The following is a 57,671-nucleotide window of genomic DNA, read 5'->3' on the forward strand; positions in this document are numbered from 1 at the left end:
CCTTTATTCAATTACACAACACCTTTTGCAAACTATTTTTAAACTTATTTTTTAATACCCTGATAACAAAGCTTTTCTATTTTAAACCTTTTTTTTAGTTTGTAGGAATTTGGAAGAATAAAAAAGTAACTATAGTACAAATTCCTCGACAAGCTCAGGACAACAATACGAAATTTACAACTATACACACACTATACAATAGCACAAATTGCTCTTTAAAACAACTCCCTTAGCCCTGATAGTAGCGGTATCCTCCTGCAAAAGCGACAGCGAACACAAGAGATATAGCGGATAGCAGATCCCGATAGCTATCGGGATGCTTCTAATAAAAAAATCATTTTTATTTTAAAACATATACTATAATATATATTGTATGTATTTTTCTAATACTATATATTTGCACTCTCAAATAAAACAATAATAATGATTAAGATTACTTTGCCCGACGGGTCAGTTAGAGAGTTCGCTACCGGCGTTACTCCAATGGATGTTGCTAAAAGCATTAGCGAAGGATTCGCACGAAATGTCATTTCGGCTTCTTTCAATGGTACAACAGTGGAAACAGTGACTCCCTTGACCACGGACGGCAGTCTTACATTATATACATGGAATGATCTGGAAGGAAAAAAAGCTTTCTGGCACTCCACTTCGCACGTAATGGCGCAAGTATTAGAAGAAATGTATCCAGGCATCAAATTAACTTTAGGACCCGCAATCGCTAATGGGTTTTATTACGATGTAGATTTTGAAGACCAAAAAATCACTGAGGCTGATTTCAAAAAAATCGAAGACAGAGTTCTTGAAATCTCAAGAGGTAAACACGAATTCAAATTACGACCTGTTTCAAAAGCAGAAGCATTAGAAATCTACAAAGACAACGTATACAAAACCGAATTGATTTCCAATCTTGAAGATGGAACAATTACTTTTTGCGACCATGATACTTTTACTGATTTATGCCGAGGAGGACACATTCCAAACACAGGACTTATCAAGGCCATGAAAGTAATGAGTGTTGCAGGTGCTTACTGGCGTGGTGATGAAAAAAACAAACAGTTAACTCGTGTTTACGGAACTTCATTCCCTAAACAAAAAGACCTTACTGAATATTTAGCTTTATTAGAGGAAGCAAAACGTCGCGATCACAGAAAATTAGGCAAAGAACTAGAATTATTTGCTTTCTCTCAAAAAGTTGGTCAAGGCTTACCATTATGGTTACCAAAAGGAGCCGCTTTGAGAGACCGATTAGAACAATTCTTAAAAAGAGCACAAAAAAAAGCCGGTTACGAGCAAGTTGTTACTCCTCATATTGGACAAAAAGAACTTTATGTTACTTCCGGACACTATGCCAAATATGGAGCAGACAGCTTTCAACCTATTAACACACCTGCAGAAGGCGAAGAGTTTTTATTAAAACCAATGAACTGCCCTCACCACTGCGAAATCTACAACACCAGACCTTGGTCTTACAAAGACTTACCAAAAAGATATGCTGAATTTGGCACCGTTTATAGATACGAACAATCAGGTGAATTACACGGATTAACACGTGTACGTGGATTTACTCAGGATGACGCTCATATTTTCTGTACTCCGGAACAATTAGACGAAGAATTCAAAAAAGTTATCGACCTTGTATTATATGTATTCGGCTCTTTAGGTTTTGAAAATTTTACTGCTCAAATTTCATTAAGAGACAAAGATAACAGAGACAAATACATTGGTACTGATGAAAATTGGGAAAAAGCCGAAAATGCAATCATTAATGCTGCCCGTGACAAAGGACTAAACACTGTTGTTGAATATGGCGAAGCTGCTTTTTACGGACCAAAATTAGATTTCATGGTAAAAGACGCCCTTGGAAGACAATGGCAACTTGGGACTATTCAGGTAGATTACAACTTACCAGAGCGTTTTGATTTGACCTACAAAGGATCCGACAATGAATTACACCGTCCAGTGATGATTCACAGAGCACCATTTGGCTCTATGGAGCGTTTCATCGCAATTTTATTAGAACACACAGCAGGAAATTTCCCTCTTTGGCTAATGCCGGAACAGGCTATAATATTGTCTTTGAGCGAGAAATATGAAAATTATGCCAAAAAAGTTTTAGAATTGCTAGAAAATCACGAAATTCGCGGGCTAATTGATAACCGAAACGAAACAATTGGAAAGAAAATCAGGGATGCAGAGATTCAAAAAATCCCATTTATGCTGATTGTAGGAGAAGAAGAAGAGAAAAACGGAACCATCTCCATTCGTCGTCACGGTCAGGAAGGAAAAGGAAATAGTACCGTTACAATTGAAGAATTTGCAGCAATTGTAAAAGAAGAAATAGAGAAGACATTAAAAGTATTTACAGTTTAACTTAAATTTTAAAGCCATAGCAATAAGAAGCAACAGAGGTTTTCAACCTCGCGTAGAAAAAAAGGATGCCCACAGAATCAATAATAATATTCGTGGTTTACAAGAAGTACGACTCGTAGGAGAAAACGTAGAAATTGGGATTTATAAAATTTCAGATGCTTTGCGTAAAGCTGATGAGTTGGAATTGGATTTGGTGGAGATTTCCCCTAATGCCGAACCACCTGTTTGTAAGATTATGGACTACAAAAAATTCCTTTATGAGCAGAAAAAACGTGAAAAGGAATTGAAGGCCAAATCAGCTCAAATTGTAGTTAAGGAAATCCGTTTTGGTCCTCAGACAGATGAGCACGATTACGAATTTAAAAGAAAAAACGCTGAAAAATTCTTAAAAGAGGGTTCTAAATTAAAAGCATTTGTATTCTTCAAAGGGCGTTCAATTATTTATAAAGACCAAGGGCAAATCTTATTGTTAAGACTGGCTCAGGATTTAGAAGAGTTTGGTAAAGTTGAAGCAATGCCTGTTCTTGAAGGAAAGCGAATGATTATGTTCATTGCGCCTAAGAAAAAGAAATAATATCAGTCTGCAGAAAGCAGATTGAAGAAAATACAATGAGATTGCTTCGCGCAGCTCGCAAAGACAAGTAAGTAAGAATAAATTAAAAAACTAGGAAAAAATGCCTAAAATGAAAACCAAATCTAGCGCCAAGAAACGTTTTAAAGTTACTGGTTCTGGAAAAATTAAAAGAAAGCATGCTTTTAAAAGTCACATCTTGACTAAAAAATCTAAGAAACGTAAATTAGCTTTGACTCACTCAACGCTAGTTCACGAATCAGATATGAACAGCATCAAAAAACAATTAAGAATTATCTAATCGACAATTGTCAATTAAAATTCTTTAGGTTAAAACAATTTAATAACCTTGGAGTATGGCCAATAAGTACCCTTGATTAAATTCGGGTCGCCTGCTACAAAAATAAAAGTAAAAATTATGCCAAGATCGGTAAATTCAGTTGCTAAAAGAGCAAGAAGAAAAAAAATAATGAAACAAGCCAAAGGTTTCTTTGGTCGTCGTAAAAACGTTTGGACAGTTGCTAAAAACGCGGTAGAAAAAGCAATGCTTTATGCTTACCGTGACAGAAAGCAAAACAAAAGAAACTTCCGTTCATTATGGATCCAACGTATTAACGCAGGAGCCAGATTGGAAGGAATGTCTTATTCTCAATTCATGGGTAAAGTAAAAGCTAACGGAATCGAATTGAACAGAAAAGTTCTTGCTGATTTAGCTATGAACCACCCGGAAGCTTTCAAAGCTGTACTTAATAAAGTAAAATAAACGTTTTATCAACTCAATTTAGGATTACTTACTTATCATAAAAAACCCAGTCAAATGACTGGGTTTTTGTTTTCTAAAATTTAATATATAGAAATTAGATTATTACATTTGTATTAAACCAACAATCAAATGTATTCAGTATTTTTAGAACATATCCAAAAATTCATCTCATTAGAAACTTTTGAAATTGACATTTTAGAATCTAGTTTAGCTATTTCGAAAATAAACAAGAAAGAACATGTTTTACAAGAGAGCCAGGTTTGTAATACAATGTATTTTATAATCAAAGGATGCTTTAGGCAATACATAATTAACAATAAGGGAATAGAGCAGACACTCCAATTTGGAGTAGAGAGTTGGTGGATTACCGATTATTTAAGTTTTCACAATCACACACCCTCACATTTTTATATTCAGGCAGTAGAAAACTCTGAAATCATAGCAATTAAAAAAAACGTACTTGAATCATTATTAATTCAGATCCCTAAATTAGAGCGCTATCTTCGAATTGTATCTCAAAAAACATTTGGAGCTGCTCAAATGCGTATCAAATTTTTATTTACAATGTCAGCAGAAGAGAGATATCAGCATTTTAGTAATCTTAATCCAGAATTTGTTCAGCGGGTTCCTCAATATATGCTTGCCTCTTATTTAGATTTTTCAGCAGAATTTATGAGTAAAATACGAGCCGGAAAAGCGTAAATGCATTTCTTGAAGCAGTTCAAGTTTTTTAAAGTATACATGAATAACCTTTGTAATGAACTTTTAAAACATATAAAAATGAATTCAAGAATAGTTATTCCGCAAGTTGCTCCAGAAGCCTACCAAGCCTTAATGAATCTAGAAAAATACATTTCTACAACCTCATTAACTTCAACTCACAAAGAATTAATTAAAATTCGTGCTTCACAAATAAATGGATGTGCTTTTTGCATCAATATGCATACAGCTGATGCAAGAAAATTAGGCGAAACAGAACAGCGTATTTACCTTACCAGTGCATGGCGAGAAGCTGATGTTTTTACAGAAGAAGAAAAAGCAATTTTAGCTTTAACAGAACAAGTGACATTAATCAGTAATCATGTTTCTGATGAAGTTTATCATAATGCTGCCCGTCTTTTTGGCGAAAAATATCTGGCCGAAATCATTCTTACCATCATTACGATAAACTCATGGAACAGATTCGCAATCACAACTGGATTAAGAGCGTCCTAACCCAACTAGTGCATTAAAAAGAGCCTTTTTTACACATTAGCAAAAAAGGCCTTTTTTATATTTTATGTACACCTCACAGAATAATTATGTTTTTAATTTTTTCTTTCTAGCTGCAGGAAACAAAACATTATTTAAAATCAACCTGTAACCCGGAGAATTTGGATGTAAATCTAACATTGTAGGCGCATCCCCCACTTTGTGCTGATAATCTTCCGGATCATGACCGCCATAAAAACTAAACATTCCTTTTCCTTTTTGGCCGTGAAGATACCGAACTTCGCCATTCAACTCACAACTTCCTAAAATCAACATATTCGATTTTACTAATTTAGAATCAAATGCGGTAGTTTGCCCCATAAATCCCTTTATCAATTGCGTATGATTTTGACAAAGCATACTGGGAATTGGATCCCATTTTGCCGAAAATTCCATTAAAGTAAAATAATCTTTTTCCATAGGAACCGTTCTTTTTTCAGTCATATCAATATCTGAAAACTCATAACGTTCCGGTCGGCGTTCCAGAATAAAATCTTTAAAAGCAAAAGAATTTGAGTAATTCAATTTCGATTGATAATTAGCTTCACTCGGGTCGCCATCAAACATAGATTCACAAATATCAACCCCTTCAGCCGAAAGAGCAATATCAAAACTATCTGTAGCCGAACACATGGCAAACATAAAACCGCCTCCTATTACAAAATCTCTGATTTTTTTAGCTACAGCTGTTTTTTCCTGAGATACTTTTGAAAAACCTAATTGATACGCTAAATTTTCAGCTTCTTTTTTTTGTTCAATATACCAGGGCGCATTGCGATAAGAGCCATAAAACTTCCCATATTGTCCGGTAAAATCCTCGTGATGCAAGTGCAACCAATCGTATAAAACCAATTGGTCACTTAAAACTTCGGTATCATAAATAGGTGTAAAAGGAATTTCTGCATAAGTTAAAACCAAAGTAACCGCATCATCCCAGGGTTGTTTGCCTTTTGGTGTATAAACTGCTATTTTAGGAGCTTTCTCTAAAACTACATTTTCCATATTTTGCGAAGGGCTGGCAATTTCGTTCAAAATTGCCTGTTCATCAGCATCAGAAAGAATTTCAAAACTTACACCTCTGATTTGACATTCTTTACGAATTTCATTTGCATCAGGTAATAAAAAAGAACCTCCGCGATAATTTAGCAACCAACTCGCTTTGTATTTTTTATCCAGACACCAATAGGTAATTCCGTAAGCTTTCAGATGATTTTGCTGCGAAGTTTCATCCATTGGCAACAAAATAAAAGAAGCCTTAGCGGTGAAGGAATATAAAATAAAAATAAAAAGCGCTATATTTCTAAAAACCATTAGGAAAGTTTTATTTCAAATATAGCACTTTTTACCTTAAAAGGGCATATCATCGTCATCATCATCATTCAAATTGCTTCCGAAAGCTTCATGAGGCGATGGCAAATTTTTAGTAATAAACGAATTATCATCCTGATTCATCGATGACGGTAAGTCATCATCATAGCCTCCACTGTAATCATCCAAATTATCAAATTTTCCTAAATGTCCTAAGAATTTCAAACGCACATTTTCAATTCCCCCGTTACGGTGTTTGGCAATCATAATCTCAGCCTGACCGGCTGTTGGAGCTGCTTCATCATCATCCCATTCGTCAATTTTATAATATTCCGGACGGTATAAAAACGATACAATATCGGCATCCTGCTCAATCGCTCCCGATTCACGAAGGTCGGAAAGCAACGGACGCTTACTGGATCCACGGGTTTCCACCGCACGCGAAAGCTGAGAAAGAGCAATAACAGGTACGTTCAACTCTTTGGCCAATGCTTTTAGGTTTCGGGAAATTGTCGAAATCTCCTGCTCACGGTTTCCTCCTCCTTTAGTATTTCCACCGGCAGTCATCAACTGTAAGTAGTCAATAATAATAATTTTAATTCCGTGTTGGGAAGCCAAACGTCTGGCTTTGGCACGTAAATCAAAAATAGAAAGTGAAGGTGTATCATCAATAAACAAAGGCGCTTTTTCTAAGTCCTTTACTTTTGTACTCAACATCGTCCACTCATGCGGTTCTAATTTTCCGGTACGTAATTTTTCAGAAGACAAACCTGTTTCTGAGGAAATCAAACGGGTAATAAGCTGAACGGATGCCATCTCCAGCGAAAATATAGCTACTCCGTGTCCGTAATCAATCGCCATGTTTCGGGCCATCGACAATACGAAGGCTGTTTTTCCCATCGCAGGACGTGCTGCGATAATAATCAAGTCACTCGGCTGCCAACCGGATGTTAGTTTATCCAAATTAGTAAACCCGGTTTCAACTCCACTCAAACCTTCTTTTTTACTAATTTCTTCAATTTTCTTTTTGGCTTGTAATACTAAACTTTGTGCGGTTTCCGAGCTTCGTTTAATATTTCCCTGAGTTACTTCATAAAGTTTGGATTCGGCTTTATCTAACAAATCAAAAACATCGGTAGTTTCATCATAGGAATCTTCGATAATTTCATTGGAAATCCGAATCAAACTACGCTGAATAAATTTCTGAAGAATAATTCTGGAGTGAAACTCGATATGCGCCGAAGAGGAAATTTTTTGCGTAAGCTGAATTAAATAAAAATCACCTCCGGCTAAATCTAATTTTCCGTTTTTCTTTAACTGTGCAGAAACCGTAAGCAAATCGATGGGTTGCGTTTCGGTAAACAATTGCACAATGGCTTCAAAAATATGTCGGTGGGCTTCTTTATAAAAGGCATCTGGTTGCAAAATATCAATTACATCATCTACCCCTTTTTTATCAATCATCATCGCACCCAGCACAGCTTCCTCTAAATCAACAGCTTGAGGAGGCAACTTCCCTTTTTCCAGGTTTATTATTGTAGCTTTATCAACCTTTACCGGCTTTACATTCTTGAAATTTTCCATAGCACGAAAGTAGCATAAATTTTAAAAAAAACACAGTTTAGTTATTACAACAATATGTTTATAACTAACTCCAATTTGTTTATAACCTCCAAAAAAAAATCCGAAACGGTAAGGTTTCGGATTCTATATTCGTAAAAGGGTTTATTATTCTTTAAACTCACCCATTTTAGTGTACTTATCCATTCGCTGTGCAATTAAGTCAGCTGTTGATAATTTTTTCAACTCCTCATATCCTTTCAAAATGTATTTTTCAACGGTTTTAAAAGTAGTTTCTCTGTCATAATGAGCTCCTCCCAGAGGTTCCGGAATTACATCATCCACCAATTGCTGTTTTTTCATATCGGCAGAAGTCAATTTTAAGGCTTCAGCAGCTTTCTCTTTGTATTCCCAGCTTTTCCATAAGATAGAAGAACAAGATTCCGGAGAAATAACCGAATACCAGGTGTTTTCTAACATATAAACACGGTCTCCAACACCAATTCCTAAAGCTCCTCCTGAAGCTCCTTCTCCAACAATAATGGTAATTACAGGAACTTTAAGCAAAACCATCTCGTAAATATTTCTGGCAATCGCTTCTCCTTGTCCGCGTTCCTCAGCTTCTAAACCTGGATAAGCTCCCGGAGTATCCACTAAAGTAACAATTGGAATCCCAAACTTTTCAGCCATTTTCATCAATCGTAAGGCTTTACGATATCCTTCAGGATTAGCCATCCCGAAATTTCTATATTGACGTGTTTTAGTATTGTATCCTTTTTGTTGACCAATAATCATAAAAGACTGACCTCCAATTTTCCCTAAACCACCTACCATGGCTTTGTCGTCTTTAAATCCTCTGTCTCCGTGAAGTTCTAAAAAAGTATCTCCGCAAAGTCCTCTAATATGATCTAAAGTATAAGGACGGTTTGGATGTCTTGATAGTTGTACACGTTGCCAAGCCGTAAGATTTCCATATATCTTCTTTTTGGTCTCAATCAATTTATCATTAATTTGATTGCATGTATTGGTAACATCAACCTCTGATTCCTGTCCAATAACCTGACATTTTTCTAATTGCTCTTCAAGTTCTTTTATTGGAAGCTCAAAATCTAAATATTCCATAGGATTTGTGCGTTATTATTTTATTTGGAAGTGCAAATATAAAATATTAAATCATTTACACCCGTTAATTTTTTTATTTTAGTCTATCCCGACAAAGATACAACCAATTATACTATTCTTAGACAAACTTCTGCTAAAACCTCATCTTACTGAAAATCAAAACGTAAAATATAATTATTTTACTTCTTATTTTTCATTCTGTATTTTCGTTCCTTGTACAAATAAGAAGCTGTGGTAACATGAGCCAAAGCATCTTTCGCCATTTTTTTATTCAATTTTGTTGGTATTAAAACCGTATCGTTTTTCATTTCAAACTCCAAAAGTTCTTTATTCGGTTGTAAAACGACTACCTTGTTTTCAATTCTAAATGCATCATTATCATGAAACTGCATGATAGCTCTTCCGGGAACATTTGAAGCAAGATGCATTAAATTTATTCCCGGCATTGGATCACTGATATCCATACTTATAAAATTCAATACCGTTGGAGCAATATCAATCTGACTGCATAATTTCTCGTACTGACTGCTTAATTTCTCGTATTTTTTTTACCTTTAGGAATATTCGGATCAATCAACAAAGCCCGAATATGAAACTTGTTTATCGGTACTAAGTTTTACCGTAAGTTCTGGTACAATGATCGGCAATAACCAGGAAAATGGTATTTTTAAAATAGGTTTCTTTTTTAGCCAATTTAAAAAACTTCCCGATTGAAAAATCGGCATATTTCATAGCATTATGTACGGTATTTTTCTTTTTATCATACAACTGAATTCTTCCGTCGGGAAATTCAAAAGGCTCATGATTAGATGTTGAAAACATCAGAGAGAAGAAAGATTTATTCCCCATGGATTTAAAATATTTATTGGCTTTTACAACTAAATCTTCTTCAGAATATCCCCAGTTTTCTTTAAATGCTGCTTTAGATTTATCATAATCTTTTTCGTCAATGATTTTACTAAAACCGTTTCCGTTAAAAAAAGCAGCCATATTATCAAAATTAGCCATTCCGTCATAAATAAAACTTGTTTGATAACCTTTCTCCCTAAGATTTTCAGCAAGCGTATAAAATCCTGTTTGCGAATTACTCAATTTTACCACACTCTCCGAAGGCGAAGGAAGAAACCCCGTCACCACGGCTTCTATACCTCTTACACTACGCGTTCCGGTACAATATAAATTAGTAAACAACAAACCTTCTTTAGAAAGTTTATCCAATTCAGGAGTCAAAGGTAATCCTCCTAAGCAACCAACATACTCAGCACCTAAACTTTCCTGTAAAAAAACCACAATATTATAAGGTTTTTCAAGAACAGTATCCGCTTTTTGCAAATGCATCAATGGTAAATTAGCATCCGTAAAATTTGATTCGGGAACATTCATGTATTTTTTAACCCGCCTGATTGCTTCTTCAGCATCCATTTTACCATACATTTTTGCTGCATTTCCTTCGTTTTTAAGTGAATACAATGCAAAACCTACGGTATATAAAGAATTCACTCCTAAAGTATTTGTCAATTGATTGGTTGAAAAAATAGCATTACTGGCATTTATTAGGTCTTTTAGAGACCAAGCTTGATCTTGCCCCAAAAACAACAGAAAAACCACCAGAGGAAACAAAAACAACTTGGTACGATAAGCCATATTTTTTGGGTAAAACCAGGAAGCAGCATTTTTAATTACAAAATAAAGCGCCAACCCTAAAACCAAAAACGAAACCACCATAGAAGTCATATAACTTTTAATCAAAGTCCCCACAACTTCTTTAGGATAAATTAAATAATCAATAAACAATTTATTGGGACGTGTATCATATTCATTGATAAAATCATAGCTGGCTAATTCCATGAAAAACAACAAAAAGAAAATAAAGTAAACGCTGAAAAGTTTCTTTATTTTTTGCAAATAATTATCCGGCAAAACCGACAATAATAATGTTGGCAAAAATGAAATATAACCCAGCAAATGATATCCATTCAAACCTATTGGAAACAACATCCAATAATCCGGTGTTTGCATTACACGTTCTTTAAATACTAAAAAAGAGCCAAACGACTAAGCGTTGTAATCAGTAAACCAATAAAAAAGAAATTCAGTACTGGTTTGAAAAAATTAATATTCTTTATTTTATTTACTTAATTATAAAAAAATCACTATAATTATTTTTTTAAAAAACTCTTAACTGCTGTTTTTTGTTTTCAACTTCAGCTTGCGTTTGTGCTTTAAAATTCCGTTTAAAATCACCACTAAAAGAATAATCAGAGCACCCGCATAAAAAGAACCACTCATTTTTTCCTTATCGCCAATAATAAAATAAGCCAAAAGAATTCCGTAAACCGGCTCTAAATTGGTTGTCAGCATAACCGTATAAGGACTCAATTGTTTCATCACTTTTACCGAAGCCGTAAAAGCATAAGCCGTACAAACCGAGGACAAAACCAACAGCAACAACCAATCATTAGCTGAAACACTGAAAAAATCCAGACTAAATTTATTTTGACCAATAAAATAAATCGTTATAAAAAGAAAACCTGCTACAAATTCATAAAAAGTAATCACTGCCGAATCATGTTTTTGAATCAATTTACCATTAAACAAAGTAAACAAAACCCCGAGAATAATGGCAACCAAAGCAAAGAGCATTCCTTTAAAATAACCGGCCTCAACCTGCATAATTACAGATAAAGCCGCTATAATAACCAACCCAAAAAACACTTCATACCAAAGGACTTTTCGTCCATAAAACAAAGGCTCTAACAGGGATGCTAAAAAAGCACCTAAAGAAAACACAGATAAAGTTATCGACACATTAGAAATATGAATGGCATGAAAGAAAAAAATCCAATGCAGTGCTATGAGCAGCCCTACAAAAGTCAACTGAAGTAAAGCGGTAAATGGAATTTGGAAAGACTTTCTTGAAAAGAAAATATAAACCGCTAAAAACAAAGAAGCCATCAGCATTCGATACCAAACAATCACGTCGGCAGCAATAGTAATTAAAGCGCCAAGTATGGCTGTAAACCCCCAAATAAAAACAATCAGATGGAGATTGAAATAACTTTTAAGTCTAACGTTTGGCATTGCGCAACAAATAAACAGCCAGAATTCCAAAAACAAAATTAGAAAACCAAACTGCTACAAGAGGTGAAAAAGTCGATTTTTCGGCTAATACGCCAAATATCTTATCAAAAAACACAAATCCAAAAGCTACGGCAATCCCGATGGTTAAATTCATTCCCATCCCTCCTCTTCGCTTCATCGAAGAAACCGCCACAGCAATAATGGTCAAAATGAAGGCCGAAACCGGAATACTGAATTTTTTATAGAAAACCACTAAATAAACGTTGATATTAGACGAACCACGTTTCCTTTCCTTATCAATAAAATCAATTAGTTTATCCAGTCGCAGCGTCTCCGCGATGTAAACTACCGGAGTTAAATCTTCGAGTTCAAATTTAAATTTCACATTTTTTTCAGGCAAAACTTCTATCTTATCGCCCAGTTTACCTACAGTTCGCTTAGTATAGTCATACAAGGTATAAGTACTGTCTTTTTCGTTGTATTTAATTCGGCTGGCGGTAATTTTGGAAACCATTTTTTCTTTTTCAAATTTTTCCAAAGCAAAATTAAACGCCATTTTCGACGTTGGATTAAAATTACTTACATACAGAAATTCCTTGTCATTCAACTGCCTGTACACATCGGTATTATCGCCCCGCATTCGTTCTTTTCCGTCTCTACGCAAATAAGTATAACGGAAATTATTAAAGCCCTCACTCGAAACCGGAACCACATAAAATCCCATCAACAATACAAAAATCGAAATAATGGTTGCCCCGATAAAATAAGGTCTTAAAAAACGGCTAAAGGAAATTCCCGAACTCAATATGGCAATGATTTCGGTATTATTAGCCAATTTTGAAGTAAACCAAATAATCGATAAAAAGAGAAATATCGGAAATAAGGCATTGGCAAAATAAATTGTAAAATGATAATAATAGATAACAATAGCCAGAAAAGGAACTTTATTCTCAATCATAAAATTGATTTTCTCCGAAACATCAATAATAATCCCAATTGGAATAAACATTAACAACATGGCCGCAAAAGTGGCCAAATATCTTTTCAGAATGTACTTATCTAGTATTGTTAACATAATAGCATTAATTGATTTTTTGTTTAATCGTTTAACCGAATAAACGATTAAACAAATCAACATATTTTAAAGTCTTTGACTCATGTTTTTCACCATCATTTCTTTCCAAACTCTGAAATCACCGGCTAAGATATGCTTTCTGGCTTCGCGAACCAACCACATATAAAACCCTAAATTATGAATCGTAGCGATTTGTTTCCCTAAATACTCATTGGCAGCAAAAAGATGACGCAAATAAGCTTTTGAATATTCGGTATCCACAAAGGTGATTCCCATTTCATCAATTGGCGAAAAATCGGCTTCCCATTTTTTATTTTTAATATTGATAGTACCATTAGCTGTAAACAACATCCCGTTTCGGGCATTTCGAGTAGGCATCACACAGTCAAACATATCAATTCCCAGAGCGATATTTTCCAAAATATTAATTGGCGTTCCCACCCCCATCAAATAACGAGGTTTGTCCTCCGGCAAAATTTCAGTCACCACCTCAGTCATCGCATACATTTCTTCGGCTGGTTCCCCTACTGAAAGTCCGCCAATAGCATTTCCTGCCTGACCGGAATTCGCAATATATTCCGCCGACTGACGTCGCAAATCTTTATAAGTACTCCCCTGAACAATTGGAAAAAAGGCCTGATCATAACCATATTTTACCGGAATTTTATCCAAATGATTGATACAACGATTCAACCAACGGTGCGTCATGTGCATCGAACGTTTGGCATAATGATAATCACATGGATAAGGTGTACATTCATCAAAAGCCATGATAATATCAGCTCCAATAGTACGCTGAATTTCCATTACATTCTCCGGAGTAAAAGTATGATAAGAACCGTCAATATGCGATTTAAACTTTACTCCTTCTTCCTTAATTTTTCGGCTATTGGAAAGCGAATACACCTGATAACCTCCAGAATCTGTCAAAATATTACGATCCCAATTCATGAATTTATGCAATCCTCCCGCCTGCTCTAAAATTTCAGTCTGCGGACGCAAATACAAATGATAAGTATTTCCAAGAATAATATCCGGATTAATATCGTCTTTCAATTCTCTTTGGTGCACTCCTTTTACAGAAGCTACCGTACCTACCGGCATAAAAATAGGCGTTTCAATCACACCGTGATCAGTGGTAATGCTTCCCGCTCTGGCTTTAGAAAGTGGGTCTTTTTGTAATAAATCAAACTTCATACTGGTTTCTCTACCGATTGTTTTTCCGACTATTCGGGAGCGCAAAGATAGTTTAATTTAGAAAAAAGCTACATCTTTTTAACAGCAAACTAACGCTTTAAAAAACATTGTTTTTCACCATTAAGAAATTAAGAATCATTAAGTATAAATTTTCTTAACTCCTTAATGGTAAAATTGAAGATTTATAGTGGTATTAATATTTGTAACTTTGTATTATCAATAATTACAAATACAATGAAAATCAACATTCAAGATACTTTCAACAAAGAATTACCCGCCGACCCAATTACCGAAAACTACGTCAGACAGGTCGAAAACGCTTGTTTTTCATTTGTAACACCTGTAAAAACGGCCAATCCTGAAATACTTCACGTTTCTCCGGAAATGCTCGAAAACTTAGGATTATCACTAGAAGATGCTCAATCCGAAGAATTCAAAAATATTTTCACCGGAAACGAAGTTTTACCAAACACCCAGCCCTATGCCATGTGCTACGGCGGACATCAGTTTGGAAACTGGGCAGGACAACTAGGCGATGGCCGTGCAGTCAATTTAACTGAAATCGTTCACAATAATCAACGTTGGGCTATCCAACTCAAAGGCGCTGGAAAAACACCATATTCCAGAACTGCCGACGGATTGGCAGTTTTGCGCTCTTCCATCCGCGAATATTTATGCAGCGAAGCCATGTTTTATTTAGGTGTTCCTACCACAAGAGCATTGTCTTTAGCTTTGTCAGGAGACGAAGTTTTAAGAGATATGCTCTACAACGGCCATCCGGCTTATGAAAAAGGAGCTATTGTAAGTCGTATTGCACCTAGTTTTTTACGTTTTGGAAACTACCAAATCTTAGCTGCACGTAAAGATGTGCAAACTCTAAAAACACTCACTGATTATACCATCAAACATTTTTACCCGGAATTAGGCGAGCCTTCTAAAGAGAGCTATCTGCAATTTTTCAGAAAAGTCGCCGAAAACAGTCTGAAAATGATTATTCATTGGCAACGGATTGGTTTTGTACACGGCGTAATGAATACTGATAACATGTCCATTTTGGGACTCACCATCGATTACGGTCCTTATGGCTGGCTCGAAGGTTACGACTACGGTTGGACACCTAACACCACCGACTCCCAACACAAGCGTTATCGTTACGGCAACCAACCCAACATTGTCCTTTGGAATTTGTACCAATTGGCAAATGCTTTATTTCTTTTAATCAACGAAGCTGAAGGTTTGGAAAAAATCCTGGCTGATTTTGGTACCAATTTCGAAATCCAATATTTAAACATGATGCGTTCTAAAATTGGACTTTTCACCCAAAATGAGAACGACCAAAAACTCATTCAGGAATTAGAAAACAATTTACATTTAACCGAAACCGACATGACCATTTTCTACAGAAATCTAAGTCAGTTTCAAAAAGAAAAACCGGAAGAAGGATTAAAAATCATTACTGTTGCTTTCTACAATTCCATTGAAGAATTTCCAAAAATCAGCGAAGCCTGGAACAATTGGTTCAACCAATACAGCCTGCGCCTGCAATTAGAAACAATAACTAATACTGAACGTGCCGAAAAAATGAACAGCGTCAATCCAAAATATGTATTACGGAATTACATGGCACAATTAGCCATCGATGCTGCCGACAAAGGCAATTACAGCCTGATTGACGAACTTTTCAATCTATTGAAAAATCCGTATTCTGAACAGGAAAATATGACGAAATGGTTTGCCAAACGTCCGGAATGGGCCAGAAACAAAGTAGGTTGTTCGATGTTGTCTTGTAGTTCTTAATTTTTACAATCATTTTCAATACAAAAAACTCACTCTAAATAAATCATGAAACATACCTTATTAATAGTTCCCGGTTTAGGCGATTCCGCAACCGGACATTGGCAGGACAATTGGTTACAGCATTTTCCAAACACAAAAAAAGTAGTTCAGGATAATTGGAATCAACCGCAATTACAGGATTGGTTAAAAAATCTGGATGCAACTATAAATTCTATTGAAACGCCTGTTGTTATTGTAGCACATAGTTTGGCTGTTTCGTTAGTAACACATTGGTCACAACAAAACAATACAAGTAAGATAGCAGGAGCTTTACTCGTAGCTCCCGCCGATGTAGAATCAGCTGAACATACTCCGGAGGAAATCTGGAACTTTGCTCCTATTCCTTTAAATAAACTAAATTATCCTTCTATCGTAATTAGCAGTTCTAACGACCCTTATATTTCGGTTGAAAGAGCGGAATTTTTAGCCAATCAATGGCAAAGTCATTTTTATAATGTAGATCCAAAAGGACATTTGAATTTTGAATCTCAACTGGGACTTTGGGAAGAAGGCCAGCAAATTCTGGAATCTTTATTGCAATCCATTACAAAATAAGACAACATTAAAAAAACCTCCTAATTTTTTTACACTACCTGCATTGCTTTAGTAAGTAATTTCATTATGTTTGTATAACTAACAAAAGTTATACATTATGGAACTACTGGAAAATTTGCCTGTATTACTCAAAACCTTTTGGTACATTGCTATTCCTACAACATTAATTTTTGCCATCCAGGCAGTAATGACCTTTTCAGGTGTTGATTCCTCAGACGGTCTTCAAGCCGATTTTGATGGTGACCTTAATGGTAGCGACTCTACTTTTCAACTGTTTTCCCTTCGAAATCTCATCAACTTTTTATTAGGTTTCAGTTGGACCGGAATTTCACTCTACAACAGCATCGAAAATACAAACCTTTTAATAGCTCTTGCAGTAATAATAGGTTGTCTGTTTGTCTTTGTTTTCTTCCTTATTATTAAACAAGTGCAAAAACTGGAAGAAGACAATTCCTTTAAACTCGAAAAAACCCTTCACCAATCAGCAGAGGTATATTTAACTATTCCGGAAAACAAATCCGGAAAAGGGAAAATTATGATCTCTATCAATGGTGCTTTTCACGAATTGGATGCCATGACGGAACATGTCGAAAAAATTGCTTCCGGAAGTACCGTAAAAGTAGTAAAAATTGAAAACAACAATATTATTATCGTTCAACCTATTTAAATCCAATCCATGACACCAGTTTTAATTATTGCGGTTGCCGCAGTTGTCTTTTTTGTAACTATTTCAGCCTTAATTTCCCGTTACAAAAGATGTCCTTCGGACAAAATATTAGTAATTTATGGAAAAACCGGAGGTACTTCGGCCAAATGTGTGCACGGCGGAGGTGCTTTTATTTGGCCTGTTATCCAAGATTATGCTTTTTTAGATTTAAAACCACTTTCTATTGAAGCAAATTTAACTAATGCTCTGAGCCGACAAAACATTCGTGTGGATGTTCCTTGTCGTTTTACGATTGCTATTTCTACGGAAGCTGACAGCATGAATACAGCTGCAGAAAGACTATTAGGATTGACTTCGGAGCAAATTCAGGAATTAGCCAAAGATATTTTATTTGGGCAATTGCGTTTGGTAATTGCTACGATGACCATTGAAGAAATTAACTCCGACAGAGATAAATTTTTGGACAATATTTCTAAAAATGTGGATAGCGAATTGCGTAAAATTGGTTTGAAATTAATCAACGTAAACGTTACCGATATCAAAGACGAGTCCGGTTATATCGAAGCTTTAGGAAAAGAAGCTGCTGCCAAAGCCATCAACGAAGCGAAAATTTCGGTTGCCGAGCAGGAAAAAATCGGGGAAACCGGAAAAGCCTTAGCCGACAGAGAAAAAGACACTCAAATTGCCGAAACACATAGAGATCGTGATGTAAAAATTGCTATTACACAAAAAGACCGTGAAATTAGTATTGCCGCTGCCTCAAAGGATGAAGCCATTGGTAAAGCCGAAGCCGAAAGAGACACCCGAGTAAAAACTTCTGAAGCCAATGCTATTGCGATAAAAGGAGAAAATGAGGCTAAAATTGCCATTGCTAATTCGGAAGCTTTGCGTAGAGAAAAAGAAGCTGAATCTTTACGCGTTGCCATTGCAGCTGAAAAAGTACAACAGGCAAAAGCCTTGGAAGAATCGTATATCGCAGAGCAAAAAGCAGAAACAGCCCGATCTGAAAGAGAGCGTTCTACCCAAATTGCTAACGTAGTGGTTCCTGCCGAAATTGCTAAACAACGTGCCATTATCGAAGCTCAGGCTGAAGCAGAAAGAATCAGAGAAAGTGCCAAAGGAGAAGCTGATGCGATTTATGCTAAAATGGAAGCCGAAGCGAAAGGTCTTTATGAAATCCTTACCAAACAAGCTGAAGGTTACAAACAAGTGGTGGAAGCTGCCGGTGGCGACCCAGGACAGGCATTCCAATTATTGTTAATTGAAAAATTACCTGAATTGGTTAAAACGCAGGTAGAAGCCGTGAAAAACATCAAGATTGACAAAATCACCGTTTGGGATTCCGGCAATAATGAAAACGGAAATGGCTCTACTGCTAATTTTGTTTCCGGAATGATGAAAACCGTTCCACCTTTGAACGATTTATTCAACATGGCAGGATTAAATTTACCTAGCTATTTGAAAGGAGAAAATCAAACTGAAACTGAGATTATCAACCCTGATAAAGAAGAACCTAAGAATTAATTTTCACCAAAAAACTTTAAAGCCTTGCAGTGAGCAAGGCTTTTTTATTTAATTTTTTGTTGTGTAACTAAAGTTACTATCCGACTTGTTTTCTTAAAGTAGTTTTACATCAACAAAATACAAAAACAATGGATTTACAAAAAACAATACAGGCAAACGAAGGAACTATAATCGATGTTCGTTCCTACGGTGAATTTATGAGCGGTCATGTTGCAGGTTCGGTAAACATTACCTTAAATCAAATTCCGGAAAGAATTGAAGAAATCAAACAACTCCAAAACACCTTTAATTCTTTGCTGTGCTTCCGGCAACCGAAGCAGTCAGGCGCAACATTTTCTATCGCAACTCGGAATCAAATGCTATAACGGCGGTTCCTGGCTAGACGTTAATTATTATCAATCCAAACAAGAATAACATGATCAATTTATTAAAAAAAATATTTGGCAGCAGCCCTAAAACCGATTTTGCAAGCTTAGTAAAAGAAGGAGCCCTAATTTTAGATGTGCGAACTCGGGCTGAATTCAAACAAGGTCACATTAAAGGCGCGATAAACCTGCCGTTGAATGAACTAGAAAATCATATTTCGAAATTAAAAAAAGACCAAACCATTATAACCTGTTGTGCTTCGGGAATGAGAAGCACTTCGGCTGCCCGAATTTTAAAATCTCATCATTTCACCCGAATACATAATGGCGGCGGATGGAACAGTTTAACCAATAAAATAGCCTAAAAACAACCAAAATAACATACTTATGGAAGCAACTTACCATGTAAATTTAAACTGGACATCTGAAAGACAAGGAATTCTTTCTTCACCTGAACTGAATCAAAATATAGAAGTAGTCACACCTCCTCCTTTTCCACACGGAACAGAAGGTATTTGGTCGCCGGAACATTTATTAACCGCTGCTGTGGTGAGTTGTTTTATGACTACTTTTTTAGCCATAGCCGAAAATTCGAAATTAGAGTTTCAAAATTTCAAATGCGATTCCAAAGGAAAAATGGAACAAATTGATGGAAAATTTCTAATGACTGAAATAATTTTGGAACCAACTTTAGAAATTAATTCTGAAAACGATTTAGCTAAAGCGCAAAAAGTATTAGCAAAATCAGAAGCTGCCTGCTTGATTTCAAATTCGATCAAATCAAAGGTCGCAATGAATTCGAGAGTAATTATTTCGGAAATTGTTTCTTAAACAAAAGAAACAAACATCAATATCTAAAACCTCAAAAAAAAGTCCTATTTCGGACTTTTTTTATGCCCTTATTTATTTAATCCTAAACAATTCTTAAAATCCCTTGTCTTACGGAAAAATAAAATTTACATTTGCAGCAGTTTAACTATTACACTAAAAATGAAACCTAACACTCAACAATTAAACGATTTAATTATCCAAGTAAGAAGAGATATCCTTCGAATGGTTCACGCTGTTAATTCAGGTCACCCAGGAGGTTCTCTAGGTTGTACCGAATTTTTGGTAGCCTTATATCAAAACATTATGGACCGCAAAGAAGGCTGGGACATGGACGGAATCGGAGAAGATTTATTCTTCTTGTCAAACGGACATATTTCACCGGTTTTTTACAGTGTTCTTGCACGTAGCGGTTATTTCCCTGTATCTGAATTAGGAACTTTCCGTTTGTTAAATTCAAGATTACAAGGACACCCAACTACTCATGACCATTTACCTGGTGTACGTATTGCTTCGGGATCTTTAGGTCAGGGATTATCAGTAGCTCTTGGAGCTGCTCAGGCAAAAAAATTAAACAACGACAAACATATCGTTTATACACTTCACGGTGACGGAGAGTTGCAGGAAGGTCAAAACTGGGAAGCAATTATGTATGCTTCGGCTAAAGGTGTTGACAACATCATTGCAACTGTGGATCTTAACGGAAAACAAATTGACGGAACTACTGACGAAGTTTTATGCATGGGAAGTCTTCGTGCTAAATTTGAAGCTTTTGACTGGGAAGTGATTGAAATCACTAATGGAAACGACGTAGAAGCTATTATTGGAGGAATGGCCGAAGCGAAAGCCAGAACAGGAAAAGGAAAACCTGTTTGCGTATTACTACATACCGAAATGGGTAATGGTGTAGATTATATGATGCACAGTCATGCTTGGCACGGTAAAGCACCAAATGACGAGCAATTGGCAAACGCTTTAGGACAAAACTATAATACTGGAGGCAATTCAGATTATTAAGAATTAAAATTGCAGATTAACGGTTTCTAATTTAGAATCCACTAATCTTTCAATTTTTTTTAATCTTTCAATTTAAAAAAATAATGAAAAAATATACAAATACAGGAAGCAAAGATACCCGTTCAGGTTTTGGAGTGGGAATGGCTGAATTAGGTCAAAAAAATGAAAATGTAGTAGCACTTTGTGCGGATTTAATTGGTTCGTTAAAATTTGACGAATTCAAAAAAAATCACCCGGAGCGTTTTTTCCAAATCGGAATTGCTGAAGCAAACATGATTGGAATTGCTGCAGGTTTAACTATTGGTGGAAAAATTCCTTTCACAGGAACTTTCGCTAACTTCTCTACAGGAAGGGTTTACGATCAAATTCGTCAATCAGTAGCTTACTCTGAAAAAAATGTAAAAATCTGTGCTTCTCACGCTGGTTTAACTCTTGGAGAAGACGGTGCTACTCACCAAATCTTAGAAGATATCGGTTTGATGAAAATGTTACCTGGAATGACTGTTATCAACACTTGTGACCACAACCAAACTAAAGCGGCTACTATTGCTCTAGCAGATCACCACGGTCCGGCTTACTTGCGTTTTGGTCGTCCGGTTGTACCTAATTTCACTCCTGCTGACGAACCATTCATCATTGGAAAAGCAATCCTGTTAAACGAAGGAACTGACGTAACTATTGTTGCAACAGGTCATTTAGTTTGGGAAGCTTTAATTGCTGCTGAAAAACTAGAAGAAAAAGGAATTTCTGCTGAAGTAATCAACATCCACACCATTAAACCTTTGGATGAAGAAGCTATTTTAAAATCAGTTGCTAAAACAGGATGTATTGTTACTGCTGAAGAGCACAACTACCTTGGCGGACTTGGAGAAAGTGTTGCCGGTGTATTAGCTTTAAATAACCCTACTCCACAAGAGTTTGTTGCTGTAAAAGATACTTTTGGTGAATCTGGAACTCCTGAGCAATTAATGGAAAAATACAAGTTAAACAATCAAGCGATTGTTGAAGCTGTAGAAAAAGTAATGGCCAGAAAAAAATAATCTGACTCTTTACCATATAAAAAATCCCATCTTGTTCTAAACGAGATAGGATTTTTCCCTTATGGAATATCGTCATTTAATCGAAATAAACCTAAAAAAGTCGATTTTCAAATTTTGAAAATCGACTTTTTTATTAAATCTCACCTAATATCTTTGAAAAATCGGGTTTAAAATAATTAGGGCCTTTCATCACTTTTCCATCTTCGCGATAAATAGGTTTTCCATCTTCGCCCAGCTTACTCATATTGCTTCTTTGAATTTCATCAAAGACAGCTTCAATTTTATCCTGAAGTCCGTGCTCTATTATAGTTCCACACAAAATATACATCATATCTCCCAGAGCATCCGCAATTTCAACCAAATCATTATTCTTAACCGCTTCCAGATATTCTTCATTCTCTTCTTTCATCAAATGATAACGAAGCGTATTTTTAGTTTCTCCTAAATCGGCAATTGGCTCTTCGCTATGTCCTATCCCGAATGCTGTATGAAATTCTTTAACAGAGTTTATTTGCTTTTGCATAATTATTATTAATTAAATGAATTGCAAATTAGCAACTAATCCTAAACAATTGATTATTTTTGCAATAAATTTTTCAAATTATGTTTAGTCAGGGTCAATTAATTTTTGCAATTTGTTTTCTAATCGCTTTTATCATTGTTATGATTTTTTCCTATCGAAAAGACATTAGCACGCATAAGCTTTTTTATAAAGGAAATTACAAAATCTTAATCGGCTTCTTTATTTTCATCGGATTATTATTTGTTATTAAAATATTTTTAAAACGATAAACAAATAACAAACTAACAACCAATAATTTAAAACCTAAAAATCACTGAATTATTAAATTTCCTAATTCAGAAACTGTTGCTTTTTTTTTAGAATTTATTAAAAATTTATTGGTATTAATTCAACAAATTATCTCTTTTTATATTTTTTATACTCATAGTCTTGCATATTGATAAAATTTCTAACTTTACATCAGAAAATAATCAATGAATTATGAGAATTATAAAATATATCTTTCTTTTATTATTACTTAGCCTTGTGGCTTTATCGATATTCATCGCTACACAAAAAGGAGATTTCCTGGTTGAAAGAAGTAAGATTATTAATTCTCCCGTAACTTCGGTTTACAACTATGTCAATGATTACAGAAACTGGAACGACTTTGGTTCCTGGACTACCGAAGATCCTGAAATTAAAATAAATTACGCTCCAAGCACCATTGGAAAAGGAGCTTCTTATTCCTGGGAAGGAAAAGATGGTCAGGGACAAATTCGCACCATTGCCGTAAAAGAAAATGACAGTATTGCTCAAGCTCTGGATTTTGAAGGAACCACTTCTACCATAAGCTGGCATTTTAAAGACACTATTGGCGGTACAAAAGTAACTTGGAGGTCAAAAGGAAAAATGAGTTTTTTCTTCAAAATTTATGCTGCTCTAAATGGCGGAACCAACAGAGTAATTGGTACTATTTATGAAAAAAGCCTGGCTAATCTGGATAAAGCTTTAGACTACGAAATCAACACTTTTTCTACCATTGAAAATGGATTGGTTCAAAAACCGGCTATGAACTACATTGGGCAAACTTTTACCAGCGAACTGGCTAAAGTGACTAAAAATTTCAAAATTGTTATCCCAAAACTGAAAACTTTTTGCGAGAAAAACAATATCACTATTAACGGCAAGCCTTTTATTCTTTATCATACTTATGACACTGAAAAAGGACTCACCCGAATTACTATTGGAGTTGGTATTCAAAATGCCATCTTTTTAAGCTCCGGCAGCGACATCTCGTCAGGTAAAATTGAGGCTTTTGAAGGTGCCAAAACAACTTTAACCGGAGATTATTCGCACTTAAAAGCGGCTTACAACAAAACAGTTAACTTTTTGAACCAAAACAAATTAAGTCCAAATCCTGTTTTTTCATTTTTGGAAATTTATTCAACCGGTAAAAATGAAGTAAAAAATCCGTCAAAATGGGTTACGGAAATTTACATCCCAATTGTTCCTAAAGTAGCTCCGGCTCCGGTAGTAAAAATCGCTCCGGCAACAAATCCGAATCCGCATCAGGAAGAGCCAAACACAAAAATTGAAGAAGAATTCCAGTTTTAGCAACTTTCTTCTTTAAACCTTTGCACCGCTATTTTATCTAATTCAAAAAAAAACTTTGCTGGACGAAAAGGAATTCATACAACAATTATTAAATCCGAAAACGCAGAATGACGCTTTTCAGAAATTGTTGCATCTGTACCAAAAGCCACTTTACAACCATATTAGAAACATCGTTTTAAATCATGACGATACGGATGACGTTTTGCAAAACACCTTTATAAAGGTATTTCAGAATATTAAAAATTTTAAAGGAGAAAGTAAATTATTTTCCTGGATGTACCGAATTGCCACCAACGAAGCCATAAGTTTTTTAAACCAAAAAGCAAAAAAAAGCGGCATCTCATCAGAAACTTTGCAAAACAACACCATAGAAAAACTCAAAGCCGACGTTTATTTTGACGGAAATGATATTCAAATCGCACTACACAAAGCCATTGCAACTCTTCCGGAAAAACAACAACTTGTTTTTAAAATGAAATATTTTGAAGAATTAAAATACGAAGAAATCTCAGAGATTCTGGGAACTTCGGTAGGAGCCTTAAAAGCTTCTTACCATCATGCCGTAAAAAAAATAGAAGCATTATTAACAACTAATTAAACCTTTTGCCTTTTATTTGGTCTAATAACTATCATGAAAGAATTTAAATTAAATAATAGCCCTAAAATCAGCTCCGGATTAAAAACGCCGGAAGATGCTTATTTTAACAAATTCTCAGCTAATTTATTAAGTCAGTTACCTAAAAACGAGCCTAAAACAATTTCATTATTACAAAATAAAAGAAATATAATAATGATGGTTGCCGCCGTTTTTGTTTTTGCGTTAGCAATTCCTGTTTTAATAAAAAATGCCAGTCATTCTAACGAATTAGATACCACAACACTTGAAAATTATCTGAGTTATCAGTCCACTATCAATCAGGATGATTTAATTAATGAATTAGACCTAGAAGAGATTGACAAAATAGACACCGATATTGTGCTGAAAGACCAAACTATAGAAGAAATTTTAATAAGCAATAATAATTTAGAACATTACATAATAGAATAATATTACCAAAAAAAGAAAAGATGATGAATTTTAGAAAAATTTTACCCCTGCTATTATTATTCGCTTGTAGTCTTTATGCGCAAGACAATATGAAAGACAAAAAAGAGCAGGTAAAAGCTTTAAAAGTTGCTTTTTTGACTTCCGAATTAGATCTTAATACACAAGAAGCCGAGAAATTTTGGCCACTTTACAATGTTTATGACGACAAACAATTTGAAATAAGACATCAAAAGATGAAAGCTTTCAAAAACAGATTAAACAGCGAGTCTTTAAACAAAATAAGCGAAAAAGATGCCAACATTTTACTAACTCAAATGGAAGCTGCCGATGAAGAGTTATTTTATCTGCGAAAAAAATTCAGCAAAAGTCTCAGAACAATTTTACCCGCTTCAAAAATCCTGAAACTTAAAAAAGCCGAAGATGATTTCTATAGAAAATTACTCCAACAATACGGTGACAGAGGTAAAAGAAGATAAAACAAAACAAACAGATAATTGAGCCGTTCTAATTCATTTTGAAACGGCTTTTTTTATGATACTACAAGTTCATTTTTTACGTTGTTAAACTTCGGCTCCAAAAGAAGTTTAATTAATTGGCACAGTAATTGAATATGACCAATTATGAATGCAAAAAAAACAATTATCATGAAAAATACAATCCTAATCCTGAGCATGATTGCTGCTGTTTTTACGACTTCGACAGAAGCCCAAAACAGAACCACAGTAAATGCGATGAGTAATGAAATTAGCGACAACCTCGATTTAAGAGCCGTTGCCTCTATTTTTGGAGACTCCCGAAACTTAGAAGACTTTGAAAGACGTCTAAACGACCCTGAACTTCAAATTTCTAATCTGGATCTTAACAACGATAACGAAGTAGATTATTTACGTGTAATTGAAACCGTAGAATACAATACTCACGTGGTGATTATTCAATCGGTTTTAGACCGTGATGTTTATCAGGACGTTGCAACAATAGACATTGAAAGAAATAACAACAATGTTCAGGTACAATTTATTGGTAACGAATACATTTACGGACCCAATTACATTTATGAACCCGTATATTATACCACACCTCTAATATATACCTCTTTTTGGGTGAACAATTATCGTCCGTATATCTCTATGTGGTATTGGAATTACTACCCTTCTTATTACTATGCCTGGAATCCGTATCCTTTGTACAGATACCAAAACAACATTCATTTGTGTCTAAATTTCAATAACAGATACAATTATGTAAGTTACAGAAGAAGTAATTTGGCTATTTCTCTTTACAACGCCCGTCGTTCTAATGCATACGAAAGACGTTACCCTAACTATGCTTTTTCAAGAAGACACAGCAGCTATACCAATCGTCATGATATAGACCGAAGAAGAGGTACTTACTCGTCTTCAGGAAGATACAATACAGGAAGACAGTACAACAATACGGCAACAGGAAGAACTCATCAAAGAGAGTATTCTTCCGGCAGAAACACACCGTCCAGAAATTACTCAACCCCGGGAAGCAATACCGACAGAAGATATGACCGCAGCAAATCGGCTACGACCAAATCATATACTCCGTCCAGAAATTACAATCAAAACAACAATAATAGTTCCCGAGAAAGTCAACCTTCAAGAACTCCAAGCAGAAATTACAATCAAAACAATAATAATTCCAGAGAAAATCAAACTGCAAGAACTCCAACCAGAAACTATAATCAAAATCAGGGAAGCAATCCAACTCCAAACACCAGAAGCTATGCTCCAAGACAGGAAAACAATGCGCCAAGAGCTCAAACTCCAAGAGGAAATAGTTCTAACAGAGGGATGATTTCAAGACCGAGCACTCCAAATTCTACTCCTCAAAGAGCTGAATCCGGCAGAAGCAGAAGTAGTAACCAGAGAGAAAACAACTCATCTTCAAGAGATAACAACAGAAGAATTTAACAAAACAAAAAAGGATTATGAAAAACCCGACCAATTGGTCGGGTTTTTTAGTTTTTTAAAGACAATCACTTTTGATTTATTTAAAAATGAGTAAATTTGAGGCCTTTACAAAAATACAAATGAGCGCATCACATAAAAATTTACACAGCAAACTAACATTAGGCGGTTTATTAGTAACTTTAGGAATTATATATGGTGATATTGGGACTTCCCCTCTCTATGTAATGAAAGCCATTTTAGGAGATCATGTCATTAATGCCGACGTTGTTTTAGGAGGAATCTCGGCTGTTTTCTGGACTCTGACCTTACAAACCACCATAAAATACGTACTCATTACGTTGAATGCCGATAACCATGGTGAAGGTGGAATTTTTGCCCTTTATGCACTTGTTAAAAAGACAAAAATCAGATGGCTCATTGTTCCTGCCATTATTGGAGGAAGTGCGCTGCTTGCCGACGGAATTATTACTCCTCCCGTTTCTGTATCTTCTGCCGTAGAGGGAATCCGAACCTATTATCCCGAAATCAATACCGTCCCTATTGTAATAGGAATTTTAGTAGTTCTCTTTACCATTCAGCAATTTGGGACCAAACTGGTTGGTCGATTTTTTGCACCAATGATGCTTATTTGGTTTACCATGCTTGGGGTTTTAGGAGCTATCCAAATTGTTCATCATCCTGAAGTTTTCAAAGCCTTAAATCCATATTACGCTTACCATTTATTGACAATTCACCCGGAAGGTTTTTTTGTATTAGGATTTGTTTTCCTTTGTACCACCGGAGCTGAAGCCTTGTATTCTGACATGGGACACTGTGGTCGAAAAAACATTCGTATCAGCTGGATTTTTGTAAAAACAACATTAGTCTTGAACTATTTCGGACAGGGAGCTTATTTAATTCATAACGAAGGAGAAACCCTTATGGGTTTAGGCGGAAAGAATGGAAATCCATTTTACTTAATCATGGAAGACTGGTTTCAGCCTTTCGGAATTGTAATTGCCACTACAGCTGCGGTAATTGCATCCCAAGCCTTAATTAGCGGTTCGTTTACCTTAATAAATGAAGCCATGCGATTGAATTTCTGGCCAAAAGTAAAAATCAATTACCCAACCGAATTACAAGGACAATTATACATTCCGTCAATAAACTGGTTATTATTCTTTGGATGTGTAGGAATCGTTCTGCATTTTGAAGAGTCCAGCAACATGGAACATGCTTATGGTTTGGCTATTATTCTTTGTATGATTATGACTACTATTTTACTTAATTTCTTTCTTATTATGAAAAGAGTAAAATTGTACATCATGGTACCATTAATCACGCTTTACCTTTTAATCGAATTTAGCTTTTTGGCTGCCAATGTAACTAAATTTGCCGACGGTGGTTATGTAACCTTAATTATTGCAATTGTTCTTATTAGTATTATGTCGATTTGGTTTTCAGCCAAAAAAATTACGAAAAGCTACACCAATATTGTTAAAATACACGATTATAAAAAAGTCTTAAGCGAATTGAGTGTTGACTTAAGTATTCCAAAATACGCTACCCATTTGGTTTATATGACTAACGCCGGACGAGCCGATGAAATAGAAGAAAAAGTAATGTATTCTATTTTGCAAAAAAGACCCAAAAGAGCCGATATTTACTGGTTTGTGCACGTAAATATCCTAAACGAACCTTATAAAACCGAATACCGCGTAACGGAAATTCTTAAAGACGATTTGTATCGGGTGGATTTTAATTTAGGATTTAGAGAGCCTACCAAAATCAATTTGATGTTCAAAGAAGTGATTAAAGACATGGTAAAAAATGGCGAAGTAGATATCCGAAGCCGTTATGAATCCTTAAACAAAAACAATATTATTGGTGACTTCAAATTTGTGTTATCCGAAAAATTCCTATCCAATGATAACGAATTAAAATGGCACGAAAACATCATTATGAACTCTTATTTTTTAATCAAAAAACTAAGTTTATCTGAAGAAAGCGCCTTTGGTTTAGACAGTAGTTCGGTGAAAATAGAAAAATTCCCTATGATACTTCATACTCCGGAAAACATGGGCTTAACACGTTTAGAACCAAGAGAAATACAAATATAATATCAAATTTTAAAATTTTAAAATCCGTTTAGTTTTATTACTAAACGGATTTTTTTTAAGAACAGCAGCAAATCAACTACTCATTTGTAAGTTTGCAGCTATTATTTTCTATATTTGAAAAAGCGAAATAAAACTTCGCCAATCTACCTGCTTTTGGGTGTATAGGCGCTACTTTATAGCGCATATAAATAAGTTAGCGGTCATTGTAAACCGACACCTTATAAACTTTGAGCAGACAATATGCAAGAATCGAAACAAAAAATTCAGAGCCTGAAAAACGACAAGGTAACTTTGAGAGTTGTTTCAAACGACAACCCTTATCTTTCTTCCGACATTCAACAAAAACTCTTACAACCTCGCAGGCTGACTTCTTATTTTATAGTGCTAATTGACAGCGGTTCTATTACTTACAACTTAGACTTACAAGACATTACACTTAATGACGGTCAGTTGCTTTTCGCAATGCCAAATCAAGTATTTGTACCGCCATCTAAAACAGACAATCTTAAATATTTCAAGCTATTATTTGACGACAACACATTGACATTGCTACCGCAACAATTTCCTTTTTTAGCTAATCCTTTAAACTCACAGACTATAATTTTTGACAGTGTTACAAGGGACAGAGTAAGAAAAGTTTTTGAAATTTTAAACCAAATACTTCACATAGACAAGCAATCAACCGACACAGAAATCATTTTAGCTTACCTGAACTCACTATTGGTAGAATTAAATAGTGTTTATTTCAAAAACACAGCACCAAGCAATATTTTAAACACCAATTTGTCAAAGTTTATTGAGTTTAAATTAGCGGTTGAAACTCATCTTACGGAGCAACCCTCTGTAAATGCAATAGCCGAAAAATTGTCTTTAACCACCAACAGTTTATACAGAATTGTAAAAGAATATTCGGGAATTTCGCCCAAAGATTTTCTTACCAATCGTTTAATGATTGAGGCACAGAGGAAATTACAATATTCAAACCTTTCCGTAAAAGAATTAGCTTATGAATTGGGTTTTAATGATCCCGATTACTTTTCAAGATTTTTCAAAAAATGCACAGGGAAAAGCGTAAGTGAGTTTTTAGACAGTCAGCAAGATTTGTCAAGACAATAAATTGATTTGTCCATCTTCACCATTTTTTAGCTCTATACTTTTGTGTCATTCATTTAAAATAAAAAAAATGACAACAGCATTAGTAACAGGAGCTAACAAAAACATTGGCTTTGAAGTTGCAAAGCAACTTGCTCAAAAAGGAATTTATGTTTATCTCGGCAGTCGCAATTTAGAAAACGGTTTGGAGGCTGTTAATAAATTAAAGGCAGAGGGACTTAACAATGTAGAAGCTATTCAGCTTGACATTACAGATGATAATTCTGTAAAAAATGCTCGAACAGAGATAGGTAAGAAAACAGAGATCTTGGATATTCTTATCAACAATGCAGGTATTTACGGTGGCTATCCACAAGCGGCACTTGATGCAACTATTGACAAATTCAAAGCCGCTTACGATGCAAATGTTTTTGGCGTGATAAGAGTTACACAGGCGTTTATTGACTTATTGAAAAAATCAGATGCACCTCGTATCGTAAATGTGAGTTCAAGTCAGGGTTCACTTACACTGCACAGCGACCCAACATACAAGTATTACGACTTCAAAGGTGCGGTTTATCTTTCGTCCAAATCAGCAATGAATATGTACACCGTTGTTTTGGCTTACGAACTAAAAGACAGCAACTTTAAAATAAATGCAGTTTGCCCGGGATTTACAAAAACGGACTTCAACGGACACAGAGGAACAGGAACTGTTGAAGATGCCGGAAAGCGAATTGTAAAATATGCTTTGATTGACAAAGACGGACCGACAGGAAAGTTTTTTAGTGAAGAAAATAATCCTATAACGGGCGAAATAGCTTGGTAATAAACAACGAACCGCTAACATGGGTTTTGCGTTATGGGGGCTGAAGTGTAAACTTCAGCTTTATTCATTAATTTAGCTTCGGTTTTAGGGCTGAACTTTTGTGCTTCGATTGCCCCCACAACGCAAAGTCCAGAACCGTTATTACTCATTTTACAACTGAACTGCAAATTGAAAACTATTTGGAAAATATTACTTGCCGTTTTTATTATCATAATTATTGGATTTGTCATTGTTTCTGATGTTTTTGATAGAGGACAATATTATTCTACTTTCACACCGAAAGAAGAAATGATTGAATTCTATATGTACAAAACAACTGAAGAACAAGAAAAAGCCTTTGAAAAGAATTTTGGAAATGAAAAATATAACTTTCCAAGAGAAAAAGTAGCGAATGTTAAACTATTTAAAAATAAGTTTTTATTAAGTCGTTTGACCTCAAAAACATTATCAGAATCAAGCAAGTCAAAAGTAATGTCATTTTTTAACAATCCTGTTAATTTCGATTGGGTAGAAACAACTTGGGAAGTTGCTGAATCAGAATATATTTTGAGATTTTATAATAAGGAAGACAAGGAAATCGGTAAAATTTGGTTGTGTTTGAAAGGTTGTGTAATGACAAAATCAATTCCTTTTTCCCAGCTCCGCAAAGTTTCCAACTTTGCGGCTGTGACTATCGGTTTTTAACCGATAATAATAATTACAAATCCTCTATAGCTGTCTCAGACAGCTTTACACTTCCTCAAAGTCAGAGACTTTGCGGAGCCGTTCACAAGAAATTAATCGAATTCAAAAAGAAAGCAAATAGTGAATTAGTTATTCTCAAAGACAATAAAATAGTTAGAATAAAACCTTAAACAAAAAAAGCTCCATTTTGGAGCTTTTTTTATATCAGAATCTGAGATTATTTACTCAAATACATTTTTCTTCTGGAATACAATTCGTAGAATTGATCATCTTTCAGGTCTTCGATAAACAAGATGCTTTCTCCTGTAGATTTCATTTCAGGTCCTAAAGCTTTGTTAACGTTAGGGAACTTACTGAAAGAGAATACTGGTTGTTTGATAGCAAATCCATTTAATTGTGGGTTGAAATCAAAGTCAGTTACTTTGCTGTGTCCTAACATTACCTTAGTAGCGTAGTTCACATAAGGCTCTCCGTAAGCTTTTGCGATGAAAGGAACGGTACGGGAAGCTCTTGGATTCGCTTCGATAATGTAAACCGTATCATCTTTAATTGCAAACTGGATGTTGATTAAACCAACAGTTTTCAAAGCTACAGCAATCTTTTGTGTATGGTCTTTAATTTGTTGCATGACAAATTCCCCTAAGTTGAACGGAGGTAAAGTAGCATTAGAATCTCCGGAGTGCACTCCACAAGGCTCGATATGCTCCATAATTCCGATGATATACACATTTCCATCAGCGTCACAAATCGCATCCGCTTCTGCCTCAATAGCTCCATCTAAATAGTGGTCTAACAACAATTTGTTTCCTGGAATCGCTTTCAATAAATCGATTACGTGCTCTTCTAATTCTTGCTTGTTGATTACAATTTTCATTCCCTGACCTCCTAATACATAAGAAGGGCGCACTAATAATGGGAAGTCTAAGGAATCCGCTAATTTAGAAGCTTCGTCTGCACTTTCTGCAATTCCGAATTTAGGGAAAGGAATTTTCAAGTCGGTCAATAAATCAGAGAAACGTCCTCTGTCTTCCGCTAAATCTAATGCATCAAAACTAGTTCCGATGATTTTTACACCGTATTTAGATAATTTCTCCGCTAATTTAAGTGCTGTTTGACCACCCAACTGTACGATTACACCTTCCGGTTTTTCGTGTTGGATAATGTCATAAATATGCTCCCAGAATACCGGCTCAAAGTATAACTTATCTGCTGTATCGAAGTCAGTAGAAACTGTTTCCGGGTTACAGTTAATCATAATGGTTTCGTATCCACACTCTTTAGAAGCTAAAACTCCGTGTACACAAGAGTAATCAAACTCGATTCCCTGACCAATACGGTTTGGTCCGGAACCTAATACAATTACTTTCTTTTTGTCAGTTACAATACTTTCATTGTCTACAAAACGAGTTCCGTCCGCTTTTTCAATTTCAGCTTCGAAAGTTGAATAGTAATAAGGCGTTTTTGCTTTAAACTCAGCCGCACAGGTATCAACCAATTTGAAAACACGGTTGATGTTCATTTCCATACGCAGAGCATGCACTTCACTTTCCATACATCCCATCATGTGAGCAATTTGTCTGTCGGCAAAACCTTTTTGTTTCGCTTCAAGCAAAAATTCTTTTGGTAAAGTAGCAACTGTATATTTAGAAATTTCTTTTTCTAAGATGAATAATTCCTCGTATTGTTTCAGGAACCACATATCGATTTTAGTGATCTCGTGGATTCTGCTCAAAGGAATTCCCATCGCAATCGCATCGTAAATTACGAATACACGATCCCAACTTGCGTAAGTTAGTTTTTCGATAATTTGCTCGTAATTTGTATATCCTTTTCCGTCAGCTCCTAAACCATTACGTTTAATTTCTAAGGATTGGGTTGCTTTATGTAAAGCTTCCTGGAACGAACGTCCAATTCCCATTACCTCTCCTACTGACTTCATTTGAAGACCTAAAGTTCTGTCTGATCCTTCAAATTTATCGAAGTTCCAACGTGGTATTTTAACGATTACATAATCTAAAGTTGGCTCGAATAAAGCAGATGTTGATTTAGTAATTTGGTTTTGTAATTCATCTAAGTTATACCCTAAAGCTAATTTCGAAGCAATTTTAGCAATTGGATAACCTGTAGCTTTAGAAGCTAATGCAGAAGAACGAGATACACGTGGGTTTATTTCGATAGCAACAATATCTTCTTTTTCATCCGGAGATACCGCAAACTGTACGTTACATCCACCGGCAAAATTTCCAATACTACGCATCATCAGGATAGCGTAATCACGTAATTTTTGGAAAGTAGTGTCTGACAATGTCATCGCAGGAGCTACCGTAATCGAATCTCCGGTATGGATTCCCATTGGGTCCATATTTTCGATAGAACAAATAATTACAACATTATCGTTTTTATCTCTTAAAAGCTCTAATTCGTATTCTTTCCATCCCATCAAAGCTTTGTCAATTAACACTTCGTGAATTGGAGAAGCCTCAAGACCTGCAGTTAACAATCTGTCGAAATCTTCCGGTTTGTAAACGATAGAAGCTCCGGTTCCTCCAAGTGTAAACGATGGACGAATAACTAATGGAAAACCAAATTCCTGAGCAATTTCTTTACCTCTCAAGTAAGAAGTACAAATTTCAGCAGGAGCTGTTGGTACATTAATTTTTTTCAAAAGGGCTTTGAACTGGTCTCTGTCCTCAGTAATATTGATTGCATTTACATCAACCCCAATCATTTTTACGCCAAAATCATCCCAAATTCCTTTTTCCTGAGCTTCCAAGCAAAGGTTAAGTGCTGTTTGCCCCCCCATTGTAGGCAATACGGCATCAATTTGTGGATGTTCTTTTAAAATTTCAATGATCGATTTAGTAGTTAAAGGCTTCAAGTAAATATGATCCGCCATAGATGGGTCGGTCATAATTGTAGCAGGGTTCGAATTGATAAGAATTACCTCGATTCCTTCTTCACGAATAGAACGAGCTGATTGCGATCCTGCATAATCGAATTCGCAGGCTTGACCAATAACAATAGGACCTGAACCTATAATTAAAACTGATTTGATTGAAGTGTCTTTTGGCATTATGATGTAATTATTGTTTTTTCAAGTTTTTGTTCACCCTCATTTTATAAGATTTAAATTCTGTAAACCCTTATAAATCTTATTTTTGAGTTTTATTTCAGACAAGGTATAAAAAAGGGCGATACTAAGAAAAGTAACGCCCTTATTTATGTTCATACAAACATTATTTTTTGTGTCTAGGCTCGCTAGAAACAGTTAATTTATGTCTTCCTTTAGCTCTTCTACGCGCAAGAACTTTTCTTCCATTTGCAGAAGCCATTCTGTCCATAAATCCGTGTTTATTTCTTCTTTTTCTTTTCGATGGTTGAAACGTTCTCTTGCTCATTGCTTTGTATCTTTAAATCTTAATTATATGTATCTTTTGTTTTCAAATAGTGGTTCTTTCAAAACCGAGTGCAAATATACAAAGACTTTTTTTTCTGGCAAGAAGTTTTATAAAAATATTTTTAATTCCTTTTACTATATTTGCAATCACAAATTATAACCCATCATGTTAAACAAGAATATTAAACTTATCATCGCCGGACTTATCGTAGCGGCCAGTATCTGGCAATTTACTGAAAACAATATCGGAAACGGAATCTTCTTATTATTACTTACCATAATTCCTATTTTTCTTTATTACAGAAACGAATATATTTTATTAGCCTTTTTGAAATTAAGAAAACAAGACTTTGAAGGCGCTCAAAAATGGCTTTCAAAAATTAAAAACCCGGAAGGAGCTTTAACCAGAAAACAACAAGGTTACTTTAATTACCTTCACGGAATTATGCTTTCGCAAACGAACATCAATCAGTCTGAGAAATATTTCAAGAAAGCTATCGAATTAGGTTTATCAATGGATATGGATTTGGCTGTAGCCAAATTAAACTTAGCCGGAATCGCTTTATCAAGGAGAAGAAAAATTGAAGCCACTAATTTAATTACAGAAGTTAAAAAGCTGGACAAACAAAACATGTTGAAAGATCAAATCAACATGATGAAAGAACAAATGAAAAAAATCTAATTTTTTTAATCTTGAAACATATTTTTTTGAATAATGCTTCTTTAAAACTAATTCTACGCATTCCAACTTAAATGCATAATCATACTTAACTTTTCTTTCCATAAAAAATGCCCCAAATAGTGTCTAACTTTTTGGGGCATGTTCAATAGAACGGGACGGATTTTTTTAGGCCTTTTTACTGAATTTTAATTGTAACATAAATTATTTGTATCCAAAAGTATTGCCGGCAAATTAGCATTAAACCAGCGATACTTCACATAAATCATCACGTGAGTTCCGCCTTCAACTACAATACATTTTTTTATATTTTGAATTGGAAACATCTCATCTTTATCACCGTGAATATGAATCACCCGCTTATCAATTTCCTCTCTGTCCCACAAAATTACTTTTTCTACCGCCCATTTTAAATAATACAAATCCCGAACCGACAAAAAAGTATCGTACAATTGCATGCGATGCGACATTTTTTCGCCAAAAACAAATTGTGCCAATTTGCCAAAACTCAAAATCAACCGAATAGGAATCAGTTTATAAGCCAATGTCTTTCGGACAAAACGTATTCTTTTAGGAAATTCTGACTTCGATTTGACACTCGAAATAATAATTATTTTTTGCACCTCCAGAAAGCGAGCCATTTCCTGCACCAAAATCCCTCCAAAAGAAACACCTATCAAAATTGGATTTTTATGCTTGACATACAAAGCAATTCTCTCTGCATAATCCTCCAAAGTTTCTTTTGGCTTCGGAATCTCCCATTCCAAATAATGTACATCAAAGCGCGCATCATCAAGCCTGATCCTTTCGAAAATCAAAGGATTTGCTGCTAATCCGGGCATAAAATAAACAGGAATTTTGCTCATAATAAAATTTCAAATCGATGACACCAAAATACTAATTTAAAGTTTTCTCACATTATTTTACAAAACTTAAAAAAAACAAACAACCTCTTACTTTAACACACACAACTCAAAAACCATACGTTAAAATTGTTTGATTTTGGTTATCAAATACTTAACTTTACAATCCCTCTTTTTCTTTAGGAAAATATCACTGAATAAAAACACTTAAAAACATCTTTTTTGGATAAAAGAATCCGAAAACAATTCATTTTTTTAATTCATTGTTCAAAAAAACAATAATATGGAAACAATTGCTACAATCGAAATTAAAGACAATACTTTTGCCAGACAATTTGAAACCACTATTCCGGAAGGACTTATCACCATTGAATATTCGCTTCAGGAAAGAAAAATATTTTTAACCAAAATAAATACTCCGGAACATTTTGAAAACGAAAACTTTATTGACAAAGTAATCAAAAATATTCTGGAAAACGCCATCGAACAACGGATAAAAGTAGTTCCAACCTACCCCAGAATTGTTCAGTTTTTCAAAAAAAATCCTTCGTACAAAGAACTTCTTCCTCCGGGAATCCGAATTTAAAACCAATAAAAAAGGCATAAGAACTAACTTATGCCTTTTTAAATGACTTTAGTCAAAAAATTATTTTTCTATTTCCTTCATGCTATCCATTTTCTTATGCGCCAGGAATCCGGAAATATCCTCAAAATGCTCCACTACCCTTTTGTTTCCAAATTCGAAAACTTTAGTTGCCAAACCATCCAGGAAGTCACGGTCATGAGAAACTAAAATCAAAGTTCCGTCAAAATCACGCAACGCATCCTTGATAATATCTTTAGTTTTCATATCCAGGTGATTCGAAGGCTCATCCAGAATTAATAAATTCACCGGTTCCAACAATAATTTAATCATTGCCAAACGTGTTTTTTCACCTCCCGAAAGTACTTTTACCTTCTTCGTAATATCATCACCCTGAAACATAAAAGCGCCCAAAATATTTTTAATTTGAGTACGAATATCCCCCACAGCAATATTATCGATTGTTTCAAAAATAGTAGCGTTTTCATCCAACAACGAAGCCTGATTTTGAGCAAAATAACCAATTTGAGCATTATGACCAATCTCAACGCTACCGCCATCAATCCCTATTTCTTTCATGACAGCCTTAATCATTGTTGATTTTCCTTCTCCGTTTTTCCCCACAAAAGCTACTTTTTGCCCTCTTTCGATAACAATATTAGCATCTTTAAAAACCACATGATTTCCGTAAGATTTTGCCAAATCCTTCACCACCACCGGATATTGTCCGGAACGCGCTGCCGGTGGAAATTTTAATCGCAAAGCCGAAGTATCTACCTCATCGACCTGAACAATTTCTAATTTCTCCAACATTCTTACACGCGACTGCACCGCATCGGTTTTAGAGAAAGTCCCTTTGAATCGTTCTATAAAAGCACGATTATCCGCAATCATTTTCTGTTGCTCATCATACGCTTTTTGCTGATGAATTCGGCGTTCTTTTCGTAATTCCAAATAATGAGAATACTTCGCTTTATAATCATAAATACGTCCCATTGTTACTTCGATGGTACGATTCGTAATATTATCTACAAAAGCTCTATCGTGAGAAATTACCACAACCGCCTTAGCTGAATTAATTAAAAAATCCTCTAACCATTGAATACTTTCAATATCCATGTGGTTCGTAGGCTCATCCAGCAAAATCAAATCCGGTTTGCGTAATAAAATTTTAGCCAATTCGATACGCATTCTCCAGCCTCCTGAAAACTCAGAAGTTTTTCGATCAAAATCAGCAGCCACAAATCCTAATCCTTTTAAAACTTTTTCAACTTCAGCCTCATAATTTATTTCTTCAATCGCATAAAATTTCTCGCTTAAATCAGAAACTCGCTCAATCAGCTTCATATACTCATCACTTTCATAATCAGTACGTACCGTCAATTGCTCATTGATTTCATCAATTTCAGCTTTCATAGAAAAAACTTCAGAAAACGCTTTTGAAGCTTCTTCTTTAACCGTTGCCGTATCGGTTGTTAACAAATTCTGTGGTAAATAAGCCACAACAGCTTCTTTAGGCACTGCTACATTTCCCGTAGAAGGCTTAGAATTTCCGGCTATAATTTTCAACAAAGTTGATTTTCCTGCACCATTTTTACCCATCAGGGCTATTTTATCATTCTCATTAATAGCAAAAGAAACATCACTAAACAAAGTTGTGCCTCCAAACTGTACCGAGATATCGTTGATTGTAATCATTATATAAAGTTAGAAGTTAGAGATCGGAAGTCCCGTCCTCAATAAATTTAAAAGCTGCAAAGATAAATGAATTAAGTGATTTGCCATCATAAAAAAAAAACTTCCGATACAGTTAAAAATCTGCCATCGGAAGTTCTCAAAAAAAGTTTGTAATTTTTACTGCTCTTTTTCCTTATCCTTATTTAATGTATTCCAAATATGCGCATTAGAAACACCTATTGTTTCAGGAATAAACACCGGATCAATCCCTTCTTTTTTCTGTTTTTCATAATCCGACAATGATTTCAGAGCCGGTTTTTGCAACAATATAATAGCAATAATATTAAACCAGGCCATCAAACCTACACCTAAATCACCCATTGCCCATGCCAATGTAGCCTGATTGATCGAACCATACATAATAACAACCATCATTACTACTTTTAAAACATAATAAAATCGAGGCGATTCTACTTTTCTGGTCAAATAGGATATATTCGTTTCGGCGATATAGTAGTAAGCAATAACCGTAGTAAAAGCGAAAAAAAACAATGCCGTAGCCACAAAATAAGAACCAAAACCCGGAAAAACAGTATCCATAGCGCTTTGCGTATAAGCCGGCCCTACAGCCACATCCACACCATGATATAAAAATTCCGACGCTCCATTAGTTCCAAAAAGCGGATTTTGAACATTATACATTCCGGTTATCAAAATCATAAATCCGGTAGCCGAACAAACAAACAAAGTATCGATATAAACTGAAAAAGACTGCACTAACCCTTGTTTAGCCGGATGCGAAACATTAGCCGCAGCAGCAATATGAGGCGCTGTTCCCTGTCCGGCTTCATTAGAATAAATTCCGCGTTTCACTCCCCACTGAATTGCCAATCCAAATACAGCTCCAAAACCTGCTTCCAAATCAAAAGCACATTTAAAAATCAAACTAATTACGCCAACCAACTGATCATAGTTAACTACAATAATTATTAAAGCCAGTAAAATATAACCAATCGCCATAAACGGAACCACATATTCTGTAAATCGGGCAATCCTCTTTACCCCTCCAAAGACAATAGCTCCAAACAGAATTACCATTCCCAGACCCGAAATCCAGGTTTCTAAATGAAACGCATTTTTAACTCCTTCAGCAACTGAATTTGCCTGAACTCCCGGTAAAAAAACACCGGCTGAAATAACAGAAACGACCGCAAACAATACGGCAAACCATTTCATATTTAAACCTCTTTCAATATAAAAAGCGGGACCTCCTCTAAATTCCCCTAAATGTTTTTCTTTATAAATTTGAGCTAATGTTGCCTCTACATAAGCAGTACTCGCCCCTAAAAAAGCAACCAGCCACATCCAAAACATTGCTCCCGGCCCTCCAAAAGCAATAGCTGTAGCCACTCCGGCAATATTTCCGGTACCTACTCTTCCCGCCAAAGACATTGCCAAAGCCTGAAAAGAAGAAACTCCTGAATCGGTACTTTCTCCGTCAAATAAAAGACGCCACATTTCCTTAATATGTCGCAATTGCAAAAAACGGGTTCGTATCGAAAAATAAAGTCCGACACCCAGACACAAAACAATCAGAGCATTACTCCAAACTATTTCGTTTAAAAATTCTACAAGGTTTTTCATATGGTTGATTAATTTCCCATCAAAAAAACAACAAAGCATTCAGATTTCAAAGAATTTTTCAAAAATTATCAACTACAAATAAAAAAAATACTTTATCCCTTACAGATAAAGTATTTCTATTGATAAAATAAATTTCGAAAACAAATGAGAACTATTCTTTCCGCCACTTTTTAGTTATTTCAAAAACATGTTCCAAAATAGCAGCCTCTTTTTCATCAAATTCTATATTTCTTCTTCCCATAACCAACTTCGCTGTTTCGAAAGCTTTTTTGGTCACATAAGTGGTAAATCCTGCTGCTCCTCCCCAGGAAAAACTCGGAACAAAATTTCGCGGAAAACCGGCACCAAAAATATTAGCACTCACTCCTACAACTGTTCCGGTATTAAACATCGTATTAATTCCGCATTTACTATGATCTCCCATCATCAAACCACAAAACTGCAAGCCCGTTTTAGCAAAACCTTCAGTCTCGTAACTCCACAATCTAACCTCATCATAATTATTCTTTAAATTTGAATTATTACTATCAGCTCCAATATTACACCATTCTCCTAATACTGAATTCCCTAAAAAACCATCATGACCTTTATTAGAATGCGCAAATAAGACTGAATTGTTAATTTCTCCGCCTATTTTAGAATAAGGCCCTACAGTTGTTGGTCCGTAAATCTTAGCACTCATTTTTACAATCGCTCCTTCACACAAAGCAAATGGACCTCGAATTACTGTCCCTTCCATTATTTCAGCATCTTTTCCGATATAAATTGGTCCATTTGTAGCATTTAAAGTAACATATTCTAATTTAGCTCCGTCTTCAATATAAATATTTTCAGCAGCAATAACATTAACACTTTTAGGAATTGGCTGTGATTTTCGGTCTTCTGTCAAAAACTCAAAATCTTCACGGATAGCAGCTCCATTTTTAGAAAAAATATCCCAGGTATTCATAACCGTAATACAATCTTCATTGTATTCGATAATTTCATAATTATCGAAATTTACTTCTTCCTGACTGTCTTTGGTAAAAAAAGCAATCACTTCCTCTCCTTTAAAAATAGCCTGATTAGGTTCTAAGTTAGAAACCATTTCGGCCAAAAGCTCATTAGGAAGAAACGAAGCATTAATCATCACATTTTCTTCCAATTCCACCATCGGATATTTATCCGATAAATATTCTTCCGTTAAAGTAGTGATTGTAGAACCCAAATAACGCTCCCATTTCTGACGAATGGTCATAATTCCAATAAGAATATCAGCCACAGGACGGGTAAAAGTAAATGGCAACAAAGCATTTCGAGCCGGTCCGTCAAAAAGTATATAGTTCATATTATTGTCTGTTTTTTTTAAGTGGTAGTGTTTTTTGCCCGAGCCAAAGTTACAAAGATTGTCATAGATAAAAACAAAAAAACCTTCCAAATGGAAGGCTTATTTTATCAAGAAACAAATTAAAATTATTTAATGTGTTTAGCGTATTTAGTTTTGAATTTATCAATACGTCCTGCAGTATCGATAAGTTTAGATTTACCTGTGTAAAAAGGGTGTGAAGTTCTGGAGATCTCCATTTTTACAACTGGATACTCAACACCTTCATGTACAATTGTTTCTTTAGTCTCTGCTGTAGATTTAGTAATAAAAACATCATCATTAGACATGTCTTTGAATGCAACTAATCTGTAATTCTCTGGGTGAACACCTTTTTTCATCTTGAATCTTTTTTATTTGTTTGGTTATAATTTATTCCGAAGCTTTTCTTTTTTAGTGAAAAGGTGTAAACAAACTATAACTTTTTGTTTTTTAATTATTATTTTGAGGATGCAAAAATACAATTATTTTTCAATAAACAAATCTAATGTTTCATTTTTTTATATAATCTTCTAAAAACAGTTTTTTACACTTCTGTATAACGGGAATTACTATATTTGTTGCTTAATTGAAAGACGCGTAAAATGATACACGAAATCATCAAAAAAAACGGGATTACCTTTGGAATTATAACCGGATTAACTTCCGTTTTAATAACTACTTTTATCTATGCTGTTGATTTAAATTTATTTACCTCTCCCTGGATTGGTTTTAGCAATTTAGCCATCTATTTAGTTATAGCGATTGTTTTACTAATCAAAACCAAGAAAGAATTCCCGGGAATTTTTAGTTTCAAAGATGCTTTTACCACTTATTTTATTTCTGCATTAATCGGAATTGCGATTTCTGTTCTTTTCAACATCATTTTATTTAATTTAATTGATCCTGCTGCAAAAGACACCATTAAAGAATTAACCATTAAATATATGGTTTCAGCACTGGAGAAATTCAAAGCTCCGGCAGCTGCTATCAATAAAACTATTGCCGACTTAAAAGAAAACGATCAATTCTCTGTCACAGGATTACTAAAAGGTTCTTTATCCAATATTGTTTTTTGTACCATTTTTGGTTTAATTTTGGCGGCTTTCTTTAAAAGTAAATCCTCATCACAAGCATAAAATCGATGAACTTATCCATATTAATACCTCTTCTTAACGAAGAAGAATCACTTAAAGAACTTTATACCTGGATTATAAAAGTAATGCAGGAAAACCGCTATTCTTATGAAATTATTTTTCTGGATGACGGAAGTACCGACAAATCCTGGTCTATTATTCAAAGCTTTGCTACCGAAAATGTTCATGTAAAAGGCATTCGATTCATGAAAAATTTCGGAAAATCTCAGGCTTTACATGCTGGTTTTGCCAAAGCTCAGGGAGACGTCATCATTACTATGGATGCCGATTTACAGGACAGTCCGGAAGAAATTCCGGGATTATACGAAATGATTACCAAACAAAATTTCGATTTGGTTTCCGGATGGAAAAAGAAACGCTACGACTCAGTTGTGGCTAAAAATTTACCTTCCAAATTATTCAACTGGGCAGCACGAAAAACTTCCGGAGTAGAACTGAATGATTTTAACTGCGGATTAAAAGCCTACCGAAATGTTGTGGTAAAAAACATCGAAGTTTCAGGCGAAATGCACCGATACATTCCGGTTTTGGCTAAAAATGCCGGTTTTGGAAAAATTGGCGAAAAAGTAGTCCAACATCAGGCCAGAAAATACGGTGAAACTAAATTTGGCATGGAACGCTTCATAAATGGCTTTCTGGACTTGATTACTATTTGGTTTTTGTCTAGATTTGGTAAAAGACCTATGCATTTATTTGGAGCTATTGGCTCTTTGATGTTTGTAATCGGATTTTTATTAGCCGGATATATTGGTGTTTCTAAATTATACCACATGTACAACAACATGCGCTATAGTTTGGTAACAAACAATCCTTGGTTTTTCATTGCATTAACCACCATGATTTTAGGAACCCAATTATTCTTAGCCGGATTTTTAGGCGAAATTATTTTGCGTTCTAAAAGCAACGAGGAGCGCTATAAAATCTCTAACGAGATTAATTTCCTTTAAATCAAACTCAAAAAAAACTAAAAACAACTGAAAATAAAAAACTAAAAACGCGACAAAATGGAATTACAACAAAACATTTTAGATGCTGTTAAAGAATGGCAAAGCCCTTTATTTGATACAACCACACAAGAAATGCTAAACAAATTATTAGCTACTTCACCAAAAGAAATAGAAGAAAGCTTTTATAAAAATCTTGAGTTTGGTACAGGTGGTATGCGCGGTATTATGGGCGTAGGAAACAACCGAATTAACAAATACACCCTAGGAAAAAGCACTCAGGGACTTTCAAACTATTTAAAATCTGTTTTTCCAAACCAACCCATAAAAGCGGTTATTGCTTTTGATTGTCGCCATAACAGTAAATCACTTGCCAAAGTAGTTGCAGATGTATTTTCGGCCAACGGAATTCAGGTTTATTTATTTTCAGATTTAAGACCTACACCGGAACTTTCTTTTGCATTAAGACATTTAGAATGCCAATGCGGAATTGTACTTACCGCATCACACAATCCGCCGGAATACAACGGATATAAAGTGTACTGGCAGGACGGAGGTCAAATTGTTCCTCCGGAAGACGAAGCAATTATCAATGCGATTGAAAAATTAAATTACAACGAAATCAAATTTGACGCTAACGAAGATTTGATTCAATATATTGATAAAGAAATCGATCAGGCTTTCATAAAATCGACTATTGAAAATGCCAGTTTTGAAACACCACAACAAGCCAAAGACAACTTAAACATTGTTTTCACTTCGTTGCACGGAACTTCGATTACGGTTACTCCTGAAACTTTGGCTCAGGCAGGCTACAAAAATGTTCACATTGTTGAAGAACAAGCCGTTCCTAACGGAGATTTTCCTACAGTAAAATCACCAAATCCGGAAGAACCGGAAGCACTTACTTTAGCTTTAGAACTTGCTAATAAAACCAATGCTGATATCGTTATTGGAACCGATCCGGACTGCGACCGTTTAGGAATTGCCGTTAGAAACAACGAGGGACAAATGACCCTTTTGAACGGAAACCAAACTATGATTTTAATGACTGCCTTTTTATTAGAAAAATGGAAAAAAGCAGGCAAAATCAACGGAAAACAGTTTGTAGGTTCTACAATTGTTTCTACTCCTATGATTATGGAATTAGCTTCAGCTTACGGAGTAGGTTTCAAAGTAGGTTTAACCGGATTCAAATGGATTGCCAAAATGATTAAAGACTTCCCGGAATTACAATTCATTGGCGGAGGAGAAGAAAGTTTTGGATATATGGTAGGCGATGCCGTTCGTGATAAAGATGCTGTTGCGGCTACTTTATTAATCTGCGAAGTTGCCGCTCAGGCAAAAGCTAACGGAAGTACGGTTTACAAAGAGCTTTTAAATTTATACGCTGACCACGGATTCTTTAAAGAACACTTAGTTTCCTTGACTAAAAAAGGAATGGAAGGTTTACAGGAAATCAACCAAATGATGATTGATTTAAGAGAAAATCCACTAAAAGAAATCAACGGACAACGTGTCGTAATGATTGAAGATTACCAATCATCTATTGCTAAAAACTTACTGGACGATGAAGAATCTCAAATTGACATGCCAAAATCAAACGTATTGATTTATTACACGGAAGATGGTTCTAAAATTTGCGCCAGACCAAGCGGAACTGAGCCAAAAATAAAATTCTACATTAGCGTAAACACCGAACTGGACAGCGTTAATAACTTCGACGAAACAGAACAAATTTTAAACGAAAAAATAAAAAATATCATTGCTGAAATGCAATTAAAATAATGGATATCAATTTAAAAAAGCTTATTCCTTTTGTTTCAAAATATAAAAAACACATTTATTTAAATGTGTTTTTTAATATCTTCTATGCTTTATTCTCTACCCTGCTTATGGTATCCATGATACCTACACTAAATGTACTTTTTGGACTAAACAAAAAAGTGCATGAAGCTCCGGTTTACAAAGGAATTGGGCAAATAAAAGGCTATGCCGAGGAATATTTAAATTACAAAATCACTATACTTACTGAAGTTAATGGATTTAAAATTGCACTTCTGTTTGTAATTTCAATTATTATCATCACCGCTTTTTTAAAAAACGTAACCAATTATTTTGCTTCTTACCACGTTACCCGATTAAGAACCGGAGTTTTGAGAGATTTAAGAAAAAATTTATACGCCAAAATCATCAACCTGCCGGTTTCCTTCTATTCTGAAAAAAGAAAAGGAGACGTTATGGCCAGAATGTTAGGCGACATTAATGATGTCCAAAACTCTTTTTTTCAAATTTTAGAATTAGTTGTCCGCGAACCATTGACAATTATTTTTTCAATTGTAACAATGTTTATCATCAGTCCCACGCTGACTTTTTTTGTTTTTGGTTTTATTCCGGTTTCAGGAATTATCATTTCCCGAATTGGTAAAAACCTAAAAGCCAAATCGGTAAAAGCACAAAACGAAAACGGAATTTTCATTTCTATTTTAGACGAAACACTGGGCGGACTTAAAGTGGTGAAAGGATACAATGCCGAAAATTCTTTTATCGAAAAATTCAACAATTCCATCAACCGTCTGCTAAACCTTTCTAACAGCATTGGAAACAAAAACAACTTAGCTTCTCCGTTAAGCGAATTTCTGGGAATTGTTACCATTGCAGTATTATTATGGTTTGGAGCTCAGCTAGTAGTTGAAGAACATTCTATTTCTTCGGCTACCTTCATTACATATATTGCACTTGCTTACACTATTTTGACTCCTGCTAAATCCATTTCGAAAGCTTCTTATCAGGTAAAAACAGGATTGGCTGCTGCAGAAAGAGTTTTTACCCTTATGGACGAAGAAAACACTATTGTTGATTTACCAAATGCTGCCGAAAAAGAAACTTTTGAAGAAGCTATTCGTTTAGAAAACATCAATTTCCGTTACAAAAAAGACAATGTTTTAGACAATTTTTCATTAACCATCCCTAAAGGAAAAACAGTCGCCTTAGTAGGACAATCAGGTTCCGGAAAAAGTACCATTGCCAATTTACTGACCCGTTTTTATGATGTAAACGAAGGTAAAATCACTCTGGACGGGATTGACATTAAAAGTCTTAAAATGAAATCTCTTCGCGATTTGATGGGATTAGTTACTCAGGATTCTATTTTGTTCAATGATTCCATCAAAGCCAACATCGCCTTAGGAAAACCAAATGCAACTGACGAAGAAATTATTGAAGCCTTAAAAATTGCCAATGCTTACGAATTTGTAAAAGATTTGCCGGAAGGTATTCACACTAATGTAGGAGACAGCGGAAACCGACTTTCGGGAGGTCAAAAACAACGCCTTTCTATTGCCCGTGCTGTACTTAAAAATCCGCCAATTATGATTTTGGACGAAGCCACCTCCGCATTGGATACCGAAAGCGAAAAATTAGTTCAGCTGGCACTCGAAAACATGATGCAAAACCGTACTTCGGTTGTGATTGCGCACCGTCTTTCTACAATTCAAAAAGCAGATACAATTGTAGTTATGCAAAAAGGTAAAATTGTTGAGCAAGGTACACACGACGAATTAGTAACCTTAAACGGCACTTACAATAAACTCGTGATGATGCAATCTTTTGAATAAATAATTATAATTTAACATCAGCTTATTTTAGATTCAAAAACGAATCATACTTTTATAGTACCTTTTAAATTAAGAGAATGTATCAAAACAATCCAAATATCAAACTGCCTGAAAACACCGAAACAATCGTGTGGAAATATTTGGATTTGTCAAAATTTTTAGATTTACTGCTTTCGCAAAAATTATTCATGTCCCGTTCGGACAAGTTTGAAGACCAATACGAAGGCACTTTTAGCGAACCTACTTATGAAGAAATCAAGAAATTAGCGATTGATAATCCTGATTTCATTAACTATTATAAAACACATCGTGAAAAAGTTGCCATTAGCAGCTGGCACATTAATGAATATGAATCATTTGCCATGTGGCAAATTTTCACTCAAAACAGCGAAGGATTAGCTATTCAGTCCACCATCGGTCGTTTGCAAAAAGCGCTGCATCCTGAAACCAATTTTAAACAATACATTGGTGAGGTCAATTATATTGACTATAAAAAAGAATATATCCCTTTTGACGATACCTTCTTTCCCTTTTTATTTAAACGAAAAAGTTTTCAGTACGAACGGGAAGTACGCGTCATTACAGATGTTTCGAACGATAATATAAAATTAAATGACGGCTTAAAAATAAACGTGGACATCAACCAACTGATTGAGAAAATTTACATTCATCCCAAATCAGAAAACTGGTATAAGAATCTGGTGATCGAATTGGTAAAACAACTGGGATTTGATTTTACCATTGAAAAATCCGATTTAGAAAGTGATATTTTGATTTAAATCGGTTCGTAACTTTTCACTTCCCAATTAGCATCCAACAAATTGATATAATTATAATGCAACACATCATTTTTATCAAATTGTCCGTTTTTATTAGTGTCCTCTACCGTTCTAAAATACAAACGGTTTTTAGATTCAATCAAACTCCAATCGATTAACTCTTCAAAATCAGCTGAAATCTTTGTAAAATGTGTCCCGCTAATGTCACTTAAATACAAAGATTTAATATCACTGGTATCTAATTTTCCGTCTTTATTTGTATCGACATCATACATGGTATAAACCAAAATTTGTTTTTTGGTCTTATCAGCAACCGCTTTCAAATAAGTAGCCGTTAAAATCAATGCAGGTTTATCCGTTAACGAATGAATCGAATCAGAATCTATCTTTTGAAATTTTAAATTTTGTAAAAAACCCGTTACTTCCTCATCCCCTAAATTAGAAATAGTAAAACTCAAATCAATTACACTCGAAGAACCGTATTTTGCTTTCGCTCCTCTTTCATATACTCTTAAATCGCCCACAGGATGAATCAAATAATCCGTTCCTTCCATTTGAATTGGCAAATCGGCAATGGCAATTTGGGTAGAATCAACCTTAGAAACAGCTTTTTCTTTGGAAGCCGCATCATAAATCACTTTTGGTTTCTCCACTTCTTCTTTACAACTTACCAAAAGCAGGATGGCGATATTGATCAGGGCTATTTGTACAGTTTTCATAGGGCTGTGATATTAAAATATTTTCAAATGTAATGATTTTTAAAAAGGCTTTCGAATTTTAAAAGTATTTTATGAATTTAGAAAAAACATCTTTTCATTACAATTTGGCATTCAACTTTATATTAAAAACTCTTGTGGTCATATAATTGGGCACTGCATATTCATTTTTGGAATACACATCACGCACCCAGGCGTTGGTAATCGCATTTTGATTATTAAACAAATTAAAAATTTCCAAACCAATAGCTAATTCTTTAAAATTCCCGAGCCAGTTCTTTTTATTTTTTATCGAATCAGCATCAATTAAGACTTTAGAAAAACCAACATCCACCCGACGATAATCATTCAAGCGGTTTTGATATTGATATGGATCGGCATAAGAAGGCGAACCTCCGGGTAATCCGGTATTGTAAACCAAATTCAAATACAATCGCATACTGGGAATTGCCGGCATATAATCCTGAAACAATACGGCAAATTTCAATCTCTGATCCGTAGGACGGGCAATATAACCTTTGTTTGCACTATTTTCTTCTGTTTTTAAATAACCAAAACTAAACCAGGATTCTGTTCCCGGAACAAATTCACCATTCAGTCGAAAATCAATTCCCTGCGCATAGGCTTTAGCATTATTCGTAGCAGCATAACGTATTCTGACATTATCTATTGTATACGTATTTACATCCGTCAACGATTTATAATACAACTCCGAAACCAACTTAAAAGGACGATTCCACATTTTAAAGTCATATTCATTCCCTAAAACCAGCTGCACCGACTGTTGCGCTTTAACATTCTCCTGAACCGCTCCCGAAGCATCCCGAAGTTCTCTGTAAAAAGGAGGCTGATAATAATAACCGCCTGAAATTCTAAACAAGATATCTTTTTCCCAATCCGGTTTTAAGGTCAATTGCCCTCTGGGACTAAAAATTGTTTGCGATTTTCCGGAAGCATTTGTACCGTTAATGCTCCAATTTTGCATTCTGGCACCAATGGAGTACCAAAGTTCCACACTTTCCAAATCAGTTTTAGCATTCCACTGAACATATCCGGAAAAGCGATTAATCGTATTATAATTAGTTGCAAAAACACTTCTGTAAGGCGCTAATGGTCCAACAAAAGAAGTATAAGGCTGATCTTCTCTGGAAAATTCTAAAACTGGCGGATTGATTGAAAATCCCGCCGAATCAATCACTTCCCACTCCATCACTCTGTCCCGAATAGATTCGCGGGTATATTTAACACCAAATTCCAAATTGCTTTTTTTCCAATCGGCAAAACCTTTAATCTCGCTGTTTACAATCAAAGCATCCAGATTATTTCGGGCGTGATTCAGTTGCGAACCAATTCCGCTGGCATAATATGCATCATAAGATTCAGAACCTATGCTGCTTGTATTATCCGTTAAAAGATATTGTGCCAAAATATCAAAATATTCCTGTTCCTGAGTATGAAAAACAGAATTAATAAATTTCAACTTTAACTTATCCGAAACTTTATAAGTGGTTTTCAAAGCAGCTAAATAGGTTTTATAGGCATCCTTTTCCTGTCCTTCATAATACACCGTTAACAACTTCGGAGCATCCAGCGTTCCAAATCTCGTTCGACGAATTAAAGGCTGATAATTGTATTTATTTTGCGAAAGATTCCCTAAAAAACTCCATTGCCACTTATCCGAAGCCTTATAAGTTACATTGGTTTGAACATCTGTAAAAGAAGGTGTAAAATTAGTCTCCGTATCCTGACTATTTACTAAAAGACTGTTATTTCGATAGCGAACACCAGTTACCGAAGACCATTTTTTATCTTTGGAAACCAAATCCAGAGCCAGACTTCCGCCCAGAAAACTGGCTTCAAAAGCAGCCCCAAACTGCGTTGGATTGCGATACGTAATATCTAAAACCGAAGACAACTTATCGCCGTATTTTGCCTGAAATCCGCCGGCTGAGAAATTTACATTTTGAACCAAATCGGTATTCGTAAAACTCAAACCTTCCTGTTGTCCGGAACGAATTAAAAACGGACGATAAATTTCAATTTCGTTGACATAGACCAAATTTTCATCATAATTTCCGCCACGAACCGCATATTGCGTACTCATTTCGTTATTAGAGTTTACTCCCGCCAATGTTTTCAACACATTTTCAATTCCGGCATTCGCTCCCGGAATTTTCTTAATGGTTTCAGCCGAAAGTGTGGTTATGCCCTGAATTTGAGATTTTCGGTCTCTGCTTACCAAAACCTCACCCATTTGTTCCTCCTGCTCATTCATAACCAGATTTAACTTGTAATCATAGCTGTTTTTCAACAACAAAGCAACAGTAACCTTTTTATAGGTTAGATGTGTAAAAAGCAAATTAACTTTCTTATTTACCGGAACTTTTATCGAATAATACCCTTTCGTATTCGATTGGGTAGTATGTCCCGAAAACGAAATGTTTACATTGCTCACAGGTCGATTTTGAGCATCAAAGATGATTCCTTCTACTTTTGCCAACTGTGCAAAAGCTGAAAAAGAAACCCAAAACAAAATAAAACCGAAACGAAATCTGACGCTCTTCAAAGTACCTGATTATTATTTTTGACTTCTAAAAAAATGCGTCTCAAAAGTGGCTGTATTCCCTACCTGATCGGTTACAATTACTTTTAAATCATTAGCTCCTTCGGCAACTATTCCATCACTAAAATGATGGGTAATTTTTCGGGTTTTATAATCGTAATCAAATAAAATCCAATTTCCGTTCAAATAACCGTTGTACAACTTAATTCCGGAACCACTATCACTTATGGAAAGCTGAATCGTTTTATCATTACTAATCCAACGACCTTCAATAGATTTTACCATACTAATTGTTGGCTCAGTCGTATCCATTGCCAAAGTATATTTCCCCAGAGAGCGCACTTTTGTTACATACAAATTCCCTTTTACAGAAGTTGAATTATACCCTAATCGCCCACTAGAACTTAAACTGGCTATATATACTTTACTTTTTTGTTCCTCCGAATATTTGTCGCTTTCCATTGTAATTTCAAAACTGGAATGTACCGGAACGGTATCGTCATGTAAAGTCAGCACATTGGCATTCACCGCAAAATTCATCGCAAAATCATCATAGAAAGTTCTGGCTGGAAAAGTAACCGTCATATTCTCTTTTGAAAAAATATTATCCTTATTGGCTTTCACAAAATAATTAGACTCCACTTTTTCTTTCTCCACAATCGGGCTGGAAGCATCAAAAGCAATCGGAATATTGATAATTGTGGTGTTGCCGAAATAATCAGCCACTTCAATACGATAGGTTGAACTCAAATTAGGCAAAACTGTTACGATTCCGTTCGTAGCATCAGTTTTTATGATGCTCAGGTTAAATGGCGTTTTCATGAATAATTTCTGCACCCTTTGCGATGTTTTTTTGTAGCGGCCGTAATCTATCAAAGCGTTCACATAACGCATTTCGTCAAAAGAATAGGTATCAAACTGGTAACCAAAAGAAGCCTTCCCATTCAAATAAGATTGAATTTTAAAAGCACCGTTTTTATTCCAGGAAACATTATCATAATCAACCGCTGAAACCCCAAAACCAATAGCTCCATTAGCCAAAACTTTATTAGCCAGATAAGTCCCGTCTTTTTGCAAACTTAAATTCAGCATCAAAGGCTGTTTGGATTTATTAGCCGTAGCACCATCTAAGGGATAAACATAAACCGCCGAAACGATTGGTTTTTTAGTGTCTTTAAAATTTTTGTCAAAACCAAAAAACATCGGATTGATAATTTTTTCAGTTTTTGTATCTCTGAATTCAAAATGCAAATGCGGTCCTTCGGAAGAACCTGAATTTCCCGAAAGGGCAATCACCTCTCCTTTTTTCACAACTAATTCATTGGCTTGCGGAAACATCTCAATTTCATTAGCCTGCTCTTTGTAATGTGTTTTTTTAATGTATGCTTCAATCGCTCCGGTAGCCGTTTGCAAATGACAATATACCGTTGTAAAACCGTTAGGGTGATTAATATAAATAGCCTTTCCGTTTCCAAAAGGCGAAATTTTAATACGGGAAACATAACCATCGGCGGCGGCGTGAACTTCGAGTCCTTCTCTTTGTTGGGTTTTAAAATCAAAACCCGCATGAAAATGATTGGGTCTTAATTCGCCAAAATTTCCCGACAACTGCATCGGAATCGCTAACGGGGGCTGAAAATAATCCTGTGGATAAGCTGTTTGAGCAATAACTACTCTGGAAATCAATAGAAAAAAAAGAAAAAATCTCATAGATGTCATTTTTGCTAAGATAAAAAAACTAATTAGGAATACTTTAGAAAAAAGATTTTTTTGTAACCAATTACAGGACAACATTTTGATTATTTTATAATAAAAAAAACAATAAAATATTGGAATAATAAAAACTAATACTAAATTTGTAATATTAAGTAATGATTAGGATTAATAATGAGTGTAATTGCAGAAATAATTGATACTCTTGAAAGTAAAGTTGAAAAACTGATTCTAAAACTAAAAAATTTAGAAAAAAACAATCAGGATTTAACTGTTGAATTAAATAAATCTGCACAAATCATACAAAAACAATCTCAGGAGATTGAAGCTTTAAAAGCACAGTATGAAACACTTAAAATTGCCAATTCATTATTAGGCAGCGAAGAAAATAAAAGAGATACAAAGCTTAAAATAAATTCATTAATTCGTGAAATTGATTACTGTATCGCACAGTTGTCAGATTAGTATAAAAAATGGACGAAAAGCTTAAAATTAAAATATCAATTGCAGACCGCGTGTATCCCCTAACAGTGGATCCGAGTCAGGAAGAAGGACTTAGAAGTGCTTCCCGAAAAATTGATACTATGATAAAGCAATTTGAAGAAAATTATGCTGTTCGCGACAAACAGGACGTTTTAGCCATGTGTGCCCTGCAATTTGCATCACAGGTAGAGCAAAAACAGATTGACAACGCTATCAACGCAGATGAAACGGTTGACAGAATTCAGAAAATTAATGCATTTTTAGACGAAAATCTCTAAAAAAACAAGACGTTCTTTACATAACTAAGATACTGCCTACATTAGTACTTATTTGATAAACTCAACACTAACAAATTAGAATGAGCAAATCGTCGCTACTATAGCAAGCCAATTCAGTTTGGAAGCTTGAACAGTGAGTTAGCTCAAAACTTGTCTTTACGAGTTTATACAAACCACTTAATGTAGGCTTTTTTTATATATTAATTTTTTAAACAAACATGGACATATTAACGATCATTATTTCGGGAATCATAGGTGTTGCTATAGGGTTTAGCATTGCTAAAATCATTGAAAAAAGCAACATTTCTAACCTTATCAAAAACGCAAAAAAAGAGGCTGCTTCAATCTTAAAAGACGCTAATTTTGAAGCTGAAAACATAAAAAAAGATAAAATTCTTCAGGCAAAAGAGAAATTTATCGAATTAAAATCAGAGCACGAACAAGTAATACTTGCCCGTGATAAAAAAGTAGCTGAAGTTGAAAAAAGAACGAGAGATAAAGAATCTCAAATTTCAAATGAACTATCGAAAGCTAAGAAAATCAACGATGATTTTGAAAGAAAAACAGCCGAATTACAGGCTAAAGTGGAGCTTTTAGACAAAAAACAGGCTGAAGTAGACAAACTTCACAAAAGTCAGTTGCAACAATTAGAATTGATATCCGGATTATCTGCCGAAGAAGCTAAAGAGCAATTAGTTGAAGGTTTAAAAGCAGAAGCTAAAACCAAAGCCATGTCTCATATTCAGGACACTATTGAAGAGGCTAAACTTACGGCACAACAAGAAGCCAAGAAAATCATCATCAACACTATTCAGCGTGTAGGAACTGAAGAAGCAGTGGAAAACTGTGTTTCGGTATTCAACATTGAATCTGATGACGTAAAAGGGAGAATTATCGGTCGTGAAGGACGAAATATCCGCGCTTTAGAAGCTGCTACGGGAGTAGAAATCATTGTTGACGACACTCCGGAAGCAATTATCCTTTCTTGTTTTGACCCTGTTCGTAGAGAAATCGCCCGTTTGTCTTTACACAAGTTGGTAACTGACGGACGTATTCACCCGGCACGTATTGAAGAAGTAGTTGCTAAAACTGCGAAACAAATTGACGACGAAATTATTGAAGTAGGTAAACGTACCGTTATCGACTTAGGAATTCACGGTTTGCACCCTGAATTAATCAAAGTTGTTGGTCGTATGAAATACCGTTCGTCTTACGGTCAAAACTTATTACAACACTCTCGTGAAGTTTCTAAACTTTGCGGATTAATGGCTGCTGAATTAGGATTGAATGTAAAACTGGCCAAAAGAGCCGGTTTATTACACGATATTGGAAAAGTTCCGGATACGGAAAGTGACTTACCTCACGCTTTATTAGGTATGCAATGGGCCGAGAAATACGGCGAAAAAGAAGAGGTTTGCAATGCTATTGGAGCACACCACGACGAAATTGAAATGAAGTCTTTACTTTCTCCGATTGTTCAGGTTTGTGATGCTATTTCAGGAGCCAGACCAGGAGCCAGAAGACAGGTTTTAGATTCTTACATCCAACGTTTGAAAGACCTTGAAGATGTTGCTTACGGTTTCAACGGAGTTAAAAATGCTTACGCTATTCAAGCCGGCAGAGAATTGCGTGTAATTGTTGAAAGTGAAAAAGTATCTGATGACAATGCAGCTACTTTATCTTTTGAAATTTCTCAAAAAATCCAAACCGAAATGACTTATCCAGGTCAGGTGAAAGTAACAGTAATCAGAGAAACCAGAGCGGTAAATATTGCGAAATAAATACTCAAAATCCCAATTCCGAAACTTCGGAATAAATTCCAAATTCCAATCATCATCATTGGAATTTGGAATTTTTTATTTAATCTAAAGATTGGAATTTAATTACATTTTTTTCTCGGATGGAATTGCTCTAAAACTTCGGTTAAAAATTTTCGATCCAAATGCAAATAGATTTCTGTTGTCGTAATTGATTCGTGTCCTAACATTAATTGAATCGAACGCAAATCGGCACCATTTTCTAAAAGATGAGTAGCAAATGAATGCCTGAAAGTATGCGGACTGATTTTCTTTTTCAAACCTATTTTAGAAGCCAGATTACTAATAATGGTAAAAACCATCGCACGCGTCAATTGCCCTCCTCTTCTATTCAAAAATAAAGTATCGCTAAATTCTTTTTTAAAAGGAATTTCCGGTCTGACATTTTCTTTATAAATCGTAATATATTTTTGGGTAATCGGCGCTATCGGAACAAATCGTTCTTTATTTCCTTTTCCGCTCACTTTTATAAAACCTTCTTCAAAAAACAAATCGGATATTTTGAGCGAAACCAATTCCGAAACCCGAAGTCCGCAACCATACAGCGTTTCCAACATCGCCCGATTGCGCTCGCCTTCCTTCACAGATAAATCAATCGCAGCGATTAAACCGTCAATTTCTTCAACCGCCAAAGTATCCGGTAATTTTCGGGTAGTTTTAGGAGATTCAATCAATTCCATCGGATTATCTTCCCGATAATCTTCAAAAATTAAATAGCTGAAAAAACTTTTCAACCCCGAAATAATCCGCGCCTGAGAACGCGCATTAACCTGAGCCGAAATCGCGTAAACAAACTGCTGAATCGTTTCTTCCTTAATTATCAAAGGAGAAATATCCATTTTATTTTGTTCTAAAAACAAACACAAACGCTCAATATCAAAAGAATAATTAGCAACTGTATTCTTTGACAGTCCGCGCTCGATTTTAAGATAGCTTTGATAACTTTTAATATAAAAATCCCAGTTCATACTACAAATAAACGACTTTTATACACATAAAAAAACCTCTCCTTTTCAGAAGAGGTTTCAATATTTTATCATTTTATTAAAACTTATAACTTAGACCAAAAAAGGCTCCGCTAAGCTTTGTACTAAAATCGCTATTTCCCCCTTTATCCAAATTAGACAATCCAAAATTATACTTCCCATCCAATGAAAAATTTTCATTCAAATCAAATGTAAGTCCTAAATCTGCACCAAAATTAAAAACTTTAGAACCAAATCCTCCATTTAAAACAAATCCAAAATCAGGCCCCGCCAACAAACTCAAATCTTTTACTACTGGAATTTTAACTAAAACAGGAACTTGAATCTGGTTTAAATTCTTAACTGAAACATACAATAATTCCGGTTGCACATGAAATTTATCAGAAACTGTTATATCAGCATATCCACCGGCATAAAAACCTGTTTCCGATTCGCTATAAGAACTACCATCAAATTTACCATGCATTGATGCAAAATCAACACCGGCTTTTACTC

55 protein-coding genes and 1 pseudogene (1 of these 56 running past the window's edge) are annotated in these 57,671 nt (G+C 35.1%); 35 read left to right on the forward strand and 21 right to left on the reverse strand.

Annotation, left to right across the window (positions count from 1 at the left end):
* Positions 1 to 423 precede the first annotated feature (423 nt).
* The 6 genes from thrS to H599_RS0115400 all read left to right on the forward strand — a co-directional run bounded on the left by thrS (position 424) and on the right by H599_RS0115400 (position 4,919).
* Positions 424 to 2,370 (forward strand): threonine--tRNA ligase, encoded by a 1,947-nt coding sequence (thrS, locus tag H599_RS0115375; RefSeq protein ID WP_026714937.1) that lies wholly within the window; start codon positions 424 to 426, stop codon positions 2,368 to 2,370.
* A 16-nt stretch (positions 2,371 to 2,386) separates the two neighbouring features.
* Complete coding sequence (infC, locus tag H599_RS0115380; RefSeq protein ID WP_394330981.1) at positions 2,387 to 2,944, forward strand: translation initiation factor IF-3; 558 nt, start codon at positions 2,387 to 2,389, stop codon at positions 2,942 to 2,944.
* 100 nt (positions 2,945 to 3,044) lie between these two features.
* On the forward strand, positions 3,045 to 3,242 hold the full coding sequence (gene rpmI / locus H599_RS0115385; protein ID WP_026714939.1) for a 50S ribosomal protein L35: 198 nt from the start codon (positions 3,045 to 3,047) through the stop codon (positions 3,240 to 3,242).
* Between the two features lie 117 nt (positions 3,243 to 3,359).
* Positions 3,360 to 3,704, forward strand: coding sequence for a 50S ribosomal protein L20 (rplT, locus tag H599_RS0115390; protein WP_026714940.1), 345 nt, complete (start codon positions 3,360 to 3,362; stop codon positions 3,702 to 3,704).
* 129 nt (positions 3,705 to 3,833) lie between these two features.
* Entirely contained in the window at positions 3,834 to 4,406 is a 573-nt protein-coding gene (locus H599_RS0115395; protein WP_026714941.1) for a Crp/Fnr family transcriptional regulator, read from the forward strand.
* A gap of 78 nt (positions 4,407 to 4,484) precedes the next feature.
* Positions 4,485 to 4,919: a carboxymuconolactone decarboxylase family protein gene (locus tag H599_RS0115400; RefSeq protein WP_026714942.1), complete on the forward strand. Its 435-nt coding sequence runs from the start codon at positions 4,485 to 4,487 to the stop codon at positions 4,917 to 4,919.
* Between the two features lie 84 nt (positions 4,920 to 5,003).
* Here the strand turns inward: H599_RS0115400 and H599_RS0115405 are convergent, their stop codons facing one another.
* The 8 genes from H599_RS0115405 to tgt form a co-directional block, all read right to left on the reverse strand.
* Positions 5,004 to 6,266, reverse strand: a complete 1,263-nt coding sequence (locus H599_RS0115405; protein WP_026714943.1) for a hypothetical protein — start codon at positions 6,264 to 6,266, stop codon at positions 5,004 to 5,006.
* A 36-nt stretch (positions 6,267 to 6,302) separates the two neighbouring features.
* Entirely contained in the window at positions 6,303 to 7,847 is a 1,545-nt protein-coding gene (gene dnaB, locus H599_RS0115410) for a replicative DNA helicase (RefSeq protein ID WP_026714944.1), read from the reverse strand.
* Positions 7,848 to 7,991: 144 nt separating this feature from the next.
* Positions 7,992 to 8,945 carry an acetyl-CoA carboxylase carboxyltransferase subunit alpha gene (locus H599_RS0115415; protein ID WP_026714945.1) on the reverse strand — a complete coding sequence of 318 codons (954 nt, stop codon included), beginning with the start codon at positions 8,943 to 8,945 and terminating at the stop codon, positions 7,992 to 7,994.
* Between the two features lie 179 nt (positions 8,946 to 9,124).
* A complete protein-coding gene (locus H599_RS21255; RefSeq protein ID WP_245600533.1) occupies positions 9,125 to 9,409 on the reverse strand; it encodes a hypothetical protein in 285 nt (94 codons plus the stop codon).
* A gap of 145 nt (positions 9,410 to 9,554) precedes the next feature.
* On the reverse strand, positions 9,555 to 10,964 hold the full coding sequence (locus tag H599_RS19910; protein ID WP_245600534.1) for an LTA synthase family protein: 1,410 nt from the start codon (positions 10,962 to 10,964) through the stop codon (positions 9,555 to 9,557).
* A 159-nt stretch (positions 10,965 to 11,123) separates the two neighbouring features.
* Complete coding sequence (locus H599_RS0115425; protein ID WP_026714946.1) at positions 11,124 to 12,026, reverse strand: DMT family transporter; 903 nt, start codon at positions 12,024 to 12,026, stop codon at positions 11,124 to 11,126.
* Positions 12,013 to 13,101 carry an LptF/LptG family permease gene (locus H599_RS0115430; RefSeq protein ID WP_026714947.1) on the reverse strand — a complete coding sequence of 363 codons (1,089 nt, stop codon included), beginning with the start codon at positions 13,099 to 13,101 and terminating at the stop codon, positions 12,013 to 12,015. The genes H599_RS0115425 and H599_RS0115430 overlap by 14 nt, the downstream gene beginning before the upstream one ends.
* 66 nt (positions 13,102 to 13,167) lie before the next feature.
* Positions 13,168 to 14,298 carry a tRNA guanosine(34) transglycosylase Tgt gene (gene tgt, locus H599_RS0115435; RefSeq protein WP_026714948.1) on the reverse strand — a complete coding sequence of 377 codons (1,131 nt, stop codon included), beginning with the start codon at positions 14,296 to 14,298 and terminating at the stop codon, positions 13,168 to 13,170.
* 234 nt (positions 14,299 to 14,532) lie between these two features.
* On the opposite strand from tgt, the gene H599_RS0115440 reads away from it, so the two are divergent.
* The 9 genes and pseudogenes from H599_RS0115440 (at position 14,533) to H599_RS0115480 (ending at position 22,130) form a co-directional block, all read left to right on the forward strand.
* Entirely contained in the window at positions 14,533 to 16,095 is a 1,563-nt protein-coding gene (locus tag H599_RS0115440) for a protein adenylyltransferase SelO (protein ID WP_026714949.1), read from the forward strand.
* Between the two features lie 45 nt (positions 16,096 to 16,140).
* On the forward strand, positions 16,141 to 16,689 hold the full coding sequence (locus H599_RS0115445; RefSeq protein ID WP_026714950.1) for an RBBP9/YdeN family alpha/beta hydrolase: 549 nt from the start codon (positions 16,141 to 16,143) through the stop codon (positions 16,687 to 16,689).
* 97 nt (positions 16,690 to 16,786) lie between these two features.
* On the forward strand, positions 16,787 to 17,356 hold the full coding sequence (locus H599_RS0115450) for an NfeD family protein (RefSeq protein ID WP_026714951.1): 570 nt from the start codon (positions 16,787 to 16,789) through the stop codon (positions 17,354 to 17,356).
* A gap of 9 nt (positions 17,357 to 17,365) precedes the next feature.
* On the forward strand, positions 17,366 to 18,880 hold the full coding sequence (locus H599_RS0115455; RefSeq protein WP_035141767.1) for a flotillin family protein: 1,515 nt from the start codon (positions 17,366 to 17,368) through the stop codon (positions 18,878 to 18,880).
* Between the two features lie 128 nt (positions 18,881 to 19,008).
* Positions 19,009 to 19,294: pseudogene (locus H599_RS19915) on the forward strand (rhodanese-like domain-containing protein).
* A 1-nt stretch (position 19,295) separates the two neighbouring features.
* Positions 19,296 to 19,610: a rhodanese-like domain-containing protein gene (locus tag H599_RS0115465; protein WP_026714953.1), complete on the forward strand. Its 315-nt coding sequence runs from the start codon at positions 19,296 to 19,298 to the stop codon at positions 19,608 to 19,610.
* Between the two features lie 22 nt (positions 19,611 to 19,632).
* Positions 19,633 to 20,076, forward strand: coding sequence for an OsmC family protein (locus tag H599_RS0115470; protein WP_035141768.1), 444 nt, complete (start codon positions 19,633 to 19,635; stop codon positions 20,074 to 20,076).
* Between the two features lie 159 nt (positions 20,077 to 20,235).
* Positions 20,236 to 21,090, forward strand: coding sequence for a transketolase (locus H599_RS0115475; RefSeq protein WP_026714955.1), 855 nt, complete (start codon positions 20,236 to 20,238; stop codon positions 21,088 to 21,090).
* An 83-nt stretch (positions 21,091 to 21,173) separates the two neighbouring features.
* Positions 21,174 to 22,130, forward strand: a complete 957-nt coding sequence (locus H599_RS0115480) for a transketolase family protein (RefSeq protein ID WP_026714956.1) — start codon at positions 21,174 to 21,176, stop codon at positions 22,128 to 22,130.
* Positions 22,131 to 22,263: 133 nt separating this feature from the next.
* Here the strand turns inward: H599_RS0115480 and H599_RS0115485 are convergent, their stop codons facing one another.
* The gene (locus tag H599_RS0115485) at positions 22,264 to 22,653 is read right to left on the reverse strand and encodes a pyrophosphohydrolase domain-containing protein (protein WP_026714957.1); all 390 of its coding nucleotides are present in this window, start codon (positions 22,651 to 22,653) and stop codon (positions 22,264 to 22,266) included.
* 80 nt (positions 22,654 to 22,733) lie between these two features.
* On the opposite strand from H599_RS0115485, the gene H599_RS21260 reads away from it, so the two are divergent.
* From H599_RS21260 to H599_RS0115540, 10 genes are all read left to right on the forward strand, one after another.
* Positions 22,734 to 22,922 carry a hypothetical protein gene (locus tag H599_RS21260; RefSeq protein ID WP_026714958.1) on the forward strand — a complete coding sequence of 63 codons (189 nt, stop codon included), beginning with the start codon at positions 22,734 to 22,736 and terminating at the stop codon, positions 22,920 to 22,922.
* Between the two features lie 211 nt (positions 22,923 to 23,133).
* Entirely contained in the window at positions 23,134 to 24,249 is a 1,116-nt protein-coding gene (locus H599_RS0115495) for an SRPBCC family protein (RefSeq protein ID WP_026714959.1), read from the forward strand.
* Positions 24,250 to 24,304: 55 nt separating this feature from the next.
* Complete coding sequence (locus H599_RS0115500; protein ID WP_026714960.1) at positions 24,305 to 24,847, forward strand: RNA polymerase sigma factor; 543 nt, start codon at positions 24,305 to 24,307, stop codon at positions 24,845 to 24,847.
* 33 nt (positions 24,848 to 24,880) lie between these two features.
* Positions 24,881 to 25,297, forward strand: a complete 417-nt coding sequence (locus H599_RS0115505; protein WP_026714961.1) for a hypothetical protein — start codon at positions 24,881 to 24,883, stop codon at positions 25,295 to 25,297.
* Positions 25,298 to 25,317: 20 nt separating this feature from the next.
* Complete coding sequence (locus H599_RS0115510) at positions 25,318 to 25,773, forward strand: sensor of ECF-type sigma factor (protein WP_316930451.1); 456 nt, start codon at positions 25,318 to 25,320, stop codon at positions 25,771 to 25,773.
* A 168-nt stretch (positions 25,774 to 25,941) separates the two neighbouring features.
* The gene (locus H599_RS0115515; protein WP_026714963.1) at positions 25,942 to 27,234 is read left to right on the forward strand and encodes a hypothetical protein; all 1,293 of its coding nucleotides are present in this window, start codon (positions 25,942 to 25,944) and stop codon (positions 27,232 to 27,234) included.
* A gap of 119 nt (positions 27,235 to 27,353) precedes the next feature.
* Positions 27,354 to 29,333 (forward strand): KUP/HAK/KT family potassium transporter, encoded by a 1,980-nt coding sequence (locus H599_RS0115520; protein ID WP_026714964.1) that lies wholly within the window; start codon positions 27,354 to 27,356, stop codon positions 29,331 to 29,333.
* A gap of 240 nt (positions 29,334 to 29,573) precedes the next feature.
* A complete protein-coding gene (locus H599_RS0115525) occupies positions 29,574 to 30,449 on the forward strand; it encodes a helix-turn-helix domain-containing protein (RefSeq protein WP_026714965.1) in 876 nt (291 codons plus the stop codon).
* Between the two features lie 67 nt (positions 30,450 to 30,516).
* Positions 30,517 to 31,254 (forward strand): SDR family oxidoreductase, encoded by a 738-nt coding sequence (locus tag H599_RS0115530; RefSeq protein WP_026714966.1) that lies wholly within the window; start codon positions 30,517 to 30,519, stop codon positions 31,252 to 31,254.
* A gap of 168 nt (positions 31,255 to 31,422) precedes the next feature.
* On the forward strand, positions 31,423 to 31,938 hold the full coding sequence (locus H599_RS0115540) for a hypothetical protein (protein WP_026714967.1): 516 nt from the start codon (positions 31,423 to 31,425) through the stop codon (positions 31,936 to 31,938).
* Between the two features lie 217 nt (positions 31,939 to 32,155).
* On the opposite strand, the gene carB is transcribed toward H599_RS0115540, so the two are convergent.
* Together carB and rpmH are read right to left on the reverse strand one after the other, a co-directional pair.
* Positions 32,156 to 35,011 carry a carbamoyl-phosphate synthase large subunit gene (gene carB, locus H599_RS0115545; protein WP_026714968.1) on the reverse strand — a complete coding sequence of 952 codons (2,856 nt, stop codon included), beginning with the start codon at positions 35,009 to 35,011 and terminating at the stop codon, positions 32,156 to 32,158.
* A gap of 163 nt (positions 35,012 to 35,174) precedes the next feature.
* Positions 35,175 to 35,336 carry a 50S ribosomal protein L34 gene (gene rpmH, locus H599_RS0115550; RefSeq protein WP_008464848.1) on the reverse strand — a complete coding sequence of 54 codons (162 nt, stop codon included), beginning with the start codon at positions 35,334 to 35,336 and terminating at the stop codon, positions 35,175 to 35,177.
* 165 nt (positions 35,337 to 35,501) lie between these two features.
* Here rpmH and H599_RS0115555 point away from each other — a divergent pair, with 165 nt between their 5' ends.
* Positions 35,502 to 36,017 (forward strand): hypothetical protein, encoded by a 516-nt coding sequence (locus H599_RS0115555; protein WP_026714969.1) that lies wholly within the window; start codon positions 35,502 to 35,504, stop codon positions 36,015 to 36,017.
* 185 nt (positions 36,018 to 36,202) lie between these two features.
* Here the strand turns inward: H599_RS0115555 and H599_RS0115560 are convergent, their stop codons facing one another.
* Positions 36,203 to 36,880: an alpha/beta fold hydrolase gene (locus tag H599_RS0115560; RefSeq protein WP_026714970.1), complete on the reverse strand. Its 678-nt coding sequence runs from the start codon at positions 36,878 to 36,880 to the stop codon at positions 36,203 to 36,205.
* A 280-nt stretch (positions 36,881 to 37,160) separates the two neighbouring features.
* Here H599_RS0115560 and H599_RS0115565 point away from each other — a divergent pair, with 280 nt between their 5' ends.
* Positions 37,161 to 37,463 carry a GNAT family N-acetyltransferase gene (locus H599_RS0115565; RefSeq protein WP_194431841.1) on the forward strand — a complete coding sequence of 101 codons (303 nt, stop codon included), beginning with the start codon at positions 37,161 to 37,163 and terminating at the stop codon, positions 37,461 to 37,463.
* 60 nt (positions 37,464 to 37,523) lie between these two features.
* Here H599_RS0115565 and H599_RS0115570 read toward each other — a convergent pair whose 3' ends face one another.
* The 4 genes from H599_RS0115570 to H599_RS0115585 all read right to left on the reverse strand — a co-directional run bounded on the left by H599_RS0115570 (position 37,524) and on the right by H599_RS0115585 (position 42,485).
* Complete coding sequence (locus tag H599_RS0115570) at positions 37,524 to 39,158, reverse strand: ABC-F family ATP-binding cassette domain-containing protein (RefSeq protein WP_026714972.1); 1,635 nt, start codon at positions 39,156 to 39,158, stop codon at positions 37,524 to 37,526.
* Between the two features lie 156 nt (positions 39,159 to 39,314).
* Positions 39,315 to 40,781 (reverse strand): alanine/glycine:cation symporter family protein, encoded by a 1,467-nt coding sequence (locus H599_RS19920; protein ID WP_035141780.1) that lies wholly within the window; start codon positions 40,779 to 40,781, stop codon positions 39,315 to 39,317.
* Positions 40,782 to 40,932: 151 nt separating this feature from the next.
* The gene (locus H599_RS0115580; protein ID WP_026714973.1) at positions 40,933 to 42,108 is read right to left on the reverse strand and encodes a GlmU family protein; all 1,176 of its coding nucleotides are present in this window, start codon (positions 42,106 to 42,108) and stop codon (positions 40,933 to 40,935) included.
* Between the two features lie 125 nt (positions 42,109 to 42,233).
* On the reverse strand, positions 42,234 to 42,485 hold the full coding sequence (locus H599_RS0115585) for a type B 50S ribosomal protein L31 (protein ID WP_026714974.1): 252 nt from the start codon (positions 42,483 to 42,485) through the stop codon (positions 42,234 to 42,236).
* Between the two features lie 243 nt (positions 42,486 to 42,728).
* Between H599_RS0115585 and H599_RS0115590 the strand changes: the two genes are divergently transcribed.
* From H599_RS0115590 to H599_RS0115610, 5 genes are all read left to right on the forward strand, one after another.
* Positions 42,729 to 43,262, forward strand: coding sequence for a DUF4199 domain-containing protein (locus tag H599_RS0115590; RefSeq protein ID WP_026714975.1), 534 nt, complete (start codon positions 42,729 to 42,731; stop codon positions 43,260 to 43,262).
* Positions 43,263 to 43,267: 5 nt separating this feature from the next.
* Positions 43,268 to 44,227 carry a glycosyltransferase family 2 protein gene (locus tag H599_RS0115595; RefSeq protein WP_026714976.1) on the forward strand — a complete coding sequence of 320 codons (960 nt, stop codon included), beginning with the start codon at positions 43,268 to 43,270 and terminating at the stop codon, positions 44,225 to 44,227.
* Positions 44,228 to 44,284: 57 nt separating this feature from the next.
* Positions 44,285 to 46,012, forward strand: a complete 1,728-nt coding sequence (locus H599_RS0115600; protein WP_026714977.1) for a phospho-sugar mutase — start codon at positions 44,285 to 44,287, stop codon at positions 46,010 to 46,012.
* Complete coding sequence (locus H599_RS0115605; RefSeq protein ID WP_026714978.1) at positions 46,012 to 47,841, forward strand: ABC transporter ATP-binding protein; 1,830 nt, start codon at positions 46,012 to 46,014, stop codon at positions 47,839 to 47,841. The genes H599_RS0115600 and H599_RS0115605 overlap by 1 nt, the downstream gene beginning before the upstream one ends.
* Before the next feature lie 77 nt (positions 47,842 to 47,918).
* Positions 47,919 to 48,620 (forward strand): hypothetical protein, encoded by a 702-nt coding sequence (locus H599_RS0115610; RefSeq protein WP_026714979.1) that lies wholly within the window; start codon positions 47,919 to 47,921, stop codon positions 48,618 to 48,620.
* Here the strand turns inward: H599_RS0115610 and H599_RS0115615 are convergent.
* From H599_RS0115615 to H599_RS0115625, 3 genes are all read right to left on the reverse strand, one after another.
* Entirely contained in the window at positions 48,617 to 49,339 is a 723-nt protein-coding gene (locus tag H599_RS0115615) for a CREC-EF hand family protein (protein WP_026714980.1), read from the reverse strand. The two genes, H599_RS0115610 and H599_RS0115615, sit on opposite strands and share 4 nt — an antisense overlap.
* Positions 49,340 to 49,436: 97 nt before the next feature.
* Complete coding sequence (locus tag H599_RS0115620; protein ID WP_051590773.1) at positions 49,437 to 51,902, reverse strand: TonB-dependent receptor; 2,466 nt, start codon at positions 51,900 to 51,902, stop codon at positions 49,437 to 49,439.
* 12 nt (positions 51,903 to 51,914) lie between these two features.
* Positions 51,915 to 53,609, reverse strand: coding sequence for a M23 family metallopeptidase (locus H599_RS0115625; protein ID WP_026714982.1), 1,695 nt, complete (start codon positions 53,607 to 53,609; stop codon positions 51,915 to 51,917).
* Between the two features lie 177 nt (positions 53,610 to 53,786).
* Between H599_RS0115625 and H599_RS0115630 the strand changes: the two genes are divergently transcribed.
* From H599_RS0115630 to rny, 3 genes are all read left to right on the forward strand, one after another.
* The gene (locus tag H599_RS0115630; protein WP_026714983.1) at positions 53,787 to 54,077 is read left to right on the forward strand and encodes a hypothetical protein; all 291 of its coding nucleotides are present in this window, start codon (positions 53,787 to 53,789) and stop codon (positions 54,075 to 54,077) included.
* Between the two features lie 8 nt (positions 54,078 to 54,085).
* Positions 54,086 to 54,373, forward strand: coding sequence for a cell division protein ZapA (locus H599_RS0115635; protein ID WP_026714984.1), 288 nt, complete (start codon positions 54,086 to 54,088; stop codon positions 54,371 to 54,373).
* 218 nt (positions 54,374 to 54,591) lie between these two features.
* On the forward strand, positions 54,592 to 56,154 hold the full coding sequence (gene rny, locus H599_RS0115640; RefSeq protein WP_026714985.1) for a ribonuclease Y: 1,563 nt from the start codon (positions 54,592 to 54,594) through the stop codon (positions 56,152 to 56,154).
* 98 nt (positions 56,155 to 56,252) lie between these two features.
* On the opposite strand, the gene xerD is transcribed toward rny, so the two are convergent.
* Together xerD and H599_RS0115650 are read right to left on the reverse strand one after the other, a co-directional pair.
* Entirely contained in the window at positions 56,253 to 57,158 is a 906-nt protein-coding gene (gene xerD, locus H599_RS0115645) for a site-specific tyrosine recombinase XerD (protein ID WP_026714986.1), read from the reverse strand.
* Positions 57,159 to 57,234: 76 nt separating this feature from the next.
* Positions 57,235 to 57,671 carry the 3' portion of an outer membrane beta-barrel protein gene (locus tag H599_RS0115650; RefSeq protein ID WP_162174269.1) on the reverse strand. The gene runs 73 nt beyond the window's last position, so the window shows 437 of its 510 coding nt (coding positions 74-510); the start codon falls outside the window, past its right edge; the stop codon is at positions 57,235 to 57,237.

The organism is Flavobacterium daejeonense DSM 17708 (assembly GCF_000425425.1).
GTDB classification, from domain to species: domain Bacteria; phylum Bacteroidota; class Bacteroidia; order Flavobacteriales; family Flavobacteriaceae; genus Flavobacterium; species Flavobacterium daejeonense.

What these genes read in the sequence shown, in the direction of transcription:
- H599_RS0115475 (WP_026714955.1), top strand. Translation starts at nt 20,236, where the DNA reads ATGAAACCTAACACTCAACAATTAAACGATTTAATTATCCAAGTAAGA.
- H599_RS0115465 (WP_026714953.1), top strand. Translation starts at nt 19,296, where the DNA reads ATGATCAATTTATTAAAAAAAATATTTGGCAGCAGCCCTAAAACCGAT.
- H599_RS0115405 (WP_026714943.1), bottom strand. Translation starts at nt 6,266, where the DNA reads ATGGTTTTTAGAAATATAGCGCTTTTTATTTTTATTTTATATTCCTTC.
- H599_RS0115580 (WP_026714973.1), bottom strand. Translation starts at nt 42,108, where the DNA reads ATGAACTATATACTTTTTGACGGACCGGCTCGAAATGCTTTGTTGCCA.
- rpmI (WP_026714939.1), top strand. Translation starts at nt 3,045, where the DNA reads ATGCCTAAAATGAAAACCAAATCTAGCGCCAAGAAACGTTTTAAAGTT.
- H599_RS0115625 (WP_026714982.1), bottom strand. Translation starts at nt 53,609, where the DNA reads ATGAGATTTTTTCTTTTTTTTCTATTGATTTCCAGAGTAGTTATTGCT.
- carB (WP_026714968.1), bottom strand. Translation starts at nt 35,011, where the DNA reads ATGCCAAAAGACACTTCAATCAAATCAGTTTTAATTATAGGTTCAGGT.
- H599_RS0115455 (WP_035141767.1), top strand. Translation starts at nt 17,366, where the DNA reads ATGACACCAGTTTTAATTATTGCGGTTGCCGCAGTTGTCTTTTTTGTA.
- H599_RS0115595 (WP_026714976.1), top strand. Translation starts at nt 43,268, where the DNA reads ATGAACTTATCCATATTAATACCTCTTCTTAACGAAGAAGAATCACTT.
- H599_RS0115605 (WP_026714978.1), top strand. Translation starts at nt 46,012, where the DNA reads ATGGATATCAATTTAAAAAAGCTTATTCCTTTTGTTTCAAAATATAAA.
- H599_RS0115600 (WP_026714977.1), top strand. Translation starts at nt 44,285, where the DNA reads ATGGAATTACAACAAAACATTTTAGATGCTGTTAAAGAATGGCAAAGC.
- rplT (WP_026714940.1), top strand. Translation starts at nt 3,360, where the DNA reads ATGCCAAGATCGGTAAATTCAGTTGCTAAAAGAGCAAGAAGAAAAAAA.
- H599_RS0115615 (WP_026714980.1), bottom strand. Translation starts at nt 49,339, where the DNA reads ATGAAAACTGTACAAATAGCCCTGATCAATATCGCCATCCTGCTTTTG.
- H599_RS0115590 (WP_026714975.1), top strand. Translation starts at nt 42,729, where the DNA reads ATGATACACGAAATCATCAAAAAAAACGGGATTACCTTTGGAATTATA.
- H599_RS0115395 (WP_026714941.1), top strand. Translation starts at nt 3,834, where the DNA reads ATGTATTCAGTATTTTTAGAACATATCCAAAAATTCATCTCATTAGAA.
- H599_RS0115515 (WP_026714963.1), top strand. Translation starts at nt 25,942, where the DNA reads ATGAAAAATACAATCCTAATCCTGAGCATGATTGCTGCTGTTTTTACG.
- H599_RS0115425 (WP_026714946.1), bottom strand. Translation starts at nt 12,026, where the DNA reads ATGCCAAACGTTAGACTTAAAAGTTATTTCAATCTCCATCTGATTGTT.
- H599_RS0115520 (WP_026714964.1), top strand. Translation starts at nt 27,354, where the DNA reads ATGAGCGCATCACATAAAAATTTACACAGCAAACTAACATTAGGCGGT.
- H599_RS0115480 (WP_026714956.1), top strand. Translation starts at nt 21,174, where the DNA reads ATGAAAAAATATACAAATACAGGAAGCAAAGATACCCGTTCAGGTTTT.
- rny (WP_026714985.1), top strand. Translation starts at nt 54,592, where the DNA reads ATGGACATATTAACGATCATTATTTCGGGAATCATAGGTGTTGCTATA.
- H599_RS0115430 (WP_026714947.1), bottom strand. Translation starts at nt 13,101, where the DNA reads ATGTTAACAATACTAGATAAGTACATTCTGAAAAGATATTTGGCCACT.
- H599_RS0115510 (WP_316930451.1), top strand. Translation starts at nt 25,318, where the DNA reads ATGATGAATTTTAGAAAAATTTTACCCCTGCTATTATTATTCGCTTGT.
- H599_RS19920 (WP_035141780.1), bottom strand. Translation starts at nt 40,781, where the DNA reads ATGAAAAACCTTGTAGAATTTTTAAACGAAATAGTTTGGAGTAATGCT.
- H599_RS0115485 (WP_026714957.1), bottom strand. Translation starts at nt 22,653, where the DNA reads ATGCAAAAGCAAATAAACTCTGTTAAAGAATTTCATACAGCATTCGGG.
- dnaB (WP_026714944.1), bottom strand. Translation starts at nt 7,847, where the DNA reads ATGGAAAATTTCAAGAATGTAAAGCCGGTAAAGGTTGATAAAGCTACA.
- H599_RS0115400 (WP_026714942.1), top strand. Translation starts at nt 4,485, where the DNA reads ATGAATTCAAGAATAGTTATTCCGCAAGTTGCTCCAGAAGCCTACCAA.
- H599_RS0115570 (WP_026714972.1), bottom strand. Translation starts at nt 39,158, where the DNA reads ATGATTACAATCAACGATATCTCGGTACAGTTTGGAGGCACAACTTTG.
- H599_RS0115565 (WP_194431841.1), top strand. Translation starts at nt 37,161, where the DNA reads ATGGAAACAATTGCTACAATCGAAATTAAAGACAATACTTTTGCCAGA.
- H599_RS0115450 (WP_026714951.1), top strand. Translation starts at nt 16,787, where the DNA reads ATGGAACTACTGGAAAATTTGCCTGTATTACTCAAAACCTTTTGGTAC.
- thrS (WP_026714937.1), top strand. Translation starts at nt 424, where the DNA reads ATGATTAAGATTACTTTGCCCGACGGGTCAGTTAGAGAGTTCGCTACC.
- H599_RS21260 (WP_026714958.1), top strand. Translation starts at nt 22,734, where the DNA reads ATGTTTAGTCAGGGTCAATTAATTTTTGCAATTTGTTTTCTAATCGCT.
- H599_RS0115440 (WP_026714949.1), top strand. Translation starts at nt 14,533, where the DNA reads ATGAAAATCAACATTCAAGATACTTTCAACAAAGAATTACCCGCCGAC.
- H599_RS0115415 (WP_026714945.1), bottom strand. Translation starts at nt 8,945, where the DNA reads ATGGAATATTTAGATTTTGAGCTTCCAATAAAAGAACTTGAAGAGCAA.
- H599_RS0115530 (WP_026714966.1), top strand. Translation starts at nt 30,517, where the DNA reads ATGACAACAGCATTAGTAACAGGAGCTAACAAAAACATTGGCTTTGAA.
- H599_RS0115560 (WP_026714970.1), bottom strand. Translation starts at nt 36,880, where the DNA reads ATGAGCAAAATTCCTGTTTATTTTATGCCCGGATTAGCAGCAAATCCT.
- H599_RS0115610 (WP_026714979.1), top strand. Translation starts at nt 47,919, where the DNA reads ATGTATCAAAACAATCCAAATATCAAACTGCCTGAAAACACCGAAACA.
- H599_RS0115525 (WP_026714965.1), top strand. Translation starts at nt 29,574, where the DNA reads ATGCAAGAATCGAAACAAAAAATTCAGAGCCTGAAAAACGACAAGGTA.
- H599_RS0115495 (WP_026714959.1), top strand. Translation starts at nt 23,134, where the DNA reads ATGAGAATTATAAAATATATCTTTCTTTTATTATTACTTAGCCTTGTG.
- H599_RS21255 (WP_245600533.1), bottom strand. Translation starts at nt 9,409, where the DNA reads ATGGATATCAGTGATCCAATGCCGGGAATAAATTTAATGCATCTTGCT.
- H599_RS0115635 (WP_026714984.1), top strand. Translation starts at nt 54,086, where the DNA reads ATGGACGAAAAGCTTAAAATTAAAATATCAATTGCAGACCGCGTGTAT.
- H599_RS0115505 (WP_026714961.1), top strand. Translation starts at nt 24,881, where the DNA reads ATGAAAGAATTTAAATTAAATAATAGCCCTAAAATCAGCTCCGGATTA.
- xerD (WP_026714986.1), bottom strand. Translation starts at nt 57,158, where the DNA reads ATGAACTGGGATTTTTATATTAAAAGTTATCAAAGCTATCTTAAAATC.
- H599_RS0115585 (WP_026714974.1), bottom strand. Translation starts at nt 42,485, where the DNA reads ATGAAAAAAGGTGTTCACCCAGAGAATTACAGATTAGTTGCATTCAAA.
- tgt (WP_026714948.1), bottom strand. Translation starts at nt 14,298, where the DNA reads ATGAAGTTTGATTTATTACAAAAAGACCCACTTTCTAAAGCCAGAGCG.
- rpmH (WP_008464848.1), bottom strand. Translation starts at nt 35,336, where the DNA reads ATGAGCAAGAGAACGTTTCAACCATCGAAAAGAAAAAGAAGAAATAAA.
- H599_RS0115555 (WP_026714969.1), top strand. Translation starts at nt 35,502, where the DNA reads ATGTTAAACAAGAATATTAAACTTATCATCGCCGGACTTATCGTAGCG.
- H599_RS19910 (WP_245600534.1), bottom strand. Translation starts at nt 10,964, where the DNA reads ATGCAAACACCGGATTATTGGATGTTGTTTCCAATAGGTTTGAATGGA.
- H599_RS0115445 (WP_026714950.1), top strand. Translation starts at nt 16,141, where the DNA reads ATGAAACATACCTTATTAATAGTTCCCGGTTTAGGCGATTCCGCAACC.
- H599_RS0115630 (WP_026714983.1), top strand. Translation starts at nt 53,787, where the DNA reads ATGAGTGTAATTGCAGAAATAATTGATACTCTTGAAAGTAAAGTTGAA.
- H599_RS0115470 (WP_035141768.1), top strand. Translation starts at nt 19,633, where the DNA reads ATGGAAGCAACTTACCATGTAAATTTAAACTGGACATCTGAAAGACAA.